The following is a 55,278-nucleotide window of genomic DNA, read 5'->3' on the forward strand; positions in this document are numbered from 1 at the left end:
AAATGCCGATCCGGAACCATCCGTTATTCCTCAGATGGTTAGGCAAGCTGGCGGGTGAAGTCAACCGACCTTCGCCACCACCTTCCCGCTGGACTGCGCGAAAGGCCGGCCAAGACCACTGACCGTACCGGAAATATCGTCTTTTATCAGTGGCTTACGTCATGAATATTCGACGTGTCCGTCGGCTTTTCGCCGCAATTGCGTTGCAAGGCGACTGCACCTCCGCCCTTGACCCGGCCTCTCCTCGCCTAGTTGTCTAGCCATGCTTATGAAATTGGATCGGCGCCGCCTGCGCGCGCTGCGTGTTTTCTTCGATCCGGGGCGACTGCGCGCCCTGACGCGCCGCAGCGAAGTCGGCCTCTCGCTGGCCGGCGCCATCGTCGGCATCGCCTCGGGGCTTGCCGTGACCGGCATGAGCTATGTCTCCAACCAGCTGCACCAGCTTGTTTTCGGCATCGCCGACAGCGAAAGGCTGAGCGCGTCGGTAATCCATGACAAGATGCTGCTGCTCACCGCCCCCGTCATCGGCGGCGCCCTGCTCGGCCTGCTGTTCCTGGTGCTCGCCAAACGGCGCAAGAAACCCATGGTCGACCCGATCGAGGCGAATGCTCTGCATGGCGGCCGCCTCTCCCTGACCGATAGCATCATCGTTGCCGTACAGAACCTGATCTCCAACGGCTTCGGCGCCTCCGTCGGCCTGGAGGCCGGCTATACCCAGCTCGCCGCCGGCATTGCCTCCAAATTCGGCCTGAAGCTGCAGCTGCGCCGCTCGGACCTGCGCATCCTCGTCGGTTGCGGCGCGGCCGGCGCCATTGCCGCCGCCTTCAACGCGCCGCTGACGGGCGCCTTCTACGCCTTCGAGCTGATCATCGGCACCTACACCATCGTATCGCTAACCCCGGTTGTGGTCTCCGCCCTCGTTTCGACCCTCATCGCAAGGTTGCTTGCCGAGGGCGATTTCACCATCGATATCGGCAGCTTCGGCTCGGTCGTGCCGGCCGATTATATCCCGGCGCTGCTGCTCGGCGTCTTCTGCGCCGGCGTTGGCATTCTCCTCATGCAGGGCGTGGCCTTCATCGAGGAGGTGGCGCGCAAAAGCTCGATCGCTCCGCCCTTTCGGCCGGCGCTCGGCGGCATCATCGTCGGGCTTCTCGCGATGATCTCGCCGCAGGTGCTTTCGGCCGGCCACGGGGCGCTGCATCTCAACTTGTCCCGCGACGTGACGATCCCGGCGCTGATCGGTCTCTTTCTCCTGAAATCGCTGGCTTCGGCAATCTCGATCGGTTCTGGCTTCAGGGGTGGTCTGTTCTTCGCCTCGCTGTTCATGGGCGCCCTGCTGGGCAAGCTCTTTGCTTATTGCGGCCCCTATTTTGCCGATGCGACATTAACGCCGGTCATTTATGCTGTGGTCGGGATGAGTTCCCTGGCGGTCGCCGTCATTGGCGGGCCGCTGACGATGACCTTTCTGGCGCTCGAAATCACCGGCGATTTCCCGATCACGGCACTTGTTCTTGCGGCCGTCATCACCTCCTCACTCGTCGTGCGCTCGGCCTTCGGCTACTCCTTCGCCACATGGCGTTTCCATCTGCGCGGCGAGAGCATCCGCAGCGCCCACGACGTCGGCTGGATCCGCAATCTCACCGTGAACAAGCTGATGCGCGCCGACGTGAAGACGGCAAGGGCCGATATCTCGCTGGAAGACTTCAAGAGGGCCTTTCCGATCGGCTCGACCCAGCGCGTCATTCTCGTCGACGAGAACGACAAATATGCTGGCCTCGTACTGGTCCCGGAGATCTACGCTAACCCGACCGACGCTCAGGACGAGGGGCAGACGCTTGCCGATTTCATCCGCTATCGCAATGATTTCCTGCAGCCGCAGATGAATGCCAAACAGGCGGCGGCGATCTTCGACAAGAGCGAAAGCGAAGCGCTCGCCGTCGTCAACAATCTGATCGAGCGCAAGGTCGTGGGACAGCTCAGCGAAAGCCACACGCTGCGCCGCTACAGCGAAGAACTCGACCGGCGCCGCCGCGAGGTGTCGGGCGAGATCTGAGCGAGCCTAAGAAGCGGCGCCGGCAAGCCTGTAAACGTCGGCTCTCTTCGAGACGCCGCGCAGCTCGAAAGCGCCGAGATAGTCGCAGGGCACAGCGCAGGTCGCAGCGAAGCTTTCCGACAGCAGCAGGGGCTGCTCAAGCGTTCCGCACAGCTTCTCGAGCCGCGACGCCTCGTTGACCGCCCTGCCGATCACGGTGAAGTCCAGCCGGCCTTGGGCGCCGACATTTCCATAGAAAACCTCGCCGAGATGCAAGACGACATCAATCCCGATATCGGGGCCACCATTCAAGGTCCGTTCGCGATTGAGCTCCTCGTTTGCCCTCAACAGGTTCTGTGCCGAAGCCAATGCGGCCTTGCAAGACATTTGCGGATCTTCGGCGTCCGTCGGAAAGATCGCCAGCACGCTATCGCCCATGAACTTGAGGATCTCGCCGGAATTTTCCTCGACGTGCCGGTCGATCAGCTCGAAGTGCTCGTTGAGAAAGCCGACGATCTCCCCCGGCTGATAGGCCTCGGTCAGCGCCGTGAAGTTGCGGAGGTCGGCAAGCAGGATGGCGGCGTCGATGGAGCCGCCCATTCCCCTGCGGGTTTCACCGGCAAGGATGCGCGCGCTCGTCCTGGCGCCGGTATAGACGGCGAGGATATCGGTCGCGGTCTTGGAAACCGCGACACGGTAAGCGGCAAGCCCCAGCGCTGGGAACAGTTCATCGATGATCGCCAGCTGATCATCTGAAAATCCGCCCCGAGCGTCACTCGTCAGAGAGAAACCGAGCCCGCGCAGCGCGACTTCCTTCGGGAACTCGAAAAGATTGACCACATGGTCCGTGCCGCCGGCAAGCGCAAATTGGTGGAGCTCGCCATAGTGGAGACCCTCGCCTTTCGCCAGGTTCCACCGCCCCGTCTTCTCACCGCGGTTCAGAAGAAAGAATATCGGCGTCTTCTCGAAGTTGCGCTCGGTCTCGCTGCCGTGCTCCGCATTCTCGAGAACGGTCTCACCGCCCCGCATGAAATTGGCCGCGATGCCGCGATACATAGGATGTAGGGACGGCATGCGGATGCTTGCCCGCCAGATCGGAAACCCGTCCGCGATCAGCCGTTCACACAGGCCGGCGACGAGATCGCCGATATGCTCGCTGGTGATTCCCTGCTCTATAACCCACTGAATATGATCTTTAATTTTGAAAACCTCCGCATGAGGTGGGGAACCAGGAATTGCGTCACCATCGAGGCCGGCGCCGGGAACAACAGGACAGGCGCCGAAAGGTCTAGCGCACACACGACTTTTTAGCCTGCTTCGCATTGCGATACTACTCCCGCGAGAATGATGTGATAGAGAATTGGATACACAGTATAGGTATGTGCCTGTGGCCCCCTCATCTGCTTGCCGGCATCTTCTCCCCGCGGGGGAGAAGGGTCTCGTGGCAGCGCCTCACTCCAATTTGAGACCATTACTGTAGGAAAACGATGGTCGGCGACTTGCTCCCTCTTCTCCCCAGCAGGAAGAGGTGGCCCGAAGGGTCGGATGAGGGAGCCACAAGGCACACTCTTCACTGCCCTTGCGCTCAGCAAATTCTCCCGACCTCCAGCAACTCACCCAACCACCGCGCATCCAGGCAGCGCTCCAGTTCCCCTGCAACCTCGTCAAGCGCCCGCTCCACGCTCTCACGGTAGCTCCCCTGTCCGCCAGAAAGCCCGAAGCTCTCCAGCAGCCGGGCGCGGTAAGCGTCACTGCCGAACAGCCCGTGCAGATAGGTGCCCATGATCCGGCCGTCCGCCGAAACCGCTCCATCAGGGGCGCCGTCGATGATCGCGGAAGGCCTGACACAATCCGGGCCGCGGGTGATGCCGAGATGGATCTGGTAGCCGGCAAGCGGCGCGTCATATTCGGTCGAGCGGGCATGGCTGTTGCGGACGGTCTTCTCCGGCGCCATCTCGGTCTCGACGTCGAGCAGCGCCAACCCCGGCGTCTCGCTCGTGCCGCCCTCGATGCCGCGCGGGTCATGCACCATACGACCGAGCATCTGGTAGCCACCGCAAATGCCGATCACCCGCCCGCCGCGCCGGACATGCGCCGCAAGATCGCGGTCCCAGCCTTGAACTCTGAAATCGGCGAGGTCTGCTATCGTCGATTTCGACCCTGGAAGAATGACGAGACCGGCATCGGCAGGCAACCGTTCGCCCCCTCGGACGAAGACCAGCTCGACATCCGCCTCCGCCCTCAGCGGATCGAGATCGTCGAAATTGGCAATGCGCGGTAGCATCGGCACGGCGATCTTCAGCGCCCCGGCCCCGCGCCTCGCAAGCCGTTCGAGCACGACCGAATCTTCGGCCGGCAGGCGCGTGGCAGCCTGCAGCCATGGCACGACGCCGAAGCAGGGCCAGCCGGTGAAGCCTTCGATCGCGCGGATCCCGTCGTCGAACAGCGAGACGTCGCCGCGGAACTTGTTGATGAGATAACCTGCGATCATCGCTCGATCGCCCTCATCGAGAATCGCCTGCGTGCCGACCAGCGAGGCGATGACGCCGCCGCGATTAATATCGCCGACGAGCACGACGGGCACTCCCGCCTTCGTCGCAAACCCCATATTGGCGATATCGCCGGTCCTAAGATTGATTTCCGCCGGCGAGCCGGCACCCTCGACGACGACGAGGTCGGCGCCGGCAGACACATTTTCGAAGCTTTCGAGCACGGCGCCGAGCAGTTGCGGCTTCAACCGCTGATAGTCGCGCCCCTTGGCCTGGCCGAACACCCTGCCCTGCACGATGATCTGGCTGCCGTTTTCCGATTGCGGCTTGAGCAGCACCGGGTTCATGTGCACCGACGAGGGCGTGCGCGCCGCCAGCGACTGCAGCCACTGCGCCCGGCCGATCTCACCGCCGTCATCGGCGACCGCCGCGTTGTTCGACATATTCTGCGGCTTGAACGGCCGCACGGTGAGCCCGGCATTGGCCGCAAGCCGGCAGAGACCCGCCACCAGCACCGTCTTGCCGACATCCGAGCCGGTTCCCTGCAGCATGATCGCTCTTGCCATGGCGGCCGCCTTTCCCTGGGGCATCGCGCTTCCGAAAATCGGTTCAGATTTTCAGGCCGATGCACGAGCCGGAGGCCTACAATGGCCGCCGATCCCGGGTCAAGACTTCGACTATTCTCGCAAAAGCGCGAAAACCGCGCATGGCCTTGGCTCTGCGCGGTTTGCCGAAAACTCAGGCGTCTTCGCCCCTACACGGCGAAGCTCGCTTTCTCCGGTACGCACTACCTGAACCGGAGAAGCAGCGGTCGTTGCCGCCACGCCCCAACTGATAACGGCACATTCTTACCGGAGAGTTATTGAAGGCTTACGCAAAAGTTAATTTTGACTTTTTTTGATCTGCTCGGCGGTTTCCATCACCGTTGAGCCGGCGTTCGCAGACAGCGTCTCTCTTCGATCCGAGGAAATTTCAGCAGCGAACTATATTATTCGAATTCAATAATTTAGTACCGCAACCACGAGCAGAAGACGGTTGATTTCTGCGAACGAACGCGTAGGCTTCGACAAAAATACGCCACTGAAATATGGTCTGCGACGCGTTGCCGGAGCAGGTCGGACGGCGCCCGTGAATGGGAAACGCCTGTTTGCGGCATCGCCGCCTGGTGAATCCCGGCAGCACGTTGCCCAAGAACAATTCGGGGAAGACGATGAAGACGCTTTTGATTTCGGCCGTCTTTGCCGCGGCTCTTTTTAGCGCGACCGCGCCGGCCGAAGCCGCCGAGTGCGGCAAAGTTTCGATCGCCGAAATGAAATGGGCCTCGGCCGGCATTGCCGCAAACTTCGACAAGATCATCCTGGAAAAGGGCTACGGCTGCTCCGTCACCATCGTCGACGGCGACACCCTTCCGACCTTCACCTCGATGAACGAAAAAGGCACCCCCGATATCGCTTCGGAATACTGGATCAATTCTGTCAGGGCCCTGCTCGATCAGGCCGTCAACACCGGTCGGCTGGTGCAGGGCGCCGAGATACTCGCCGATGGCGCGGTCGAGGGCTGGTTTATCCCGAAATTCATTGCCGACGCCAATCCCGATATTCGCTCGGTCGAGGACGCGCTGAAGCACCCCGAGCTTTTCCCTGCCGAGGACGATCCGTCGAAAGGCGCGGTTTACAACTGTCCCGCCGACTGGAGTTGCCAGATATCGACCACCAACCTCTTCAAGGCCCTTGCCGCCGACAAGAAAGGCTTCGAACTTGTCGAAACCGGCAGTCCTCAGCGGCTCGACGCCTCGATCGCCCGGGCTTTCGACAAGAAGACCGGCTGGCTCGGTTATTACTGGGCGCCCACCGCCATCCTCGGCAAATACGACATGACGCGGCTGAGCTTCGGCGTCAGTCACAACAAGGCCGAATGGGACCGCTGCACCGCGGTTGCCGGCTGTATCAGGCCTGAGCTCAATTCCTATCCGGTCTCGCGCGCCTTCACGCTGATGACCAGGTCTTTCGCCAGCCGCGCCGGACCTGTCACGACCTATCTCAAGACCCGCAAATGGGACAATGAGACGATCAACCAAGTGCTCGCCTGGCAGGATGAAAATCGCGAAAGCAACGAGGATGCCGCGATCTATTTCCTGCGCAATTACGAGAACCTGTGGATGAAATGGGTGCCGGCCGATGTGGCCGAAAAAGTCAAAGCGAGCCTATAACGGCAGATGGCGCCAACGACCGGACGATTCGAATGACAGGCAACCTTCCCTTTCCCGACCGCGATACCGTTGCGGAAAAGCTCGCCGCGCTGTCGGAAGCCGATAAATCATATCTGGCCCTGCTCATGGAAAATGCCGCCCAGGACGACAACCTGCTCGACGGCCTGCGACGCCATCTCGACCTTGCCGCGAAGTCGCATTTCCTGAACTCGCTGAAGCTTGAAAATCTCGGATTGTGGCTCGGGGCCAAGGCGCCGCATCGCCTGCAGATTCGGCTGATGGAAACCGCTCGCTCAAGCCAGCATCCTGCCTACCAAGCCTTCCGGACCGGTCTTAGCCGATCCGGCGGCCTCGAAAAGGCATATCCTCCGGTGCCTTGATCCGGCCTCGGATGGCCTTTCAGTCCGGCAAAGCTGCCGGCCGATTACTTCCTCGCAGCCCGGTCGACCGAGCGGCCTGCATCCTGGGTGGCGTTGACGGCGTTCGCCGTATCTTTTCCCATACCGCGGATCGTGTTGCCGCAGGAGGAAAGAGCAAGAAGAACCATGAAGGCTGCGGCAATTTTGGCCGTTTTCGTCATTTCGAATATCCTTGTTTGAAATCAACCCCGAACGGCACTCATGCCATCCGCGCCCCTAACGCACAAGTGGCGAAAAAGTTCACGGTTGAAAGACATCCTCAGGCGGCGACAGCCTTCGCTCTCTCGGCAAACGCGCTCCGGATGCTGTCGGCCACCGTCTCGATCGGTCCCGACATCTGCGAGGCGGTCAGCAGCCGGATATCGAAGGAGCCGAGCTCCGGCAGCCCTTCCTGCAGGCCGAGGATCGACATGTCCTCGCTGACATAGGAGAGCGGCAGCGGCGCGATGGCGAGATCGGAAAGCACGGCGGCGCGCTGCGCCATCGTATGACCGCTGAGATAGGCGACGCGATAAGGCCGCTTGTTGCGTTCAAGCTGGGCAAGTGCCTCCTGCCGCCAGATGCAGCCATCCTCCCAGATCGAAATCGGCAGCGGATCGCGCCGATGCGCCGAGCCGCACCTTGCGCCGGCCCAGACCAGCCGCTCGCGAAACACCACTTCGCCACCGGTCGGAAACGGCCGAGTCGCGCAGTTGATCAGCGCCAGGTCGAGCCTCTGCTCTTCCATGCGCTTCTTCAGTCCGACGCTCATGTCGATCGTCACATCGACCATGATGCCGGGATAGCTCTCGGCGAAGCTCTTTAGGATTCTGGGCAGCAGCCGCTCGCCGATATCCTCCGGCGCGCCGAGCCGGACGACCCCGGTCAGTTCCGGCATGATGAAGCGCGACACCGCCTCATTCGACAGCGCCAGGATGTTGCGGGCGTAAGAGAGCAGCATTTCGCCATGGCGCGTCAGCGACACCGAGCGGGCATCGCGTAAAAACAGCGTCGCTCCGAGCTGCTCCTCGAGCTTCTTGATCTGCATGGAGACCGCCGACGGCGTCCGGAAGACCGCTTCGGCGGCGGTGGAAAAATTGCCCGTCTCGGCGATGGCGACGAAGGTGCGCAACACATCGTTGTCAAGCAAAGGAATGGGACGGCGAAAGGGAAGGCTCATCGTCGCATCTTTCAATTTTTCTGATCTTTAACCGCATATCATTTTGTTTGATTGAATGTCAATCGCTCCCCATAGTCTACGCATCGGAACTGATGCAGCAAAGGAGGCTAGACATGGCGCAATCAAGCACCTGGAATATCCTACAGGCCGTTTCCGCATTCAAGACGCGCCGGCGCAGGGATGCGAATCACGAACATGCGCTCCGGGAATTGAAGCGATTTCCGTCGCACCTCTTGGCCGACTGCCAGCGTGAAATGGAGTTGCCGCTCCTTAACGTCGCTGCCCGACCAAAGCGGGGTCTGAGACTCGTGGAAACGCGCGCATAATGCGGATCTCTGGCTCGGTTCCGACAGGCGCCGGGCCGATCGCCTCACACGGCGATCGACTCACATCCCGCCTATCAGCTTGAAGGCGATAATCCACATCGTCGCAGCGACGAGCGTCTCGAGCATCCGCCAGGAGGCCGGCCTGGAAAAGATCGGCCGCAGCCACGTCGCGCCATATCCGAGCGCAAAGAAAAATAGGAAGGAGCCGGTTACGGCGCCTGCGGCAAAGGAAGCCTGCTGCCCCGGATAGCGCGTTGATATCGTGCCGAGCAGCACGACCGTGTCGAGATACACATGCGGATTAAGCCAAGTCAGCGCGAGACAAGTCGCAAGCGTCCGGGAAAAGCTTGCCGTATCGGCTTCCGTAACTGTGAGCACAGCGGACGACCGTAAGGCGGAATAGAAGCTCTTGGCTCCGTACCAGGCCAGAAACGCGGCTCCCCCGTAGCGCATGACCGGATCGAGCCAAGGCAGCAATCCGGCGATTTGCCGGAGGCTGGTCACGCCGAGCATGATCAGCGCCGCGTCGGACAAGGCGCAGGTAAGGCAGACGGCGAAGATATGTTCACTACGCAGGCCCTGTCGAAGAATGAAGGCGTTCTGCGCGCCGATCGCGACGATCAGGCTGAGGCCCATCATTAGACCCGTGATATAAATTGAAAAATTCATCGTTTCGCCAACCGCTCTCAGCTTCGACAGAGTTGCGGTATCGCGTGAAGTTGGCTTAGTCTAATTAATCTATCTTACCTTAGCTAAGCGAAACTAATCCATGCTCGACTATCCCGCTCTTCGCGCCGTTGCAACCGTCGTCCAGACCGGCAGCTTCGAAAGGGCGGCGACCGTGTTGAATGTGACGCCGTCGGCGGTGTCGCAGCGGGTGAAGCAGCTCGAAGAACGCCTCGGAGTCATCCTGATCGCCAGAGGCACCCCCTGTACGGCGACCGAAAAAGGGGAATGGATCTGTCGTCACGTGGAGAATGTCGGCATGCTGGAGGTTGAGCTTTTCGGGCAGCTCCCGGCTCTCGTCGATCCCGACGAGCCACGCCAAAGGGTTACGCTACAGATCGCGACTAACGCCGACAGCCTCGGCACATGGTTTGTGGAGGCCATGTCGAATTTCTCCAAGACCTCTTCCTATCTGTTGAATGTCGCCGTCGACGATCAGGATCACACCGCCGAATGGCTGCAGCGGGGACGGGTGATCGCAGCCGTCACCAGTCTGGAGAAGCCGATCCGGGGATGCCGGCGCTTCGCCCTTGGAACTCTCCGTTACAACGCCACCGCGACACCCGATTTTGTCGCCCGCCACTTCCCGGACGGCGTGACATCGGAGGCGATCCGCAACGCTCCGGCCCTGACCTTCAATCAAAAGGACAGGCTTCAGAGCAGCTGGGTAAGGCAAACCTTCAGCCAAGATCTGGACTACCCCACACATTGGCTGCCCTCGCCGCAAAGCTTCGTCGAAGCCACTCTTTCCGGAATGGGATGGGGAATGAACCCGACCCAGCTCACCCGCGATCATCTCGCATCGGGGCGGCTCGTCGAACTTGTTGCCGACACGCCGCTGGACGTCCCACTCTACTGGCAGATAAACCGCCTCGCCGCCGACCGCCTGGCGGAGTTGACGCGCGAGGTCGTCGCCGTGGCGAAGCGTCGGCTTTAATGACCGTCAAGATGCCTCTTCTCCAGGCTCCACCCCGGCAGAGGGATTTAGTCGGTCGGAACGATCACACGTAGGCCGTGCGGCTGCCGAACTCGCTGGTTTCGTCAAAATCCTTCGTACCGATTCGCTCGCTCTCGCCGGAGAATTCGGCGGCGTCTCCGAACTCGGCAAACTTTGACGATCTTCTCTAGGAGATGGCGATAATCTCCAGCTCCTGGCCGCCTGTCTCCACCACATCGCCGACAGCCTTGCCCATCAGCAGCTGCGCCACCGGAGAGACGTAGGAAATCGATCCCGCCTTGGGATCTGCTTCGTCTTCTCCAACGAGCCGATAAGTCTGCACGCGTCCATCGTCGCGGCTGAAAGTGACCGTATTGCCAAAGGCAACCACGTCGGCTGACGTAGGGTTAGGCATGAGCTGGGCGGTGCGAAGTCTGGCCGATAAGTATCGGAGATCGCGCACAGGATTGGCAGCCTGCCGCCGCCGCTCATTTACGTCTTCAATGGCGCTCGTCGCATCATAGGCCGCGCGCGCCTGCTGAAACTGCAATTCGAGAGCCCTCAATCCCGCTTCCGTGACGAGGTTGGGATGCGGCGAAATTGGCCGGTCCGGCAACAGGGTTTCCGATGCGGTTTCGAAACTCTCTTCCTTGGTGAAGGCAACAGCCAATCGATGTCTCCGTTTTAGACGCAACGCACTCTTATGATTGGTGGGGGAATTGCCCCGCCGGAACCATACACCGATGACCGACAAACCGCCAATCTTGCCCTGTTGCAAACGTCAACGCTCCTGGCGTTCCGGGAACGTCCTGGCCGACATTGCGTTTATCTCAACCGATGCACTGTAGCCCAGGAGGAACGAATGCTCGACCGGCAGCGAAAGAGCGGCAACACAGTCGGGATCGGGCCATGCCTTCATTCCTGACGGAAGCGATGCCGCTCACGCCAAGCTGGTGGGAGATCGCCTTACGGATCATATTAACGGTGATCGCAGGCGGACTGATTGGCCTCGATCGCGAGCGCGGCGGTCACGCGGCGGGCTTCAGGACTACGATCCTGGTGGCTCTTGCCGCCTGCCTGGCGATGATCCAGGCAAACCTCCTTCTATCGACGTACGGAAAAACCTTTAGTTATTTCACTCAGATGGACGTGCTGCGCTTTCCCCTCGGCGTGCTGACGGGCGTCGGCTTCATCGGCGGCGGCGCCATCCTGAGGCGTGGAGACACGATGACCGGCGTCACCACGGCCGCGACCATGTGGTTCATGACCGTCGTCGGTCTCTGTTTCGGCGGCGGCCAGATTCTGACCGGAACGGCAGCGACCGCGGTCGCCTTCATTATCTTGTCGCCGATGAAGCAGCTGGACATGTGGCTGCGTTGCGAACAGAAAGCAACACTCGTCATTCACAGCTCCGAAGCCGAGTTGCCGGAACTGTCGGAGGTGCTTGGACCGTTCGGTTGCGCTGCCCAATTCGTTTCTTTTGGGAAGACCAGCGAGGGCCGCCCTGGCGTCACGTTCGAACTGCGATGGATGGCCAAAGACCGTGACGGCTCCGCCCGCGCGATTTTCGATGCACTTTCAGAGGCCTATGACGTCGCAGGATTTTCGATGCTTTCGACCACGACATAGGTCTCGCGGGGTCTTGAACGATCATCTGGAGACATGCTCGGGTTTGCTCTTGGACTTGGTCGACGCGAATTCCTCGAGCTGTTTTTCACTCATGGATTTTTCCATCTGCTTCGAAGCGCCCCTGAGTTCCTTCTTCGGCGTCTCTCCGCGTTTGGCTGAAAGTGCGGCACCTGCCGCTTTCTGCTGGGCTTTGGATTTGGCTGGCATTTCGATCTCCTCTCGTCCGGACGAGGAATGAGGCCCCTTGCAGGAGGAGGCCGCAGCCTAAGCCGCAGCCTCTCACTCCTCAATTGATGGTGGCCCACTGGCTGCGGACATCCCGGGCATTCTTCGACAGGTGAACATGGGCGTCGACGTGATCGACCCAATCGAGCGGAATCAGATGATGTTTGCCGTCCTCCGAGTCGGTTTTCGTCAACTTGATGCGGGTCGGACCGTCAAGCTCATCCACCGTTCCGACGTGAGTGCCGTCGGCAGCCCGCACTTCCATATGTTCACGGATCTGATCTGCGGAAATCATCGTTTCCTCCTTGCATCATTGGCAGTTACCAAGCGGCAACGACGTGGGAGGGACATGGTTCCAAAGCTTTTTGCAGCACGCTCACGGACATGAGCACGGCTTTCTATGGGCGATCGACATTCCACTTAAGAGCGGCCTGATGCAGCCGGCTTGCTTCCCTCTGCCGGCGGCCACAGAATCGTCGATAGGAGCAGCGCATCGATCAAGGCTGCCGCGACATAGGCAATACGGCTCGCCAGGGAGTTCGCGGCGCTGCCCGGCAGCGGAGATACCCTCATACCGAACAGGATAAGGAATATCCAGGACGCCCGCGAACACGCGAGCGTCCTTCGAGGGAGCGGCAGCGCGCCCTCCGACGAGCAGGGCGACGACCAGCAGAATCAGGAAAATGGAGAGAGAGCTTGGGCGCAGCGATAGCGCGGCATATGCAACGGGGCCAGCACGCCGCTGAAGAGATTGACGAACACCAGTCCGATCGCCGCCAGTTGGCTGTGGTTCGGCATGTCCGCTCCGTTGGGGTTATCGGGAATGAGGGGCAAGGCCCGAAGGCTCAGCGCCGTGCTATGCCGTTGTGCATCTCTTTAAGAAGATTAGGTGCCGTTCGTCGCTAAGACCTATGACAAGTTCATAAATCCGTGACGCTGGCCTCTCCGCCGACACGCAGCGAGACATTCGATTATGAACCTAGAGTGTAAGCGCATGCCGCTTCGCAAGGTCGCCAGCTGTCCTCTATTCCCAACAGTGCTCGTCGCCATAGGCCATTGTTGGAAGGCGCTGAGATCGTTCAATCTCCTTGATGCTATCCATAAGCTCTATTCGTTTGAATGATGAGTTCCCGGCGCCCATATTAACTGTGTGGACATGGACGATCCTCCCATCGATGACCATGCCGCTGACTTAGGAAAGGAACTGAATAATGACCACGCTCACCTATCGGGGTGGTGGCAAGACCCTCCCCTCCGGCGAAGGCCGCTTCGATCTGGGCCACTACGCCCATAAGCTCGTGCTTGCCTGGACGCGCTGGCGGACCGCCCGTGAAATTGAAGCCATGCCGTTTGACGTCCGCAAGGATATCGGCTGGCCGAGCACCGACGACAGCAAACACCGGACCATGTAATGAATGCGACATTCCTCCTGAGATGAGGGCGGCGTCTGCCTCGCGCAATGCCGCCTTTTTCGTGCCCGCTGTGCAGTGCCCCGCCGTCTTCAGTCTCGAATTTCAGCCGTCTGTGAGCCTTCTTTCTGCCCCGGCCGGCGATGTGACCGATCAAATTCCGGTCAATGTCGCATATTTGCTCTTCTCGGCCGCATTTTTCCATGCCATTGTCGCTTTTAGGACATCGGCGCGACGCATTCCGCGCAACGAATATGTCATCGCCCTCGAGCATGGATTTCGCTATGAACAGGATGCAGATCAAGAAGCGCTCACTGGTCTTCTTTATGGTACCGCAATTCACCATGCTGCCCTTTTCGGCAGCGGTGGACACCTTGCGCATCGCCAACCGCATGCTCGGCTATCAGGCCTATACCTGGCGGCTTGCCTCGGTCGACGGAGAAAAGGTCTATTCCTCCTGCGGCATCGGCATCGAGGCGAATTCCTCGCTCGCCGAGGAACGCCGGCATCTCGGCGGCGAAAACCGTCCCGGCATGGTGCTCGTCTGTTCCGGCATCGATATCGAGGAATTCAACAACAAATCCGTCAATGCCTGGCTACGCGAATGCTACAATCGCGGCGTCGCCGTCGGCAGCCTCTGTACGGGCGCGCATGTGCTTGCGCAGGCCGGTCTTCTGAACGGCAAGCGCTGCGCCATCCACTGGGAGAACTTGCCCGGCTTTTCCGAAGCCTTTCCGCAGGCAGAGGTCTATGCCGATCTCTACGAGGTCGACGGCAATCTCTATACCTGCGCCGGCGGCACCGCCTCGCTCGATATGATGCTGAACCTGATCGGTGAGGATTTCGGCGAAAGCCTGGTCAACCGCATCTGCGAACAGCACCTGACCGACCGCGTGCGAAACCCGCACGACCGCCAGCGCCTGCCGCTGCGCGCCCGCCTCGGTGTGCAGAACGCCAAGGTCCTGTCGATCATCGAGCTGATGGAAGGCAATCTCGCCGAGCCGCTGTCGCTGATCGAGATCGCCGATGGCGCCGGCCTCTCCCGACGCCAGATCGAACGGCTGTTCCGCCAGGAGATGGGCCGTTCGCCGGCCCGCTATTATCTCGAAATCCGACTTGACCGTGCGCGCCACCTGCTGGTTCAGTCCTCGATGCCGGTTGTCGAGGTTGCCGTCGCCTGCGGCTTCGTCTCGGCCTCGCATTTCTCCAAGTGTTATCGCGAACTCTACCACCGCTCGCCGCAGCAGGAACGCGCCGAGCGCAAGATGACCATGGCAACGGCAAGGCAGGCCGTTGCGGCGTGAGGCTGATGACGCCGAGTAAGCGCAAGCAACCTACTGCGCCGCCTCCTCCGTCATCTTGGCGTCGGAATAGACCTGGTTGCGGCCGCGATGCTTGGCCATGTAGAGGAACTGGTCGGCGGCGTTGAGGTAGTTTTCGAAGGTTTCGTAACTGCCAATTTCGGCAATCCCGATCGAGATGGTGACGCCGAGTTCCTCGTCGTCGGCCGTTACCTTCAGCCGCGAAATATCCGAGCGGATCTCGTCGCAGAGCTTGGTGGCGGCGGCCGAATCCATCTGCGGGAACAGGATGGCGAACTCCTCGCCGCCGAGGCGCGAGAGCAGGTTGTCGCTGCCATCGAAGATCGTGAACAGCCTGTTTGCAACCGCCTTCAGCACCTTGTCACCGATCTCGTGGCCGTATGTGTCGTTCAGCCGTTTGAAATGGTCGATATCAAGAATGGCGACCGAGCTTGGCACTTTCAGCCGCAGGCATTCGTTCACCAGCTTCGGGCCATTGTCGTAGAAATAGCGGCGGTTATAAAGGCCGGTGAGATAGTCGCAGGCTGCAGCGGCCCTCAACTGGCGCATCTGCGCCAGTGTTTCCGCATTGTTGGCGATGCGGCATTGAAGCTCCTCGGCCACGAAGGGCCGATAGACGAAATCGCTGGCGCCGGCTTTCAGGAAACTCGCGGACAGCATACGATCGTTGGAGGAGGAGACGCCGATGACGCGTAACCGGTCTGAACCGAAGCGATGGCGGATGCGCCGCGTCAGCTCGTAACCGCTCATGTCGGGCATGTGATGATCGGTGAGGACGAGTTCAATATCGCTATAGGCTTCGAGCGCCGCCAGCGCCTCGAGCCCCGAGGTTGCCTCGACGACCAGATATTGCTGTGCCTTCAGGAGATCAACGAGAACCTGGCGTACCGAGACCACATCGTCGACGACGAGCACCCGGGTTTTGCGGTTGGAGATCGCGCGGCGGACGGTTGCGACCAGATTGTCGAGCGCGAACTCATTGTCTTTCAGCACGTAATCGATGACATTGCGCTCCATGATCTTGTTGCGCGTGTTGAGATCGAACGTGGCGGTGAAGACGATTGCTGGAATATCGTGCTCGATCGTACAGTCGAGCGCCTCGCCATAGGGCGAATCCGGCAGGTTGAGATCAACGACGGCCATGGTGTAGCCGTGACCGTCTTCGGCAAGTTCCCTGCGAAGCGCTTTCAGCGACGAGCAGGATTTGACGGCAAGGCCAAGTTCCGTCTGGAACCGATGACAAAGCACGGCGGAAAACATCCGGGAATCTTCAACCAGAAGTATCTTGAGCCCGCCGGAACGCAGCCCTAGCCCATCCCGCTGAAAATCCGCCTGAAAAGCCACAGCCGCTACTCCCCCATGCGCCTGACGAGCTCGACTCGGCCCTGCCTACGGCGCGGCGGACGATAACCGAGACCCTCGTCCACGTGAAGGGGACAAATACTAGGGTTACCTGTAATTGCAAAAATCCGGCGCCCTGCAGCGACCATCGCCACGGGCTTCATCTCAACCCTGATCCTGGAAGAGCCATCAGGCAACTGCCCGCTCCTTGCGCATGGACTGGATCTGCAGCAGCGTGTCGAGATTTTGGTTGACGCGGCAGTAGAACTCCTCGTCGATGAAGGGACGCAGCATGAAATCGTTGCCGCCGGCCTTCAGAAACCGCGCCGAAAGCAGCCGGTTCGAGGACGAGGAAACACCGATGATGCGCAATTCGTGCGAGCCGATATGGGCCCGGATGCGCCGCGTCAGTTCGAAGCCGTCGATATCGGGCATATTGTAATCGGTGATCATCAGGCCGATGTCGCGATTGGACTTCAGGATCTCCAGCGCCTTGGCGCCATTTTCGGCGGTGCTCACTCGGAAATTATAGCGCTTCAGCCGGCTCGACAGCAGGGCGCGCGCTGTCGCGCTGTCGTCGACGATCAGCACGTGATGGCGATGATTGGTCAGGAACCGGCAGATCGACTCCGCCAGAAGGTCGACGGCGAAAATATTGTCCTTGAGGATGTAGTCGACAATATCCTTCGCGATCAGCTTGTCGCGCATGCCCTCATGGAAGGTGCCGGTAAAGACGATGGTCGGGATGGAGAGGTCAACCAGATATTCCAGCGCTTCGCCGTTTTCGGCACCGGGCAGGTTGATGTTCGAAATCGCCAGCGTGATGGGATCGGACGATTTGTCGTAGGAAAACTGCAGATCCTCGAAGTTACGGCAGATCTCGACATCAATGTCGAACAACTCCTTGAGACGTTTGCTGATCATCGAGGTGAATACGTTTGAATCTTCCGCGACGATAATACGCGCGCCGGCAAACATCTCTCCGGAATATTGCATCCCCGAAATACCCAAAAACGCCATGATAAACCTTTAAATTAAAATCCGTCCCAGCCCGAACTGATACATCAATTGATTTGACTAATTATTAATCGGCACGTCCCGGTATAAAACGAAGAAGCGGCCCGGTGAGGTCACCCCTTTGTTGACAAAGTCTCCTTCGGTCATGCTCGGCCTCGTGCCGAGCATCTGGCCACAGCGATTGCTTGACGGAAAACATTTATTCTCAGTCACTTAATGGACGTGAAACAGACCATCGAGAGGACCGAGGATGACGCCCGGGGTTCTGCGCGTCACCAGCCTTGACCGCCGATGAGCCGCATCCAATTTCTTGCAGATATGATTGAGGATCAATGCGGCAGCGCGGGATATGGGTACTGGTCGTGCGTGTGAAAGGCCCACCCCGCCCCGTCGCGCTGGCAGCACGCGGTCAAAGCGATTATAACAGGTTACCGACCGTTCCGCCGAAGAAGTCCGCCCATGACCAAACCCGACCCGGTGATCGAATGGCTTCTCGATTCCGACCCCTCGATCCGCTGGCAGGTGATGTGCGACTTGCTTGACGCCCCGCAGCCGGAATGGATGGCAGAGCGAGCCAAAGTGGAGACCGAAGGCTGGGGCGCAAAGCTCCTCTCCTTTCAGGACGACGATGGGCAATGGGCCGGCGGCGCCTTTCTACCGGCCGATTTCGATCCTCGTGAGTGGCGCGAGCACGGCCAGCCCTGGACGGCCACGACATTTTCGCTGTCGCAACTGCGAGAGTTCGGCCTCGACCCCTCATCGGAACGCGCCAGAGGCACAGTCGCATCGCTCGGTGCCAGCGCCCACTGGGAAGAAGGCGGCCAGCCTTACTGGGAGGGTGAAGTCGAGGAATGCATCAACGGCCGGACCGTCGCAGACGGCGCCTATTTCGGCATCGACGTCTCCCGCATCGTGGAGAGGCTCACCGGCGAGCGCCTCGACGACGGCGGCTGGAACTGCGAACGAGCCCGCGGTTCCCTTCGCTCCTCTTTCGCCAGCACGATCAACGTGCTGGAAGGCTTGCTCGAATTCGAAAGATCGACGGGCGGCACGCCCCAGTCTCGCGAGGCGCGCAGCACCGGCGAGAAGTTCCTGCTCGAACGCAATCTCTTCCGCCGCCTCGGCACCGGCGAACCGGCGGACGAACGCTTCCTGCGCTTCCTCCACCCCAATCGCTGGCGCTACGACATCCTGCGTGCGCTCGATTATTTCCGCTCAAGCGCCATGTTGACCGGCGCCGATCCCGATCCGCGTCTCGGCGAGGCGATCGGCCACCTTCGCTCAAGGCGCTCGAACGACGGCCGATGGCTGCTGGACTGGACCCTGCCGGGGCGCGTCTGGTTCCATGTCAACGAGGCTCAAGGCCAGCCGTCGCGCTGGATCACACTCCGGGCGATGCGGGTGCTCAGATGGTGGGATAGGCAGGCATCAATCAGACACTGACGGGCAAACCCAGCGAACGCAGGAAGCGCGCCTCGATCTTCTGCAGCAATTCCCAACGTACCACACGGTACAGCGGACGACGCCGACATTAAATCGGCGAGTTCCATCTACATGCCGGCGCTCAGTCATGAAATCTTCACATCGCCCGCGCGAAGTCTCATGCATTCTATGCGCAGCAGCCGCTCCCTGCCGCTGCCGGTCCGCAGCAAGCCGCCGCTCTCTTGTTTTCTTCCGCCAGCCAGCGGTCGCGGGGCTTACAGCTTGCCGGCCGCGGCGACAACTCGACATGCACTGCACCGGCCCGCGAAACCGGCATCGCCGCGCAATAAAGCTGCATCGGCCCCACGCCGTCGCTGACCTCGAGGGTCAATTTGGCTGAACAATCGAGTTGAACATGCTCCGTCACCTTGCGGATGATGGAGTAAAACTTGCCGGCCGGCAGGTGAGTGCGGTCGCCTTCCTCGATATCTAACAGCTGGATGAATATCTCAGTCCATGCCTCGGGATTGGCGCCGCAATCGAGGCCCGAGAACTGGCCCGCCTTGACCTCGGTGATATGATAGCCCGGCCTCATCGGCCGGCCGTCGTAATAGAAAACCAGTGGCGCGTCCTTGTCGCCGGCGAGCGCAGTGAGCAACAGGCCGAGATTGATGTCCTCAGCATGAACTTTCGAGTTGTCGATCGCGTTCATTTGCGCTAATCCTCGTTTCAATTATTCTAGGATTATTGAAATATGGATCAACGTCAAGCCCTCGCCGCGTTCGGCGCGCTTTCGCAGGAAACGCGCCTTCATATCATTCGCATGCTTGTCGTATCGGGTCCGGAGGGATTGGCAGCGGGCATCATCGCCGAAAGAGCGGATGTTTCGCCGTCCAACGTCTCCTTCCACCTGAAGGAGCTGGAGCGAGCTGGCCTGATAACCCAGCAGCGGGAATCCCGCTCCATCATCTACACCGCCAACTACGAAGCGCTCGGCGGCCTGATCCGTTTCCTGATGGAGGACTGTTGCGGCGGAAACACGCAAATCTGCGCGCCCGCCGTCGCCATCGCCAGATGCTGTGCGTCTGCAATCAAGGAGGAACTGCAATGACCGCTGACCGTGTTTACAACGTGCTCTTTCTTTGCACCGCCAATTCGTCCCGCTCAATCCTGGCCGAATCCATCCTCGAGACCGAAGGCAAGGGCCGATTCAGGGCCTATTCCGCCGGCAGCCAGCCGAAGGGCGAGGTCAATCCCCTGGCGTTGAAGGAGCTTGCGGCACTGGGTTATCCCTCGACCGGCTTCCGCTCGAAGAGCTGGGACGAGTTCGCCAAGCCCGACGCACCGGAGATGGATTTCATCTTCACCGTCTGCGACACCGCCCACGGCGAAGCCTGCCCTGTCTGGATCGGCCATCCGATGACCGCTCACTGGGGCGTCGAGGATCCGGCCGCCGTCGAGGGAAGCGAGGTCGAGAAAGCCCGCGCCTTCGCACAGGCCGCCCGCTTCCTCAAGAACCGGATCATTGCCTTCCTCAGCCTGCCGCTGTCGTCGATCGACAAGTTGGCACTGGAGCAGCACCTGCGCCAGATCGGCGGTATGGAAGGCACGACCGCGAAACCGGCGAGGGACGGCTGATGGCGCCGTTCGATCTATCACGCCGGCTGGTCGCAGAGGCGCTCGGCACTGCAATGCTTGTCGCAACCGTCGTCGGCTCCGGCATCATGGCGACATCGCTGACTGACGATATCGGCCTCGCTCTCCTCGGCAACACGCTTGCGACCGGCGCGATCCTGGTGGTTCTGATTACCACCCTTGGACCGATCTCCGGCGCACATTTCAATCCGGCCGTCTCGCTGGTCTTCGCCATGTCGCGTTCGCTGCCGAGACGTGATCTGGGCGGCTATGTGCTCGCGCAGATCGCCGGCGGCATCGCAGGGACGATCGCCGCTCATCTGATGTTTGCGCTCCCCCTTCTGGAAATATCGAGCAAGGTCCGGGCCGGCGGCGCGCAGTGGTTTTCCGAAGGTCTGGCGACCTTCGGCCTGGTCGCGGTCATTCTCGCCGGCATCAAGTTCGAGCAGAAGGCGGTGCCATGGCTGGTCGGTCTTTACATCACCGCCGCCTACTGGTTCACCGCCTCGACGTCATTCGCCAATCCGGCCGTTGCGTTCGCCCGCTCACTGACCGACACATTCTCCGGCATTCGCCCGGTCGATCTTCCGTGTTTCTGGATCGCTGAAATCCTGGGCGCGGCCGTCGCTCTTTTTCTGTTCACCTGGCTGCTGCAGTCAGCCGAGACATCCTCATCGAGCCTGCCATCAGAGGCGAAGCTATGAACGTCACCATCTACCATAATCCCGGCTGCGGCACCTCGCGCAACACGCTTGCAATGATCCGCAATGCCGGCGTCGAGCCTGATATCATCGACTATGTGAACAACCCGCCATCGCGTGAGGAGCTGGCGAGAATGATCGCCGATGCCGGTCTCACCGTGCGCCAGACCCTTCGCGAGAAAGATACGCCTTATAAGGAACTCGGCCTCGACAATCCTGATCTGACAGATGACCAGCTTCTCGACGTCATGCTGGCGCAGCCGATCCTGATCAACCGGCCCTTCGTCATCACGCCGCTCGGCACGCGCCTGTCGCGACCGTCCGAGGTGGTCCTGGAAATCCTGCCGGAGACGCACAAGGGTGCCTTCACCAAGGAAGACGGCGAGAAGGTCCTGGATGCGGACGGCAAGCGCGTCTGAGCCGTCCAGCCTGACAGGTCCGCAATCCTACTTGATGACCGCCGAGCCTTTGACGATGTCGATCGTCTCGCCGCCATCGAGCCCGATCCGGTCACCGTCGGGTGTGGTCATGAAGCAGCCGGAGGAACAGAGACTTTCGGAAGCGCCGGCATCGACCACGACTTCGACGCGCTGTCCACCCTCGGTGATGACGAGCACCACGGCGGCAGGATCGGTATTCGTGATGGATGCGGCATTGACCGCGGGCGCGGCAAGCAGCGGGACAAGCAGAACGGCGGCAAATCTTGCCATCATGTGCGGCGGCGCCAACGCGCCCTCCCCTCGAAAGATCGGTGCTGCCCTCGGCAGCGATCCCGATGGAAGGGATCATGCACATAGACCTGTGAATGATGGCTGAATAAGCTGTTCAGCTCTCCGCTGCGCGCCCGCGCAGCTGGCGCACCGGCCGCACTTCTTCCTCCACTGGTCTATTCTCGGAATTCTCATGGCCGTCCGCGTGTTCCTTAACCGCATGGGGAAGGACGGAGGCAGCCTCCCGATGGATGGTAAGGTCGCTCTGTGGCAGCGGGATTTCTATGCCTTCCGCCTTGAAGCGCTTGAGGATATCGATCCTGAGATTGTTGCGCACCGTCAGGCCGTCGCCCATGTCGGCGAGGAAGAAGCGAAGCTCGAAATCGAGCGAATAGGGGCCGAAGCGCAGGAATTCGACATGCGGCTCGGGATTGCGCATGACGAGCGGTATCTTCGCCGTCAACTCTAAGAGAATATCCATGACCTTTTGCGGATCGGCGTCGTAGCTGACGGAAACCGGGATTTCCGAGCGACCGATCTTGTTGCGGTGCGTCCAGTTGCCGACGAGGCCGTTGATCAGTTCCGAATTCGGCACGATGATCGCCTGCTTGCGGAAAGTCTCGATCTCGGTAGCGCGCACCGAAATGCGCTTGACGATCCCTTCGGCCGTGCCGGAGACGACGTGATCGCCGACCTTGAACGGCCGCTCGACCAGCAGGATCAGGCCTGACACGAAGTTGGAGACGATGTTCTGCAGGCCGAAACCGATACCGACCGAAAGCGCCGAGGCGACGAGCGCGAAGCTCGACAGATCGATGCCGGCGGCGGAGACGCCGATGATCGCCGCAATGCCGACGCCGAGATAGCCGATACCTGTCTTCACCGAATTGCGTACGCCAAGATCGACATGGCTTCGAGCCATCACATTGCCGTCGAGCCAGCGCTGCAGCCAGCGAGTTAGCAGGTAGACGCCGGCAAACAGCAAGATGCCGGTGCAGATGCCGAGCAGCGAAATGCTGATGCCGCCGAGCTTGACCTCAGTGAACAGCCGGTAGGCGATCAGCTGGAGGTCCTGCACATGGAAGCCCCAAAGCAGCAGGATAAGCGGAATGCCGACGAGCAGCGCCACCGCATAAATGGCAAGGCCGACGAGCAGGCCAACCTGATCAATCGCCACGGGTCCGAGGTTGAAACGGCGTGTCAGGAAGCGCGCGAAGAAAGTATCGCCGAAGCTCTCCTGCCGAGATATCGCCTTGCCGGAGAGCAGACCGACATACATGGTGGCAACGACTGCGCCGGTGATGATGAGCTGTGTGGCGACGAAACGCGCCAGCCCCACATAACCCGCGAGCGCTGAAACGATCAGGGCAGTGCCGACGACGCGCAGGATGATTGCCATGCCGCGCGGCCAATGTCGGCCCGGCGCGTCGGGATCACCGTTCCTCGCCAACATCGGCTTGCCGAAGGAGGCTACGATCAGGATGATGCCGATGATGAGCGCGGCGACCAGGCTTCTGACCACGGTCAGCACCAGCGGCGAGCCCATCGCTTCGCCGATGCTGCTGAAGAGATAGTCGAGTCCGTTGATGACTGCCATCGCCAGGAGGCAATAACCGATTGAGCGCGCGCCCAGGTTGGAAAGCTTGACTAATCGCCAGCGCGGTTCGTGCGGCGCGAAGATAGCATTGACGAAGCGGCCGACGAAATAGACCAGCCCGATCGTCCCGAACAGAGCGCCGATGACGGGGGCGATATCCGGCCGCAGCACGTTGAAACTGTTCAGGAAGAAGAAGGACGTGACGAGCAGCACCGAGAGCGCCAGGGTGCGGATCAGCGTCGACCAGAAGGCGATCGACAGCCGGCCGATATAGGACGGGTTCTCGACAGCCTCGTCCCGGCGCAGATATGAGCCGAACAGCCGGTAGCTGCCGGAAAGCAGAATGAGTGCCGAAGCGAGCGACAGGAAGATCGCCGCAAAAAGCGGGAAGCGCTTGAACTTCCAGACGAAGGAGGCCCAGCTCGACAGCGCCGTGGCAAATTCGCCAGTCTCCCGCACGAAGGCAGTCGCCGCATCGTCGAGGACGGAGACCGAGATTTCGGTGCGCTTGAAGAGCGTATCGGCAAACAGCTGCCGCCGCATCTCGATGATCTCGTTCATGAGCTTCGTCACCGCGATCGACAGGTTTTCCGCATCGCCCGTCACCGCGTTGATCTGCGCGCGCTCGGCGGCGAGCGCATTCCGCTCGTCCGTGACGATCTGCGCCTCGGGAGGCTGCCCATCCTTCGGGGGCTCGCCGATCTCGGCCAGCCGGTTCTTGATCTGGTCGAAACGCGGCCTCAGGTTGACCGATATGGTGATGACGGCGCGGCTGAGCTCGTCGGCCCTGGTTGCAAGCCCGACCAGCGCATCGTCATTATCGGCGTTCGCCTTGACGCTGTCCTGAAGTGAGCCAAGCTGGACCTTCGCCTTCTCGATCTCCTTCGCCGCCTGGGCGGAAGTCGTATCGACAAGCGACGCCTCTGCTGCTGCCCCCTGCGGCTGCGGTTCCTGCGCGAAGGCTGCTGCGCTCTCGAAATGCGCACCGGCGAGCGCCAGCGTCACGAGAAGAATGGTGCGAAGCAGGATGGATCTCAGCCGCAAAAAAGCCTCCGAAAAGGTTGTCATCGAAATTGAATGCTCGCTTTTCATCGCAAAGAAAGGCGACAGAAAGGCGGGAGATGCCTAAAGCGCCCTGCCCAACGAGCTTGTCCATGCCGCGCTCATTCGCCCAAACAGCTCAGAACCCTGCATCGGGCTTGGAGAGATAGTCGAGTTCTGCTGCCGTCGATTCCCGCCCGAGCATGGCATTGCGGTGAGGAAAGCGCCCGTAGGCGGCGATTACCTCGCGGTGACGGATCGCATAATCGAGATATTCCTCGTCACCGAGCGCGGTGAACAGGGCCACCGAACGGTCCTGCTCGTCGAGGTTCTCGGCGTGTTCGAAGGGCAGGTAGAAGAAGGTCCGGCAAGCATGTTCAACCGCTTGGTCGGCACCGGCCGCAAGCGCAAGCTTGGCTTCCCGAAGGGCAAGCCCGTCGGTAGCAACGGCAAGCCCCGTGCCGCGATAGATGTTGCGGGGAAACTGATCGAGCACGATGACGGCCGCCAGCCGGCTCACCGGATCGGCCCGCCATTCATCGCCGACGCCCGCGGCAAGCGCCAGATGCGTATCGCGGAAAACATCCCGGATCTCGACATCGAGTTCCCGCGGGGGGCGAAACCATAGGTCGCGGCCACATCGAACGAACCAGAAATCGTAGACTTCGCGAGGTGTGCGGATCGTTGTCATGCTTTCCTCCCGCCGCGTTAGGTTCGATGACGTTATGCCGGCAAGCTCTAGTAAAAATAGGACAAGGTGTGCCTGCGGCACCCTCATCCGCCCTACGGGCACCTTCCCCGTTGGGGAGAAGAGGGAGTTGAGACGTTGCCGCCAATCTCTTCTCCCCAGAGGGGGCCGAAGGACGGGTCGAGTCCCGTGGCTCGACCCCGGTCGTCGGTGCCGGCAGCCAGATGAGAGGGCCGCAGGCACACACCCTTCATCGTGACCTTCCACCTCTACCTACTTCTCCTCATGCAACGAAAACACAAGCATCGCCCTCGTCCCATCATGCCCGGGATCGTAAGCGAAATCCGATTTCAAGCTCGCGGCCATCGCCGTCAAAATCCGTGTGCCGAGGCCCGTTCCCCTCGCCGAGTTCTCTGGAGCAAACCCCGCTCCGTCATCTTCGACGATCAGGCGCAATTCGCCGTCGATCTGATCGACAACAACGCGGATCTCGCCTGAGACGCCGTCGGGATAGGCATATTTGAAAGCATTGGTGACGAGTTCACTGACGATCAATCCGAGCGTGATCACCTTGTCGGTCGCCAGATTGACCGGTTTTGCGGTCAGCACGATACGGTGCGGCCGCTTGTCGTCGCGCATCGAAGCTTCAAGCTCGGTCAGCAGGCTGTCTAGATATTCATCGACCTGCACCGAGCCGACCTGCCGGTTGGTGTAGAGCCGGCGGTGGACGCTCGCGATCGCGTTGATGCGCATCTGCGTCTCGTGCAGCGCATCGATCGCCACCTGGTCCTGGGTCATCGAGGATTGCATGCGGATCAGCGCGCCGACGAGGCCGAGGCTGTTGGCGATGCGGTGGTTGACTTCGGCAAGCAGCATTTCGGCATGGTCGCGCTGCTGGCGGATCACCTCCTGCGCCTGCGCCGTCTCGCGGCGGAAGCGGGCCCGCTCCAGCGCCTGTTCGAGGGCGGCGGCGAGCAGGTCGAAATAATCGGCCGAAATCCCCTTCAGCATGTAGTCATCGGCACCCGCCTTCAGCGCCGCGACCGCAATGCTGGTGTCGTCCGACCCCGTTGCATAGATGACCGGCGGATGATCCGGCACGGATGTGATGCAGGGCAGAATGTCGAGTCCGGTCTCGCCGCTCAGGAGATGATCGAGCACGACCGCATCGATGCCGCCTTCGGCGATCCGCGCCAGGCCGGCAGCACCACTCTGCGCCCACTCGACCGATAAGCCGCAGCGCGCAAGGTTTTTCTGCATCAGGAGCGCGAGCCCCTCGTCGTCGTCGATATAGAGGATGTGGATCAGGGTATCCGCATCGCCGCTAGAATTGCTCATTCCGTCTCCCGGCGTTCTCTCTAAGCAACGACCGCCCGCAAGCGTCCGAGTCGTCGGCATGAGCACTGTCGTATTGCATTGACCGCCTGAGGTAAACATCGCTCATCGCTCGCTCTTGTCGCAGGCGACGTTAGCGCTTCTGGAATTTCCGATGGCCGGAAACTTCGGCGCCCGCCTCCTTCGGCAATTGCAGAAAGCGCAGCGACGAGACGATGCCGATTGCGCCGACCACGACGAAGGCCCATCGGAAATCGGCCATGACGGGATTGTCAGCACCTCTGAGAGCAGAGGAAATATTGAGCACGGCGGCTGCCACCGCAACGCCGAGCAGCATCGACATCTGCTGCAGCATGCTCGACAGCGTCGAGGCCGAGCTTCGCTGCGCCGGGCCGATATCGGCAAAGGCGAGCGTGTTCAGCGCCGTGAATTCCATCGACCGCGACAGGCCGGCGAGAAAGAGCAGCGCATGGATGAAAAACGGCGGCGTCTCCGGCGTCAGGAAACCGCAAGCAACGATCGAAAGCGCGGCAATCAGTCCATTGAGCCCGAGAACGGTGCGGAAGCCAAAGAAGCGTAAGAGCGGTGTCGTCACCGCCTTCATGCTGAAATTGCCGAGAAAATACACGAGCAGATAGGCGCCGGCGGCAATCGAGCTCAGTCCGAAGCCGAGCTGGAACAAGAGAGGCAGCAGGAAAGGCGTCGCATTGATGGCCGTTCGGCAAGCCGTGCCCGCCGAGAGCGTCGACATGGAAAAGGTCTGGACGCGGAAAGCCGAAAGATCGAGCAGCGGATTGTCGACGGCAAGGAAATGCCGCGTCGCCATAACCGATAATACGACGCCGGCCGCCAGCATGGAGATGACCGGCCAAATCCCGCCTTCCCATTTGACCGAAAGCTCCAAGGCCGCGAGCAGCAGGGTCAATCCGGCAGCGCTCAGGACAAAGCCGAGAATATCCAGCCGGCCGGGATCGGCCTCCCGCTGTTCGGGCACGAAGCGCAGCACCAGTCCCATGCCGACGATGCCGATCGGAATATTGATCAGGAAATTCCAGTGCCAGCTGGCATAGGTGGTGATGAAGCCCCCGAGCACAGGGCCGACCACGGGCGCCGTCAGCGCCGGCCAAGTGATGAGCGCAATCGCCTGGACGAGTTCGGATTTGCGGGCATTCTTCAGCACGATGATGCGCCCGACCGGCGTCATCAGCGCGCTCCCTGCCCCCTGCAGCGCCCGCCACAGCACGAATTCTGTGAGGCTGCCGGAGAGCCCGCAGAACAGCGAGGCGCCGGTGAAGACGCCGATCGACACCAGGAAGACGCGGCGCGCGCCGAAACGATCGCCGAGCCAGCCCGACAGCGGAATGAAGGCCGCCATCGTCAGCATGTAGACGGTGATGCCGATGCTCATCGACACCGGCTGCACGCCGAAGCTTGCCGCCATCTGCGGCAGCGAGGTGGCGACGATCGTGCCGTCAAGGATCTGCATGAAGAAGGAAACGGCAACGACCAGAGCCACAATCTTCGCCTGGCGGTCGTTTGCCGCCTCTTGTCCCTGCTCGCTCGTCTCTGCCGTGGTCATGGATCCGCCAATGAAAATTCCGGATGACGCGGCAGGGAAGCGGGAGGAAGCCGATCGGAGATCTGCCGCGAGGGGAGCGCGGTTGAACCACGCACTGGCTGAATACGCCTGTTGCATCAGGCCCGAAAGGCTAAATCTCGCACTGCACCGGAATTTCCCGAGATGGCCGGCATGGACAAAAGAAGAAGGCCTCACCGGAGGCGAGGCCAAGTTTGAACCGCTCCCGGGAAAACAGGAGCGGCGTCGAGGTCCATACCCTGCGGTCCATCCGCCAGCGAGGCCGGATTTCGTCGTATCGGTACGCTTGCACGGGAAATTTTCACGAGTTGCCAGGAGATCGGTCGAAACCCGGCCGGCAGCACCTGGTGCGCCGCAGTAACTAATATCACTTGCAATGTTTATAAAATGCGCTATCACTAAACACATTGCTAAACATGATGATTGAGGAGTTCATGTGAGCATTCTCTGAAACGGGTGAACATGCGACGCCGGTGGGGAGCCGGTCTTGGTTCTGGGAGGAACTTATGCAGAAAACATCGAAAGCCCTTTTGGGGCTGGCCACGGCGTTCGTAATGTCGTCGGCATTGCCCAATCTCGCCAAAGCCGATGAACTTACGCTGTGCTGGGCCGCATGGGACCCTGCCAATGCACTCGTTGAGCTCTCGAAGGACTTCACCGCCAAGACAGGCACGCAGATGAAGTTCGAGTTCGTTCCCTGGACGAGCTACGCCGATCGCTTCCTTAACGAGCTGAATTCTCACGGCAAACTCTGTGACCTCATCATCGGCGACAGCCAGTGGATCGGCGGCTCGGCCGAGAACGGCCATTACGTCAAGCTGAATGACTTCTTCGACAAGGAAGGCATCAAGATGGATGACTTCGTGCCGGCGACTGTCGTCGGCTACTCGGAATGGCCGAAGAACACGCCGAACTATTGGGCGTTGCCCGCCATGGGCGACGTCGTCGGCTGGACCTACCGCAAGGACTGGTTCGAAAAGCCGGAACTCCAGAAGGAATTCAAGGCGAAATACGGCCACGATCTCGCAGCTCCGAAGACCTATGATGAGCTGAAGCAGATCGCCGAGTTCTTCCAGAAGCGCGAGATCGACGGCAAGACCGTCTATGGAGCCTCGATCTATACCGAACGCGGGTCCGAAGGCATCACCATGGGCGTCACCAACGTCCTTTACGATTGGGGTTTCCAATACGACAACCCGAAGAAGCCCTACGAGATGGAAGGCTTCGTCAACTCGGACGATGCGGTCAAGGGCCTCGAATTCTACAAGTCGCTCTATGACTGCTGCACGCCGCCCGGCAGCTCCAACGTCTATATGGTCGAATCCGCCGACGCCTTCAAATCCGGCCAGGTCGCCATGCAGATGAACTTCGCCTTCACCTGGCCCGGCCTCTACAAGGACGAGAAGGTCGGCGGCGACAGGATCGGCTTCTTCCCCAATCCGGCGGAGAAGGCGCATTTCGCCCAGCTCGGCGGTCAGGGGATCTCGGTGGTTTCCTATTCCGACAAGCGCGACGCCGCCCTGCAATACATCAAATGGTTCGCACAGCCTGAGGTGCAGGCCAAATGGTGGGAACTCGGCGGCTTCTCGTGCCTGAATTCCGTCGTCAACGCGCCTGAGTTCGCCAAGAGCCAGCCCTATGCCCAGGCTTTCCTGGACTCGATGGCGATCGTCAAGGACTTCTGGGCCGAGCCAAGCTACGCCTCGCTGCTGCAGGCCATGCAGAAGCGCGTCCATAACTACGTCGTCGCCGGCAACGGCACTGCCAAGGAAGCGCTCGACGGCCTGGTGAAAGACTGGAGCGACGTCTTCAAGGACGACGGCAAAATCTAGTGCCTGACGGGACTGGTGGCATCCCTCTGCGCGCCATCCTCACCAGGATGGCGGCCCGGATCGGCAGACGAGCCGGGCCGCCGGATCTTTCATATCCGAAAAGACCGGGTGAAAACTTGACCATTTCCCATCCCTCAATTGTCGAGAAAGCCGCCGACGCGACAGCAAGGGCAACGCCCGCCTCGTTTGCCCGGCGCGTCCGCGGCCTCTCCGACAGGGCGATCGCCTGGCTGTTCATCGCGCCTGCCATCACCCTGCTCCTGGCGATCAACATCTTCCCGCTCATCTGGGCGGTCTATCTCTCCTTTACCAATTACCGCGCCAACCGGCCGAATGCGCCGGTTCTGGGCGTCGGCCTTGGAAATTACGAACGCGTTCTCAACGATCCCGATATATGGCAGGCGATGCAGACCACCGCCCATTTCGTCTTCTGGACGATCCTGCTGCAGACGGTGATCGGTTTTTCGCTCGCCTACCTGATTGACCGCAAGTTTCGCGGCCATGCCTTCTGGACGACGATTATCCTGATTCCGATGATGCTGTCGCCCGCCGTGGTCGGCAACTTCTGGCGCTTTCTCTACGAGCCGCAGATCGGCCTCTTCGCCTATGCCGTCTCGCTGGTGTCGGGCATTCCGACATCCGATGTCCAGATGCTGGGCAATGTCTCTCTGGCGCCCTGGGCGATCATCATCGTCGATACCTGGATGTGGACGCCTTACGTGATGCTGATCTGCCTCGCCGGACTGCGCTCGATCCCCGACTATATCTACGAGGCGGCCGAGGTCGATCGTGCATCGCCCTGGCGTCAGTTCTGGTCGATCACCGTGCCCATGGCCCTGCCCTTCATCATGCTCGCGGTGCTTTTCCGCGGCATCGAGAATTTCAAGATGTTCGACATGGTGACGCTGCTGACCGGCGGCGGACCGGGCTCGGTCACCGAGGTCGCCTCGATAACGCTGAAACGCGCCGCCTTCGAAAGCTGGGCGACCGGCCGGGCCTCGGCCTTCGCCATCGTCCTCTTCGTCGCGGTGTTCGGCCTCGCCAACATCTACGTCAAGGCATTGAACAAGGTGAAGCAAAGATGAGCGCCGCCAACTCCGCCCATTCGGTCGTCGAGCCGAGCCTCACCAGCAAGCGCATCGCCGGCACGATCGTCGTCCTCTATGCGCTGATCACCCTCATCCCGCTCGTCTGGATCTTCCTGACCAGCGTCAAATCGCCGCCGGATTCGATCAGCTATCCCCCGAAGATCGTTTTCACGCCGTCGCTCGAAGGCTATTGCAATCTCTTCACCACGCGCACGCGGCAGACACCTGATTACATCGCCTCGCTGCCGCCGCCGGTCGGCACCTGCGATGAGGTGACGCGCAAGCGCAACATGGTGATCGCAGGCCCGTCAAACTTCCTGCCGCGCTTCGTCAACTCGCTTGTCATCGCCTTCGGCTCCACCTTCCTGGCGGTCTTCCTCGGGACGCTCGCCGCCTACGGCTTCTCCCGCTTCAGGGTGCCGCTCGCCGACGACCTGCTGTTCTTCATCCTGTCGACGCGCATGATGCCGCCGATCGCCGTCGCCATCCCGATCTACCTGATGTATCGCGAGCTCGGCCTGTCGGACACGGCGCTCGGCATGATCCTGCTCTATACCGCCGTCAACGTCTCGCTCGCCGTCTGGCTGCTCAAGGGCTTCATCGACGAGATCCCGCGCGAATACGAGGAGGCGGCGATGATCGACGGCTATACGAGGCTGCAAGCCTTCCGCAAGGTCGTGCTGCCGCAGGCGACCACTGGCATTGCCGCGACTGCGATCTTCTGCCTGATCTTCGCCTGGAACGAATATGCCTTCGCCGCCCTTCTCACCTCGGGCGAGGCCCAGACCGCGCCGCCTTTCATCCCGACGATCATCGGCGAAGGCGGGCAGGACTGGCCGGCGGTCGCCGCCGGCACGACGATCTTCCTGATCCCGATCCTCGTCTTCACTATTCTCCTGCGCAAGCAGCTGCTGCGCGGCATCACCTTCGGAGCCGTCCGCAAATGAGCCACCTGATCGAGACACGCACCCGCACCCCTGCCCGCCCGAAACGGCCATTCTTGCTGCGCCGCGGTCCGATGGAGAATATCGCCACCGTGCTGATCGGGCTCGGCTTCCTGATGCTGTTCCAGCCCTTCCTGTTGGTGCTCTACACCTATTCGCTGGTGACCCTGCTGATCGGCACCGTCATGTTCATCATCGTCTCGAAATTCCCGGAGTAAACCATGGCGGACATCCGGATCGAAAATCTCCGCAAAGAATTCGGCAACTTCGTCGCCGTTGAGAATTCGACCTTCAGCGTCCATGACGGCGAGTTCCTGGCGCTGCTCGGGCCTTCCGGCTGCGGCAAGACGACGACGCTTCGCATGATCGCCGGCCTCGAGTTGCCCTCGAGCGGCAAGATTCATCTCGACGGCGAGGACGTCACTTTCAACCGCGCCAGCGCCCGGGACATCGCCTTCGTCTTCCAGCTCTTTGCGCTCTACCCGCATATGAATGTGCGCAAAAACATCGGCTTCCCGCTGCTGTCGCAGGGCATGCCGAAGGCCGAGATCCGTCAGCGCGTCGACGAGACCGCCCGCCTGCTGCAGATCGACCATATTCTCGACCGCTCGGTCTCGGGCCTTGCCGGCGGCGATCGGCAGCGCGTGGCGCTCGGCCGCGCCATCGTCCGCCGCCCGAAATGTTTCCTGATGGACGAGCCGCTCGGCACGCTTGATGCCGAGTTCCGCGAGATCATGGTTCACGAGCTCCGCGAGCTGCACAACCGCATCCATGCCACCACCGTCTACGTGACCCACGACCAGCACGAGGCGATGGCGATGGCCGATAAGATCGCCGTGATGAACCATGGCGTCATCGAGCAGTTCGGCACGCCGCAGGAGATCTATGCCAAGCCGGCGACCATGTATGTCGCCGATTTCATCGGCTCGCCGCCGATGAACTTCATGCGCTTCACCTCCGGCCTGAAGAGCGGCGACACATCCATCCTGCTCGACGGCGTCAATGTCGCCGTTCCCGAGATTCATCAGGACATGGCAGAAAGCGAACTGGCGCTCGGTGTCAGGCCCGAGCATATCCGCTTCAGCGACGCCTCGCCCCTTCGCGGCGCCGTCTATGGCAGCGAATATCTCGGCACCAACCAGGTTGTTGCCGTGGAAACCCCGGGCGGTCTGATCAAGGCCCGCGTTCCCGCCAGTCGCAGTTTCCGGATCGGCGAGACCGTCGGCCTCGAATTCAATCCGGCGAACCTCGCGCTCTTCGACTGCGTCTCGGGCCGCGCGGTGCCATCCCAGCTCTATAAGGAGACCCGGCATGGCTGATGTCGTCCTCAGAAATCTCAGCAAGCGCTTCGGCGACACCCAGGCTCTTGATGGGCTCGATCTTTTTATACGCGACGGCGAGTTCGTCGTGCTGCTCGGTCCCACAGGCGCCGGCAAGACCACGACGCTCAGGCTGATCGCCGGGCTTGAAAGACCCGACAGCGGCCGCATCGAGATCGGCGGCCGCAACGTCGCGGCCGAAGCGCCGGCGGGGCGCGACGTCGCCTTCGTCTTCCAGCAATATTCGCTCTATCCGCACATGACGGTTTACGAGAACCTCGCCTTCCCGCTGAAGGCGCCGGTGCGCAAGCTGAGTGCGGAGGAGATCGACCGGCGCGTGCGCGAGGTCGCGCGCATGGTCCGCATCGACCACAAGCTCGAAAACCGCTCGACCAGGCTCTCCGGCGGCGAGATGCAGCGCGTCGCGATTGGCCGGGCGCTGGTGCGCCGGCCGGCGATCTATCTAATGGACGAACCGCTGTCCTCGCTCGACGCCAAGCTGCGCGCCGAACTGCGCCTGGAGCTGAAGCGCATCCAGAAGGAGCTCGGTTCGACGCTGCTCTATGTCACCCACGACCAGGTGGAAGCCATGACCATGGCCGATCGCATCGGCATCGTCGCCGAGGGCCGGCTGATGCAGGTGGGAACGCCGCGCGAAATCTATGGCAATCCCGCCAACCTGCATGTCGCCGCCCGCCTCGGCCAGCCGCACATCAACCTTCTGCCGGCGGATCTGCTGCCGGGCGGCCGTCCACCATCCGGCACAAAAACCGTCGGCGCCCGCACCGAACATCTCGATATCGTCGTCGGCAAGGATGCCAATGCCGAGGTCGACTGGATCGAGCATCTCGGCGACCAGAACCATCTGCATATCCGGGTGGCCGATCCCAAGCAGCCTGCGCGGGATCACAAACTCGTCACACTCGCGGATCCATATCTGGCGATCGCGCCGGGCGACCGGATCAGCCTGACGCTGCGCGATCCGCTTTATTTCGATGCGGCTGGACAGCGCCTGTCGTGACCGGCAAACAAAACTGATGATGGCATGAAAAACAAACAGACGGGTCTCAATCGATGAAACACTTCTTCAACCGCAGGGAAACCATTGTCACCGAAGCTCTGGACGGCCTGCTTCTGACGACGAGCGGCGGCCGTCTCGCCCGTCTCGACAGCTTTCCTGACATCAAGGTGATCCTGCGCGCCGACTGGGACAAGTCTGAGGTGGCGATCATCTCGGGCGGCGGTGCCGGCCATGAGCCGTCCCACGCCGGCTTCGTCGGTAAGGGGATGCTGACGGCGGCCGTCTCCGGCGAAATCTTCGCCTCGCCGAGCGTCGATGCGGTGCTGACGGCGATCCGCGCCGTGACCGGCCCTAAAGGCGCCCTGTTGATCGTCAAGAACTATACCGGCGACCGCCTGAATTTCGGTCTCGCCGCCGAAAGGGCGCGCGCCGAGGGCTTCGACGTCGAAATGGTCATCGTCGCCGATGACATCGCCATCCCCGGCATCAAACAGCCGCGCGGTGTCGCCGGCACGCTGTTCGTCCACAAGATCGCGGGCTATTGCGCCGAAAGGGGGGAGGACCTGAAGACGGTCGCGGCCCATGCCGCGGCCGCTGCCGGCGATATCGTCTCGCTCGGCATGTCGCTCTCCACCTGCAGCGTGCCTGGACAGGCGCATGAGGATCGCCTCGGCGCTGATGAAGGCGAACTCGGCCTCGGCATCCATGGCGAACCCGGCGCCGAGCGCATCGCGCTGCAGCCGGTCGCCGATATCGTCGCCACCATGGCGGCGCGCCTGACCCCGGCTTTGCGCGAAGGGGCAGACCACGCCCTCCTCATCAACAATCTCGGCGCCGTGCCGCCGCTCGAAATGACCGTCATCGCCAAGACAGTGCTGTCCTCGCCGCTTGGCCGCCACATCAGGCTGATCATCGGCCCGGCGCCGATGATGACCGCGCTCAACATGAACGGCTTCTCGCTGTCGCTGATCCGGCTGGATGCCGTGCGCGAAGCGGCGCTGACGGCAGTGGTCGAGCCGCATGCCTGGATGCCGGCCGTCAAACGCCACGAGATCAGGGTTATCGCCGCGCCGAGAACGGCGAGCCACTTGAACGGCGCAGCCACACCAGGGGAGAACAGCCGCTACCGACGCCTGATCACGGCACTCTGCGAGCACCTGATCGAACAGGAAAACGAGCTCAACCGGCTGGACGGCCGCGTCGGCGACGGCGATACCGGCTCGACGGTGGCGACAGGCGCGCGCAGCGTGCTTGCCCGCCTCGACACGCTGCCGCTCGATAAGCCGGCGGCAACGCTTGCCTCGCTCGGCGACATCCTCGGCACCAGCATGGGCGGATCGAGCGGCGTGCTGCTGTCGATCTTCTTCACCGCCGCGGCAAAGGCGATGGCCGATAGAGCCGATATATCAGCAGCGCTTCTTGCCGGGCTCGACAGGATGACGTTCTATGGAGGAGCAGGAGTCGGCGACCGGACGATGGTCGATGCACTCTCGCCTGCCCTGCAGGCGCTCGCGTCAGGCGATATCGCTGCCGCGGCAAGGGCAGCGGCATCAGGCGCGGAGTCGACGAAGACGATGACGAAGGCGAGAGCCGGACGCGCCTCCTATGTCGGCGAAAGGGATCTCGCGGGTGTCGCCGATCCCGGCGCGGTCGCGGTCGCCGGCGCGTTCGGCGTGGCGGCAAGCCTCGCCTGACCGGGTAAAGTTCGAAAGCCCGCGGGAGACGGGCGTCAGGGAGGAAGGCAGTGCAGGCGGAACCGGTGCTTGTGGCAGAACTGATCGAAGTGTGCCGCGCGACGATCGCGGAAAACGCCGATCACCTCTGCGCACTCGATCGCGCCATCGGCGATGGCGATCACGGAACCAATATGCAGCGTGGCTGCGAGGCGGTGAGCGCCGAGGGCGAAAGCCTGTCCAGCCTGCCCTTCCCCGACGCCGTCGAAAAGATCGGCCTGACGCTGGTAATGAATGTCGGCGGTGCGGCCGGCCCGCTCTACGGAACGCTGCTGATCGAGATCGGCCGCGAGCTTCGTAAAAGCGAGGAGAAGGCCGATTTTTCCCTGGTGCTGAAACAGGCGATTGACGCGGTGGCAAAACGCGGGCGGTCGCACGTCGGCGACAAGACGCTGCTCGACGTGCTCTATCCCGTCCATGCGGCGCTCGCGAAGCGGTCTCCGCTCGGTGACGTCGCCCGCAAGGCCGAACGCTCCGCCGACAGGACCGCCGCGATGAAGGCGATGCGCGGACGCGCCGCCTATCTCGGCGACCGCTCGATCGGCCATGTCGATCCCGGCGCGTCGAGCTGCGCGCTCTTGACCACGGCGATTTGCCGCTATCTCGGGGAGCGCCGCCCCCAATGAATGAAAGGACCGGCATGAATGGAAAGACCGCAAACGTGGGTATCGTGATCGTCTCCCACTCACCGCTGGTGGCAAGGGGCATCGCCGACATGGTGCGGCAAATGGTCGGCGACTGCGTGCCGCTTGCCTGGTCTGGTGGTAACGTCCATGGCGAACTCGGCACCGATGCCGGCGGTATCCTGAAGGCGATCGAGGCCGCCTGGTCCGATGCCGGCGTCGCCGTCTTCGTCGATCTCGGCGGTGCCGAGACCAACAGCGAGATGGCGATCGAAATGCTGGGCCTTCCTCGGTCGGCCCTCGTCTCCATCTGCAACGCCCCGCTCGTCGAAGGCGCAGTCATCGCCGCCGCCGAAGCCTCAGGGGGCGCGTCGCTCGCCAAGGTCGTCGCCACAGCCGAGGAACTGTCCCCCTGATGACGAGCAGACTGCGTATTGAGAAACAGGAGCCTGATCCTTTGCACGTGAATTGCCAGACGGAGGTGGAAGTCAAGCACGGCGTCGGGCTGCATGCCCGCCCCTCCGTCACCTTCACGCGGCTTGCCAAGTCCTTCCCCTGTTCGATCGAGGTCGCCGTCAACGGCAGCGACGTCTGGCTGAACGGCAAGAGCATCATCAAGATCATGGGTGCCAGAATCCGCAAAGGGTCTATCCTCAGAATACGGGCAGACGGCATTCTTGCCGAAGAGGCGATCCGTGCGCTCAAGGAACTCATCGAGCGCAATTTCGATGAGGAAAAGAAACATGGCAGAACCGCTTAGGCTGAAAGCAAAGAGCGCATCCCCCGGCATCGCGTCCGGCCCGGCCTTCCTCGCCGAAGAGCCGAAAGCTGCTTCCGCGCCCGGAACCGCCGGCGGCTACGGCGCGCTTGAGAAGGCGATCGATATCTCGATCGGCGAACTCGAGCGCCTCGCCGAGGGCGCCGATGCCGAAAGCCGCGATATCATCGATTTCCAGATCGAGGTGCTCCGCGATCCCAGCATCGCGGAAGCAACGAGTGCCCGCATGCACGCCGACGAGAATGTCGTCTTCGCCTGGGTCGCCACGCTCGACGCCTATATCGACGAACTCGAAGCGGCCGACGAGGAACAGATGCGGGCGCGCGCCATCGACATTCTCGACATCAAGAACCGTGTGCTCGGGGCGCTCGCCGGCACCCCGGTCGCCGATTTCCCGCCCGGCTCGGTCTTCGTTGGCAAGGACATGGAGCCGAGCCGCTTCCTCGCTCATGACTGGTCGAAGGGCGGCGGTATCGCCTTGTTTGCGGGCAGCACCGCCGGCCATGTCGCTTTGCTCGCCCGGGCGAAATCTGTGCCGATGGTGGTCGGCACAGGCCGTTTCTCGGCAGCAGGGGGCGATCCTGTTGGCGTCGATGGCAACACCGGCGCCGTCATCCTCAAGGCGGGCGGCATGCTGATCCCGCCGCTCGCGCCAGCCGTCGACACCAAGACCGAAAGCCGCGAACTGCGCACGGCGGACGGCGTACCGATCCTTGTCTCCATTAATATCAACGACCCCGCCGAGATCGATGCGCTCGATCCGGCAACGGCGGGCGTTGGCCTGATGCGCTCGGAATTTTCAGTCACCTCGATCGCCGATGCCGCCAATGAGGAACGCCAGCTGGCGATCTATCGCCGCGTGCTGGAGCAGGCGGGCGAAAAGCCGGTGATCATAAGAATGCTGGATATAGGCGTAGACAAGCCGCTTGCCGGCCTCGAAGACCTGCCGGCTCTCGAGCCGGGCCTGCCCGGCATCCGGCTGCTGCTTGCCCGGCCGGAAATCGCCCGCGTCCAGGCCCGCGCCCTGCTGCGCGCCGCCGTCTTCGGCAAGCTTTCGGTGATGTTGCCGATGGTGACCTTTCCCGATGAGATCGACAGGATGCGCGAACTGTTCCGCGAGGAAGCCGAAAAGCTCGACCGCCGCGCCCTGCCGCACCGGATGCCGCCGATCGGCATGATGGTGGAGGTGCCATCTGCCGCATTGATGCTCGACACTTTCGGATCGGCGGCATTCTTCTCCTTCGGCACCAACGACCTCACGCAGTATCTCGCAGCCTCCGCCCGCGACGGCAACGAAGCCGATGCCGGCAAGGCAGCACCCGCCGTACTCCGGCTGATCGAGCTGGCGGTAAAACTTGCCGGCGGCAAGCCCGTCAGCATCTGCGGCGACATGGCCGGCGATCCCCGCTATCTCCCGGGGCTGCTTGCCGCCGGCCTCCGGAATTTTTCCGTGGCGCCGGCCCGCCGTCCCGCGATAAGATCGGCGATAACAGGCCTCAACGCCGATGGCACAAGGGCAGCCGGAGAGTAGGATGGCGCGCGAAGACACCGAAGACGCCATAATCGCCTACAAGTCCATTCTGGCGCAGATCATCGACAATAGGCCGTCCGGCACGCGCCAGCGCCTGGCCACGGCGCTCGGCAAGCACCGCAGCTTCGTCACGCAGATCACCAGCCCGACTTATGCGACACCGCTGCCGGCACGCCATCTCGCGACAATCGTGCGCGTCTGCCACTTCAGCGCGGCCGAAGAAGAACGCTTTCTCGAAGCCTATCAGGCCGCCCATCCCGGCAAGCTCCCGGATCTCGGCCATTCCGAGAAATTGCGGCACTTGTCGCTGATGGTGCCCGACTTCGGCGACGACAGGAAAAACCGCCTGCTGGAAGAGGCGATCTCCGATCTGGTGCAGAAGATCGTCGCGATCTCAGGGGCGAGCGAGCAGTGAATGGTGAGCGGACTGACGTAGCGTAATGTTTTTGGCCTTGGGAGGGGCTTGATGAAGAAGTTCATGAACACCGCGGAAACCATGGTCGCCGAAAGCGTCGAAGGCTTCGTGCGCGCCCATGAGGCCTTCGTGGTGTTCGGGGCCGAGCGCAAATGCATCCGCCGCCGCCATCTCACAGCAGGCAAGGTGGCGCTGATATCAGGCGGCGGCGCCGGCCACGAGCCGATGCATATCGGCTTCGTCGGCCAGGGCATGCTCGATGCCGCCTGCGTCGGCCATATCTTCACCTCGCCGACGCCCGCCCAGATCATTGCCGCCATCGAAGAGGCCGATACCGGCGCCGGCTGCCTGCTCGTGGTCAAGAATTACGACGGCGACCTGATGAATTTCGAAATGGCCATCGAGATGGCCGGTGACCGCCACGGCCTCGACATGATCGTCGTCAGCGACGATATCGAGACATCGAGAACGGGCGATGGCCGCGGCCGGCGCGGCGTCGCGGGAACGCTGATCGTCGAAAAGATCCTGGGTGCCGCGGCCGAACGCGGCATGCCGCTCGCCGAACTGAAGCAGCTTGGCGAGGGGCTGAACAGCCGCATCCGGTCGATGGGCGTCGCGCTGAACGGCGTGACGGTGCCGCAGACCGAGCGCACGACGTTTTCGCTCGGACCCGACGAGATGGAAATGGGCGTCGGTATTCACGGCGAGCCCGGTCATGCCAGGCAACCATTCGCTGCTGCCAATACCATCATCGGCGATCTCTGCGAAACCATTATCGCCGACATCGTAGTAACGCCGGGCGCCCGGGCGCTGCTCTTCGTCAACGGCCTCGGCGGCACGCCGCCCGCCGAACTCTACCTCGCCTACGCCGGCGCCCGCCGTTTCATCGAGGAGAAAGCCATCTCGATCGAGCGCTCGCTTGTCGGAACCTACGTCACCTCGCTCGACATGCAGGGACTGTCCGTCACCCTCGCCTTACTGACCGACGAGGAGATCGCGCTTTGGGACGCGCCGGTAGCGACAGCTGCTTTGCGCTGGCCGTGACCGCCTTCCCATATCAAATGTAGAGCGGCGCCATCTTCCGCCAGGCGCCGGCGCGGTGGGCGCGGCCGTCCCAGACATGCAGCTGGTGGCGAATGTTCTTTTCGCCGAGCAGCCGGCTGAGATAGCGGTTGTTGTCGAGGAAGGGATCGGCATCGCCGATGGTCAGCACGATGTCGATTTCGCGCAGCCTGTCGAGCCGCCAGTCGGAGCCGAGGCCGGGCAGGAAATGCGTCGGCGTGTGGAAGTAGACGCTGTCGTCGTAATAGCCATCGAACAGGTCGCCGAAGGATTCCACCTTCATCGTCAGGTCGTAGCGGCCGGAAAACGCGACGAGCTTGCGGAAGAGATGCGGGTGACGGAAGACGAGGCTCGCCGCCTGGAAGGCGCCGAGGCTGCATCCATGCACGATGGTGCAATCGTGCGGATTTTTCGCCGCCATCAGCGGCAGCACCTCGTGGAGGATGTAATCTTCCAGCGCCGCATGCCGACGAATGCGCTCGGCCGGATGATGGTGGAAACCATAGAGGCTGTCGGCGGCCAGTCCCTCGATGCAATAGAGCTGCAAATGACCGGCCGAAAGCTTGTCGGCGAGGCTCGCAACCAGGCCGAGCTGCTCATATTCGAAGAAGCGCCCTTCCCGCGTCGGAAACACCAACACCTTGGCGCCGGCATGTCCGAACACCAAGATCTCCATCTCCCGATGCAGGCGCGGACTGTACCAGCTGAGATATTCGCGGTTCATGTCACCCTGAAGAACTGTCCGATCTTGTCGCGAAGCGCCGCCTCTTGTTCAGCGCCTCCAGGGTAATCGAAATGACCGGCGTCCAGGATGAAGGTTTCATTATATTTCCATATCGCATTTGCGACAGCGAACTGGCAGGGCGGCGCAACGGCAGGATCGAAAAGCGCCACCGCCGTCAGCATCGGCACGTCGATCCGTTGCGCCGCGGTCGCTGCATCGTAGAAGCGCAGCGTCTCCAGCACGTTGCCGTGGTCGGCCTGATATTCCTGCACCGACTGCGCGCTGCCGACACTCGGCAGCTTCAGTCGCAGCGGCTGGTGGCCGAAGCTCGGAAGCGCCAGATGCCCGCGATCGATGCGCTCGTCGTAGGCGATCGCCATCGCCCCGACGCCGGCGCCGAAGCTGATGCCGCTATAGCCGATATGGCCGGAGAGCCAGGGATAGAGCGTAACAAGCGTCGAGACGGCAAGCCAAATATCCTCTACGCAGCCGCCGATGATATAGGTGTCCCGCTTGTCGATATCGTGCAGCACATGCCAGGACGGGTTCTCTGAAATCGGCGGACGCCGGCTCAGCGACAGTCCGCGGCAGCAGGGGAAGATCACCGCCGTTTCCTCGACCGGCAGATTGAAGTCAGGCTGATCCCGCCCGCCATACCCATGCCCGACGACGAGACCTCGCTTCACTTGTCCCTCGCGCGGCAACAGCAGCCAGCCGCCGATCTTGAACGCATCGGTCGAGAGATAGACGAGATCGAGCACGTGCCAGTCGGGATGGCTGAGCTTGCTGCGGGAAAGCACCGGCTGCGGATCGACATCGAGCGCCTTCAGATACCGCGCCTCCCAGAACGCATCGAAGCCCGAAGGCTCTTCCGGCGGTTCGATCGCCAGAAGCTCTTCGAGCCGCATGCCGTAGGTCGGGTCGAAGGCGAAGGGATGTGTCTTGGGAATGCTCATCCGGGCTTTGTCGCGTGAAAGCCCCGGCCGCGCAAGCCTTGCCGCTCCTACTCCGAAGCGGCCATTGGCATCTCTCCTGGCTTCTTCCGCCCGCCGAGGCTCTTGAGGAAAGTGTTCCGATCCCTCCGCCGGATGGCCGTGACCTCACGATTGAAGACGGTATTCTCGCGAAGACAGCGGTTCTCGAACAGGCGCGCTCGGCCCGCCGGCCATCGAGAAGCACCAGCCCGCCAAGGTTCTCACCATCGGCGGCGATTGCCTCGTCGATCTCGCGCCGATCGCCTATCTCAACAAGCGCTATGAAAGCGCTCGGCGTCTTGTGGATCGACGCACATCCGGATGTGCAGCCGACGACGGAAACGCCGCATGCCCATCCGCAGGTGCTCGGAATGCTTGTCGGCCGGGGCGATCCGGACTTTGTGAGCGAGGTCGAAATTCCCGTCGAGGCGGTGCGAGTCCGCGGCTCCTACGGCGCGGGGCAGCGGTATTTGTAGGCGATCAAGGTCGTCATCAGTTCGTCACCACTGGCGTCGCGTATGCCGGGATTCTGTTCGAGGAATGTGCACAGCGTATTGCCGATCGATTCCGCGGTGGTTCCAACCGGCACACAGAAGTTTGCTCCGACGGAATTGAAAAAATAAGCCGAGTTCACCATTGCTTTCGGGACAGGAACGACTTCGGTGAAAATACGGCGGGCGAGATAATCGTCCCGGTTCCACTTGTCCAACCAACCGGCAACATATCCGACGACGAACTGCCGGGAGCCGCTGCAATCAGAATAAAGCAGGTCACCGCTTGAAAAGTCCACGGGAATCTTTGCTGAAACCGTGGCCAGCAAGGTGGCGATAAGAATGCCCGACATAGTCCCTCCCGAAGCTCGCAATAGCGCGAAGCTTTGATCGGAAAGGTGTCGGAAATTAGCTTTAAAAGTGTCATCTTTTCTGCCGCAGTCGAAAGTTGCAGATACCAACCGCCAGCGCTCTTGCGAGGCTGTCTGGCGCAGCGTCGGTTGCACTGTTTCACGCAGAATCCGGCACGGGAAGCTTGCGATTTAATCGGATGCGATATATAGATATCGGCATTCAACAAGCTGGACGGATAGAGCCATGCCCGCATCCAAAAACACAAAAGCACCCGACATGCCCGCCTCCCCGCAACCCGGCGAGAGCAGCAAGAAGCTTTCGAACTTCCTGTGCTTCGCCGTCTATTCCGCCAATCTCGCGTTCGGCCGCGCCTATAAGCCGATCCTGGACGAGCTTGGCCTGACCTACACGCAATATATCGCCCTGGTCGCCCTTTCCGAGGAGGACGGCCAGACGGTCAGCATGCTGGGGGAAAAGCTCTTCCTCGAATCCAATACGCTGACGCCGATCCTCAAGAAGCTGGAATCGGCAGGCTATCTCACGCGCCATCGCGATCCCGCCGATGAACGGCAGGTCCGCGTAAGCCTGACGCCGGCTGGGCGCGATCTCCTCGTTGAGGTCGACCCCGGCGGCACGCTGATTGCCGCCAGTGGCCTCGGCGATGATTTCCCCGTCGTACGGCAATCGGTGACGAGGTTGCGCGACAACCTGTTGCGAGCGCAGGCCGAACCGGAAAAGCCATGATGGCGACAGCAGTCACAAGCTGGTGACATGTTTGCGGCGACGCATTTTCTTCCGCAGCGAGGAGACCACATGCCCGAGATCGCGATGGGTGCCTTGAGCCGCAACGGGATGCTGCTTCTCGCAAGGCGAAATTCGGAGCGCAGGATCTATCCGGGTCGCTGGAGCCTCCCCGGCGGCCATATCGAGAATGGCGAAGACGCCGAGACGGCGATGCGCCGGGAATTGATGGAGGAAATAAGCATCACGCCGGAGCGGTGGCGGCTTGCGGCAAAGTTCGTATCGCAAGCTCCGCCTGAGTCAGCGGCCACCTTTCACGTCTATCACGTCGATCAATGGCAGGGATTGCCGCAACTGGTCGGCGACGAACATACCGAACTCAGATGGTTCACTGCCGCCGAGATCGAACAGGAAACCGAGCTGGCGCCATCCCAGCTCGGTGACATCCTCGCAAGCCTCGCGATACGAGGAAGCGGCAAAGACTGAAAGCGCGGCGCGCTTCGTGATCTACTGCCGCAGCGGCCGGAATGCCGTCCTGAGTTCGGCAGTGAAGGCCATCGGCTGCTCCCATGCGGCGAAGTGACCGCCCTTCGCCAGCCTATTGTAGTGGATGAGCTTCGGATAGGCCTTCTCCGCCCAGCTCTGCGGCGCCTGGTAGATCTCGTCGGGAAAAGCACTGACGGCGACCGGGATCTTGATGCCCCTGGGGTCGAAGAAACCTCCGGTCGGATGATGCGCGTTTTCCCAATAGAGGCGTGCCGACGAGATTGCCGTGTTCGTCAGCCAGTAGAGCGTGACATTGTCGAGAATATCGTCCTTCGTCAGCCCCTCGCTCTCTCCGTCGAATACCCGCGCGATCATCCGGTAGCTGCGGATGTCGTGATCGAGCATCCACGCGGCGAGACCAACCGGCGAGTCGACGATCGCGTAGAGCGTCTGCGGCCGGTTGTTCATCTCGATGGCATAGCCGAGCCCATTCTTGTAGAAATCGTCGAGCTGATCCCAGGCGCGTCTTTCGTCCGGCGCGAGATCAGCGGGCGGCGGGCCGCCGGCAGCGAGAGCCTTGGCGATGTCGGCGGGAACCGTAGCGGCCATATTGGTGTGGATGCCGAGCAATCCCGGCGGTTGCTGCACCGCCATCAGTTCGGTGACCGCATTGCCCCAGTCGCCGCCCTGCGCCGCGAACTTCGTGTAGCCGAGGCGCTGCATCAGCGTCGTCCAGGCATGCGCGATGCGGGGCGGATTCCAGCTTCCCGATCCCGTCGGCTTCGCGGAAAAGCCGTAGCCCGGCAAAGACGGGATCACCACATCAAAGGCGTCTTCTTCGCTGCCGCCGTGCGCTGTCGGATCGGTGAGCGGTTCGATGATCTTCAACTGCTCGATGATCGATCCAGGCCATCCATGCGTCACGATGATCGGCAAGGCTTTTTTATGTTTGGAGCGGACGTGAATGAAATGAATGTCAAGCCCGTCGATCTCGGTGATGAATTGCGGGAAGGCATTGAGCCGCGCTTCCATCTTGCGCCAGTCGTAATCCGTCGCCCAATGGTTCGCGAGCTTCTGGATCGTCGAAAGCTGTACGCCCTGCCCGTCGCCTGCAACCGTTTCCTTGTCGGGCCAGCGGGTCGCCGCAACGCGCCGTCTGAGATCGTCGAGCTGATCCTGAGGGAAGCTGACGCTGAACGGGCGGATCTCCTCGCCGTTCGCCCACGCGCCGGGCACGCCGGCGATAAGGCTGATGGCTCCGGCGGCGGCCGTGGCCGCAAGCAGCTCGCGCCGCGTCGGCGATAATGAAAATGTGGGGGACATGACGCTCTCCTATCGTTCGATCTGCGTGGACGGGATACGAGGATCGACTGGCCGGCCTCGTTTGTAACAGCAGGTCATTCGCGTCTGCCCGGGACTATGCGCCCGGGCATTCCGGGGGTCAATTCACCCCTCAGGCTATGCCTCTGCTGCCCTGACTGCTTTTCAGGCTGGCGCGACGACATTGCTGCAAGCGCGCCCTGCTCCATCATCTCGGCCGCTTTCGCATAGCCGCCGCCCATTCCGTCGAGGAAATGCAGGTGCGAATCCGGCCGGCCCGACGGCACCAGGCAGGTCATCAGCGCATGCGATTGGCGGTGCAGGCCGAAATCGATCTCGCCGCGTGCCCTTGCCGCGACGAGAATGGCTTCGACGCTGTCGATCTCTTCCGGCGCGCAATCCAGCGTCAGACGCAGACCGTCGTCGAATTTGCGGAAATCCGAATTGGAGGCGACTTCGGACCAGGCTGTCGCACTGACCTGCTTTGCGCCATCCCTCGGCACCGCGCTCTCTGCCGAAATCGGATAAGACCGGCGCGATGCAGTATCGAAAACAGCAAGCACGCGCTTCGCCAGCGCCGCAAAAATCTCTGGGCTGGTGTGGTCGCGAGGCTCGACCAACAGCGACAGAATCTCTCCCTGCCGGCTCGGGAACGGCGCCCAATCGCAGCTGAGGCCTGTGAGGTCCGGCCTCGTTGCGTAGCGCCCCGGCTTGACCAGATAGCGGCCATTCTTGATCTGCTGCTCCGCCCATTTGAGGCCGCCGCCTGCAAACATCGCATAAGTCGCAGTCTCGGAGGCGGCATAGCGCGCGATCTTCACGTCGCGACCGGCGGCGCGGATCTCGCGCACGCTCAGCAGTCCGACACGAAGGTCGAGGTGAAGATCAGTCGTGGCGAAACTCGCCACCTGCCGCAAGGCCGATGTCGCGGCCATGATCCCGTGCGGCGGCAACGCGAAGGCCGCTCCGTCCCCGCGAAACACGAAGGGGAAATCGAACGAGCCCCAGGCATTGCCGAGTGCCGCGATGATCGAGGCGCCGGCATAATTGACGTCTTCATAGCGCCCTGCCCCGATCGCCGCCGTCGAACTGACGACGTCGGTGATGCCGATCAGCCAATCATCGGGCAGCGGCTCGTAGACATCGGGATCGACCACGAGCGAAAACTCGTCATAGGCCCGGTGTGGCTCTGCATGGCTGTCGATCATGGCATATTCTCCGGATCGGTTGATAGAGGCTGGTTCGGGTCTGCCGCAAATCGGCAGACCCCCGCTTCGAAGATGACGGCGAAATGCGCCGGCCCTTCCGGTCAGACAAGCCGGGTTTCGACGTCGATATTGCCGTGCGTCGCCTTGGAATAAGGGCAGATGCCATGGGCTGCCTCAATCAGTTCCTCGGCGACGTCGCGTTCGATACCGGACAGGCTGACATTGAGGCGCGCACGCAGGAAGAAGGAGCCGTTGTCGGTATTGAGAGTGATCTCGGCGTCGACCTCGGGACCGGCGGGCAGCGCGATCTTGCGCTGCGAGGCGGCAAGCTCGATGGCGCCGATATAGCAGGCCGACCAGGCGGCGCCGAACAGGTTCTCGGCCGCCGGATGCGGCTGCGGCAGCTTGATGTCGAGCGTGCCGTCGCTGCTGCGTGCATAGCCCTCGCGGCCGCCGGCGATGTGGGTCTTGCCAGTGAAAAGAAGCTTCTCGGTCATGATGGTGTCCTTTCGATGGATTTATATCGCATCCGCTTTATTCGGATGCGCCTTAATATTCCTATTGGAAATCGATGTCAACACCATTCCGATTTAATCGGATACGATTTATTTATTTTGACCGCAGGTGGAAGGCTGCCTCGTGGAAGAGCGCGTTGTTGCTGAGCTGGAAAACGGCCTGATTGGCGTTAGGGTCTCAAGACCGCGGCCGGCCGTCGTCGAAGAGGGTGGCGAGCCACTGATAATATCGCGGCTGCTTCTGTCGCAACTGGCTGCGCGAATAGGGCGGCCGTTCGATATCGCCGAACAGGTACACGCTCGCCGTGACAGCGAAGAATTCCCGATCGTTGCTCATCATGTAGGAATCGCCGGGCCAAAGCCCGCGGCCGTTGTTGAAGAATTGCCCGACATCGCCATTGCCGAATCCGCCGGGCAGCATCCGGTCGTTATAGGCGTGCAGAAGTTCGTGCAGGATGATCGGTTTGTCGGGATCGAGGCTCCTGACACGCAGGTCGATGCCGGTCTTGCTGCTGTAATGCCCGGGACCGAAACCGGCGGCGGCGGGATTGGCCCAGATCGGAATCGTCCGCATTAAGGCGAGGACATCGGGCTTCAGATTGACATGCTCGACGATGTCGAGCTGCCTTTTGACGGCCGCGACCATCTCCTTGTCGGGCTCCGCACCTCTGGCATTGGTGAGATCGACCCGCCATCCATGATAGCTGAAAACGAGCGGATCGGCAGCCGCCACTCCTGCTGCTGCAACACTCATGGCGATGGCGGTACAAAGCCCCAGGATCGTCGAAATCGTCCGCACCGGCCCCTCCTCGGCGTGTCACGCTGCCGACTGTCGCACAGGCGACCAGAGGGTACAATCATGTCGCCGCAGCATTGGTGCCGTTGTCGTAAGTCCGGCGCTCAGACCTTCTCTTTCTTCCGAACTTTTTCCTTCGGCTCCGCCGGCGCATCCGGTGTCGGGGCGAGCAGCTTGCGCAGCGAGGCGATCTTGTCGTTCACCAGCGGCCGGAACCGCGTCGCGCGGTAGGGCATGTCGGCAGCGCCATAACCTTCCGGGCCGTCATCATTGCCGCGGTGAATTTCAGCGAGCTTGACGCCGATGAAGGTGCCGTCGACATAGTGGGTATATTCGCCGACCCAGCGGATCGTGTAGATCTCGCCTTTGCGAATGAGCTGGTCGATGCTGACATGCTTGAAGGTATCGTTGATGCAGACGACCTTCTGGCCGACATGGAATTCATAGCTCATGGATCAGACTTTCCAATAGCAATCCGCCTCGCCGGTCCATAGCGCGTCCGGCGGCTGGGATGAACTCTTTTCTTGAACCAGGGCCCAATTGCCGCGGCGGCGGCCGCGCCTTCGCCTAATCGCAATAGACCTTGCCGCTCTTGCGGGAACGCAGATCGAAGTGGAAGTGGTTCCAGTGTTCCGGGTTGCTGCCCGGCCCGAGCACGGTATTGAAATAGCGGCAGCTGTCGGTGCGCACCGCTTTCAGGAGCCGGCCCTCGCGATAGGAGAACAGACCCTTCTTGCGCACGTCGATCGCGTGGCCGTTCTTCAGCACGAACTTGCCGACGTCGATGGCGTTGCCGCGGGCATGTTCCGACATCGGATTATACCGCTGCCGGCTGTTGTTCATGCGCCGGCAGGAGTAGCCGCCGAGCGGCTGGATCGTCTTGATGCCGCTCCAGTAGCGAAAGCGGGCCGACGGCGCCAGCTCGTTCTTCACCCATTTGGCGAAGGCGAGCGTCACCTGGCAGTTCAGCGTCACGGCCGGCTTGACGCCGATATTGCCGGAAAGCCCCTTCAGCGATACCGGATAGGGCACCTGGCAGGCCGGCCCTTGCGAGATCGGCGGCTTCTCGTCGAAGAGCACGCCCATGCGCTTCAACTCCCGCCGGCAGGCAAGCTCGGAGGCCGGCATGACGCTCGGGTCGACAGGCGCAACGGGCTCGCTCATCATCGGGTTGTTCGGCCGCAGCATCGCCACTTCTTCGCTCTCGTCCTCTTCGGGAACGCGGGTTGGCTCCAAGACCGGGCTGCCGTCGTTCCAGGCGGGAGTCCGGCTCATCTCGGCCTGTGCTGCCGGCTGCGGCATTGACCGCGGCGCCGGCTGGCGCATCGGCTGGTTGATCTGAGCCGGATTGTCGGTGCCGATGCCGTCGACCACCGGTTCGCTGGCATTGCCCTCGGCGATCTGCTGCTGTTGTTCCTGCGCCAGCCCCACGACCGGTTCGGCCCCAAGCTCTTCATCCATATTGACGCCACCCGACGGGACAGCGAGGTTCTGCGTCCCGCCCCAGTTGCCGTTCGGCTGGCCGGCCGCCAGCGCTTCATCGCTGTCGATCATCGGCAGCTTGCGGCCGCGGCCTGCCGGCGCGGCCAGTGTCTGCGGCGCCTCTGCCGTGTGACCGGCGCCGGCGAGATTCGGCGTGTCGAGATAATCGACCGAACTCTGGCTGGTATCGACCGGCGCGTTCGAAACGGGATAGGAGGCCTGACTTTCCGCGGGCGCAAGGCGCTCCGCACGCGTCATTTGTACGGCAGGCGTCATGCGTGCGGCACCCCGCGACGGTGAAATCGAACTGACCCTGGTGCCGTTGTCGACATTGGCCGGCGGCACCAGCCCATCGCTGATCGAACAGGTCGTCAGCGCCGCCGACAGCAGCACGGGCAGGAAGGCTCGCCGAGGAAAGGAAACAAACGCCATACTCTTATCGCTTCCATGGGCCGGCCGCAGAGTGACCGAAAAAACTCGGTCCAATTTTAATTAAAAACGGTGAATGAAAACTTACCGGCACAATCTGGACGCGACAGATATGAAAAAGGCCGGTCGCCCGGCCTTTGATCTTTGCTGTTTTTCACGCTGCCCGTGTGTATCGGCTCTCGGCCGGCCGCCCCGCCTCGCGCAGGCGGAAATTCGAAAGCAGCGTCTTCAGCTGCGTGCTTTCGTCGGCAAGCGTGCGGCTGGCCGCCGTTGTCTCCTCGACCATCGCCGCGTTCTGCTGCGTCATCTGATCCATGTGATTGACGGAGCTGTTGATCTCGTTGAGGCCCGTCGACTGCTCGCGCGCCGCCGTCGCGATCGAGGCGACATGGTCGTTCACCTGGTTGACCAGCGCTTCGATCTCCAGCAGCGCGTCACCCGTCGAGCGCACCAGCGCAACCCCGCCCTCGACTTCCGCAGCCGACCGGCTGATCAACTCCTTGATCTCCTTGGCGGCGTTGGCCGAGCGTTGCGCGAGTTCGCGCACTTCCTGGGCAACGACGGCAAAGCCGCGGCCAGCCTCGCCGGCCCGCGCAGCCTCGACGCCGGCGTTCAGCGCCAGCAGATTCGTCTGGAAGGCAATCTCGTCGATAACAGAGATAATCTGGTTGATGCGGCTCGACGATTCCTCGATCCGGCCCATCGCCGTCACGGCGTTGCGGACGATGTCGCCGGAGCGGCCGGCGCTCGCTTTGGTTTCGGCCACCATCTCGCGCGCCTCGTTCGCCCGCTCGGATGCGGTCTTGACCGTGGCTGTGATCTCATCGAGTGCCGCCGCCGTCTCTTCGAGTGCCGCTGCCTGCTGTTCCGTACGCTTCGACAGGTTGCCGGTGGCCTCGCTGATGTCGGATGCGCTGTCGTTGACCACCCGGCTCGATTCAGCAATCGCGTGGATGACGCCGTTCAGCGCATCGACGGCGGCGTTGAAATCATTCCTGAGCTTGGCGTAGTCCTCACCGATATCGCCGATTGCAACGGTGAGGTCGCCGCTTGCAAGCCTCTCCAGGCCGACGCCGAGCGCCTGCATGGCGCGGTTTTGCCGCTCGGAAGCCGAGCGCAGGCTCGCTTCGTTGCCGCGGCGTTCGTCTTCGATCTGCCGCTGCCTTTCGTCTTCACGGCCGCGCAGCGCGCTGCGTTCGTCGACGGAGTCGCGCAGCACCAGCAGCGCCTTGGCCATCTGGCCGACCTCGTCGCGGCACGCACTGCCGGCAATCTCCACCGATGCTTCCTCGGCGGCGATCGCATTCATCGCCGTCTTCAGCCGGGCGATCGGCGCCGTCACGCTGCGCACGATGGCGTAGGCGATCGCGATCGTAAGTGCTGCGCCGAGCAGGCAGAGCGCTGCCGCCCAGAACGCATTCTGGCGATAGAGCGCCGCCAGGTCATCGGCGTAGACGCCAGTGCCGACGATCCAGCCCCAAGGCTCAAAACCGGCGACGTAGGAATATTTCAGCACCGGCTCATCGGCGCCGGGCTTCGGCCAGTAATAATCGACGAAACCCTTGCCATCCTTCTTCACCTTGTTGACGAACTCGACGAACAGGAACTTGCCGGTCGGGTCCTTCATCTGCGAGATATCGGTGCCGTTCAGTTGCGGCTTGATCGGGTGCATCACCATGGCGGGGCGCATGTCGTTGATCCAGAAATAGCCGTCGGCGCCGTAGCGCATCGCGCCGATCACGTCCTTGGCAGCCGCCTGGGCCTGCTCGCGGGTCATAGTGCCCGCCTGTTCCATCTTGTAATATTTGTCGAAGATGCCGAGCGCCGTCGCCTCCATCTTCTCCAACCCCGCCTTCCGCTCCGCTTGCAACTCGGAATAGGAAAAGTTCAGAAAGAAGACCATCGTCGCCGCCAGCACGGCAAGCGTGAAGCCGACGAGGCAGTAAAGACGGGTGGAGATCTTGACGTTGCGCATGAGTGTTCCCGGCGATTCTTACATTTGTAGTTCGTCACATACTGGAACAGCTGAATTACCGGACGGTAAAGTTGGATTAGTGGATTCTCACATAACGTAAGGTGAGGTGACGGTTGCAAAATTCAACCACCTGAATTTGAAGGGAATTTAAATCGCTACGAGCTGCGAATATTAGTTCCGCAGTCGGCCGTCCCACTGAAAGGCATTGGTACCGACACGGAGTTCGCCTAACGTCACGACAGAATCGATCCAGACAGTGAGGGATTTTCCATGACCGACACCGCCAAGCCCAGAGGCGAACTGACGCTGCGCACGCTCGCCATGCCGGGCGATGCCAATCCGGCCGGCGATATCTTCGGCGGCTGGGTCATGGCGCAGATGGACCTTGCATCCGGCATCCGCGCCGCCGAGCGTGCCAAGGGCCGCGTCGTCACCGCAGCGGTTAAGGAAATGGCCTTTGAGCTGCCGGTCAAGATCGGCGATACGCTGTCGGTTTATACCGATGTCGAGCGTGTCGGGCGTACCTCGATCACGCTGATCGTCGAAGCCTGGGCGCATCGCTCGCGCTACGCCAAGATGGAAAAGGTAACCGCCGGCACCTTCATCATGGTGGCGCTCGACGAGGAGGGCAAACCCAAGGCCGTCCCCGCGGAGTGACAAGCTTGAACCCGAGGGGATAAGGCATGGAAACGGTCAGCTCGCCGGAGGTCTTCCTTCACATCAAGGTGGTGATGGGCATGGTCATCAGCCTTTCACTCGCGAGGCTGCTCACTGGCATCGCCGGCATCGTCCAGCATCCGGCCAAGGCGAAGGTTTATCCCGTTCACCTTGGCTGGGCCCTGTCCCTGTTCCTCTTCATCATCCATATCTGGTGGTGGGAATACCGGCTGCAGGCCTTGCCCGCCATCGGCTTCGGCATCTATCTCTTCCTCGTCTGCTTCTGCAGCCTGTTCTTCCTGCTCTGCGCCCTGCTCTTTCCGGCAAGCCTCGACGAATATGGCGGCTACGAGGAATATTTCATGTCGCGGCGCAAATGGTTCTTCGGCGTCCTCGGCCTGATCTATGCCGTCGATATCCTCGATACGGCGATCAAAGGTCCGGAGCGCATCCTATCACTCAGCTGGGAATATCCCGCCCGCAATCTCGTCTACATCCTCCTCTGCGCCCTCGCCGCCTGGACCGCGAACCGCCGCTTCCACACAGCCTTCGTCATCGTCAACCTGCTCTACCAGGTGAGCTTCATCTTCAGACTTTATGATGTGTTGGGGTGAGGAGCGGTCGGGCGAAGTCCGAGCAATCGATCCAGTGAATCGATTGCAGCGACGAACGCCCTGAGCCCAAGCGAAGGGCCGGGCAGCAACGCGACACATCTCTCCTCCCTCATGCCTGTGCCCTCGGGGCTGCGCCCGAGGGCACAGGCATCCAGTGCGCCCTTGGGCGCGGGAAACCTTCTTCAAAATCTATATCAAGTCATTCACGGCGCGGACCGCGCCGTGGCTGGATTCCTGTGACGAGCACAGGCATGAGGGACGCCTACCCTCACACCTTCAAAAACTGCGACCCCTTATCAAACGCCAGCCCGGAAAATATCTTCCCTGTCAGATCATCCACGCCGACATCGAACTGCCGGTAGAGCATCGCCGCCGCCACCTCGCGCACGTCAGCCGTCGGCATCAGGTCGCGGTTGTCGAGCAGCTGACCATCGCCGATCCCCGGCCAGCGGCCGAGGATGCGCCCGCCGTTGATCGCGCCGCCGGCAAGGACAGCGCAGCCGCCGGTGCCGTGGTCGGTGCCGGCGGAGCCGTTCTGGCGGACGGTGCGGCCGAATTCCGTCATGGCGAGCACCACCGTCTTTGCCCAGATCTCCGAGCCCAGCGCCGCCTTCAGCGTGTTGATCGCCTGGGCGAGATCCCCTGCCGGCCGCTTGAACTGGCTGGCCTGGCCGATATGGGTGTCCCATCCGGTGATTGAGAAGCTGGCGATGCGGTAATCGCCCTTCAGCATGTTGGCCGCGAGCGCCGCGACGTCGCCGATCTTCTCGCCGCGCTCACCGTCCGGCTCGACCATCATCGCGGCGCTGTCGGCCCGCGTCGCCTCGGCAAGTGCAGCCGCGAAGGGCGGATCGCCGGCATAGAGCCGCGCAAGGAACTGCATCTCGTCACGCGCCGGCGCCAGGTTGGAATCCGATGCCCAGACGTCGACATTGTTCGGCCCGGAGAGGATCAGCTCCGTCGACGTATTGACGTCGATCGCCTTGCGCGCATCCGAGCGGGGAATGACCGCGAGCACCCGGTTCAGCCAGCCGGTTTTTTCCTCGGCGACATGTTCGCCGCCGGACTCAAGCATGTCCTGCCCGTCGAAATGGCTGCGCTGGTCGCGATAGGGCGTCGACACCGCATGGATGAAGGCGAGTTCTCGGCTCTTCCAGAGCGGCATCAGGTCGGCGGCGGCGGGATTGAGGCCGAAATGCCCATCGAGATCGAGAAGTCCGCTGTCCGGCGTCAGCGCCAAGGTTGGCCTGAGCGCGGCAAAACCGGCGTCGCCGTAAGGCTGCACCAGGTCGAGCCCGTCCATCGCGCCGCGCAGGACGATGGTGACAAAACGATTATCGCCCGGCATCGCCGCAAAGGTGACCGGCGTGAAGACGGGGGCGGCGGCAAGACAGCAGGCAGAGGTCAGAAAGCCGCGGCGGGAAAGCAAAATCCGGTTCATTGGGAGCCTCCTATCGGCGGTTGAATTCCGGCGATGCCAGCACCAGCGTCAAACCGCTGATCTTGTTCGGCGCCTGCGACACCACGCGGATCGTTTCATCGCGCGCGGCATCGGCAAGCGTCGATCTCAGGAACTCGCGCGGATCCTCGTCGCGGCCGAACTGCGCCGCAGCCCGCCTTGCCCAGGCCAGGCGCTCGGCAAGCTGGCTGCCGGTGATCCAGGCGGAAAAGCCTTCCTCGAAACCGGCCGGGCTCGGCGGCTGCCAGGTCGGCTGCCCCATGCGCTTCAGCGCCCCCTGCCCCAGTGCGCGCGCCGCCCGAAAGGCCTTGAGCCGTTTGTCCCGCGCCTCTCCGGCGGGATCCGTCGTCACTGGCGCTCCCGCCATACCAGGCGTATTGGCCGCCATATCGCCCTCATCCGTTCCTTGCTGATTGGCCGCCAGGAAGCTGCCGACGACGCCGTTGACCGGCCCTGCATTCAGCGCCCTCAGACCAGCAACAACAAAATCGAACGGCTGACGTGCTTTGGCGCCCTCGTTTTGCCAGGCGGCGGGATGATCGAGCATGGCGGTATAGACGGCGATGAGGTCGCCATCCGTCTTCTTCCACGCGGCCACCATATCGGAGACCATCCCCTCGTCTGGTTGGTCGGAGACGAAATGCACCGCGAGCTTACGGCTGATATGGGCCGCCGTCTTCGGATGGACCGAGAGGTCATCGAGCATGTCGAGATAATCCTCGCGCGAGCGCCGCCGCCCGC

General features: G+C 61.8%; 58 protein-coding genes, 1 pseudogene and 1 riboswitch (2 of these 60 only partly in view). Of the genes and pseudogenes, 30 read left to right on the forward strand and 29 right to left on the reverse strand.

Translation table 11 applies throughout. The features are described 5' to 3' along the window. A riboswitch (cobalamin riboswitch) is annotated at positions 1-36 on the reverse strand; it reaches 361 nt to the left of the window's first position. 226 nt (positions 37-262) lie between these two features. Then, positions 263-2,053, forward strand: a complete 1,791-nt coding sequence (locus FHT70_RS20320) for a chloride channel protein (protein ID WP_183704394.1) — start codon at positions 263-265, stop codon at positions 2,051-2,053. 6 nt (positions 2,054-2,059) lie between these two features. On the opposite strand, the gene FHT70_RS20325 is transcribed toward FHT70_RS20320, so the two are convergent. Further along, a complete protein-coding gene (locus FHT70_RS20325) occupies positions 2,060-3,148 on the reverse strand; it encodes an adenylate/guanylate cyclase domain-containing protein (protein WP_183704467.1) in 1,089 nt (362 codons plus the stop codon). Between the two features lie 469 nt (positions 3,149-3,617). Continuing rightward, a complete protein-coding gene (locus FHT70_RS20330; RefSeq protein WP_183704469.1) occupies positions 3,618-5,087 on the reverse strand; it encodes a cobyric acid synthase in 1,470 nt (489 codons plus the stop codon). 644 nt (positions 5,088-5,731) lie between these two features. Here FHT70_RS20330 and FHT70_RS20335 point away from each other — a divergent pair. Beyond that, on the forward strand, positions 5,732-6,730 hold the full coding sequence (locus tag FHT70_RS20335; RefSeq protein ID WP_183704396.1) for a glycine betaine ABC transporter substrate-binding protein: 999 nt from the start codon (positions 5,732-5,734) through the stop codon (positions 6,728-6,730). A gap of 32 nt (positions 6,731-6,762) precedes the next feature. Next, complete coding sequence (locus FHT70_RS20340; RefSeq protein WP_183704398.1) at positions 6,763-7,110, forward strand: hypothetical protein; 348 nt, start codon at positions 6,763-6,765, stop codon at positions 7,108-7,110. Positions 7,111-7,154: 44 nt separating this feature from the next. On the opposite strand, the gene FHT70_RS20345 is transcribed toward FHT70_RS20340, so the two are convergent. Continuing rightward, positions 7,155-7,310 carry an entericidin gene (locus FHT70_RS20345; RefSeq protein WP_183704399.1) on the reverse strand — a complete coding sequence of 52 codons (156 nt, stop codon included), beginning with the start codon at positions 7,308-7,310 and terminating at the stop codon, positions 7,155-7,157. Between the two features lie 98 nt (positions 7,311-7,408). Further along, the gene (locus FHT70_RS20350; protein WP_085778489.1) at positions 7,409-8,308 is read right to left on the reverse strand and encodes a LysR family transcriptional regulator; all 900 of its coding nucleotides are present in this window, start codon (positions 8,306-8,308) and stop codon (positions 7,409-7,411) included. A gap of 113 nt (positions 8,309-8,421) precedes the next feature. Between FHT70_RS20350 and FHT70_RS30430 the strand changes: the two genes are divergently transcribed. After that, positions 8,422-8,634: a hypothetical protein gene (locus FHT70_RS30430; RefSeq protein WP_085778490.1), complete on the forward strand. Its 213-nt coding sequence runs from the start codon at positions 8,422-8,424 to the stop codon at positions 8,632-8,634. A 60-nt stretch (positions 8,635-8,694) separates the two neighbouring features. Here FHT70_RS30430 and FHT70_RS20355 read toward each other — a convergent pair whose 3' ends face one another. After that, positions 8,695-9,303 (reverse strand): LysE/ArgO family amino acid transporter, encoded by a 609-nt coding sequence (locus tag FHT70_RS20355; RefSeq protein ID WP_183704400.1) that lies wholly within the window; start codon positions 9,301-9,303, stop codon positions 8,695-8,697. Between the two features lie 100 nt (positions 9,304-9,403). Here FHT70_RS20355 and FHT70_RS20360 point away from each other — a divergent pair, with 100 nt between their 5' ends. Further along, positions 9,404-10,297 carry a LysR family transcriptional regulator ArgP gene (locus FHT70_RS20360; protein WP_183704401.1) on the forward strand — a complete coding sequence of 298 codons (894 nt, stop codon included), beginning with the start codon at positions 9,404-9,406 and terminating at the stop codon, positions 10,295-10,297. Between the two features lie 187 nt (positions 10,298-10,484). Here FHT70_RS20360 and greA read toward each other — a convergent pair whose 3' ends face one another. Then, positions 10,485-10,967, reverse strand: coding sequence for a transcription elongation factor GreA (gene greA / locus FHT70_RS20365; RefSeq protein ID WP_183704471.1), 483 nt, complete (start codon positions 10,965-10,967; stop codon positions 10,485-10,487). A 239-nt stretch (positions 10,968-11,206) separates the two neighbouring features. On the opposite strand from greA, the gene FHT70_RS20370 reads away from it, so the two are divergent. After that, positions 11,207-11,926 (forward strand): MgtC/SapB family protein, encoded by a 720-nt coding sequence (locus tag FHT70_RS20370; protein ID WP_183704402.1) that lies wholly within the window; start codon positions 11,207-11,209, stop codon positions 11,924-11,926. Between the two features lie 21 nt (positions 11,927-11,947). On the opposite strand, the gene FHT70_RS20375 is transcribed toward FHT70_RS20370, so the two are convergent. The 3 genes and pseudogenes from FHT70_RS20375 to FHT70_RS30720 all read right to left on the reverse strand — a co-directional run. Further along, positions 11,948-12,133: a DUF3008 family protein gene (locus tag FHT70_RS20375; protein ID WP_183704403.1), complete on the reverse strand. Its 186-nt coding sequence runs from the start codon at positions 12,131-12,133 to the stop codon at positions 11,948-11,950. Positions 12,134-12,212: 79 nt separating this feature from the next. Next, positions 12,213-12,446, reverse strand: a complete 234-nt coding sequence (locus tag FHT70_RS20380) for a DUF2171 domain-containing protein (protein WP_097599994.1) — start codon at positions 12,444-12,446, stop codon at positions 12,213-12,215. Between the two features lie 125 nt (positions 12,447-12,571). Continuing rightward, positions 12,572-12,925, reverse strand: a pseudogene (locus tag FHT70_RS30720) (hypothetical protein); the annotation flags it as partial. A 437-nt stretch (positions 12,926-13,362) separates the two neighbouring features. Between FHT70_RS30720 and FHT70_RS20390 the strand changes: the two are divergent. Further along, positions 13,363-13,563 (forward strand): hypothetical protein, encoded by a 201-nt coding sequence (locus tag FHT70_RS20390; protein ID WP_085778497.1) that lies wholly within the window; start codon positions 13,363-13,365, stop codon positions 13,561-13,563. Between the two features lie 281 nt (positions 13,564-13,844). Next, the gene (locus tag FHT70_RS20395; RefSeq protein WP_041678677.1) at positions 13,845-14,864 is read left to right on the forward strand and encodes a GlxA family transcriptional regulator; all 1,020 of its coding nucleotides are present in this window, start codon (positions 13,845-13,847) and stop codon (positions 14,862-14,864) included. A 30-nt stretch (positions 14,865-14,894) separates the two neighbouring features. Here the strand turns inward: FHT70_RS20395 and FHT70_RS20400 are convergent, their stop codons facing one another. Together FHT70_RS20400 and FHT70_RS20405 are read right to left on the reverse strand one after the other, a co-directional pair. Next, positions 14,895-16,226 carry a diguanylate cyclase gene (locus FHT70_RS20400; protein ID WP_183704404.1) on the reverse strand — a complete coding sequence of 444 codons (1,332 nt, stop codon included), beginning with the start codon at positions 16,224-16,226 and terminating at the stop codon, positions 14,895-14,897. A 186-nt stretch (positions 16,227-16,412) separates the two neighbouring features. Next, a complete protein-coding gene (locus FHT70_RS20405; protein WP_085778499.1) occupies positions 16,413-17,243 on the reverse strand; it encodes a response regulator in 831 nt (276 codons plus the stop codon). A gap of 456 nt (positions 17,244-17,699) precedes the next feature. On the opposite strand from FHT70_RS20405, the gene FHT70_RS20410 reads away from it, so the two are divergent. After that, positions 17,700-18,683 (forward strand): squalene cyclase, encoded by a 984-nt coding sequence (locus FHT70_RS20410; protein ID WP_183704405.1) that lies wholly within the window; start codon positions 17,700-17,702, stop codon positions 18,681-18,683. 166 nt (positions 18,684-18,849) lie between these two features. Here FHT70_RS20410 and FHT70_RS20415 read toward each other — a convergent pair whose 3' ends face one another. Continuing rightward, a complete protein-coding gene (locus FHT70_RS20415) occupies positions 18,850-19,374 on the reverse strand; it encodes a DUF6428 family protein (RefSeq protein ID WP_183704406.1) in 525 nt (174 codons plus the stop codon). A gap of 42 nt (positions 19,375-19,416) precedes the next feature. On the opposite strand from FHT70_RS20415, the gene FHT70_RS20420 reads away from it, so the two are divergent. Genes FHT70_RS20420 through arsC form a run of 4 tightly spaced genes read left to right on the forward strand, consistent with a single transcriptional unit; the run spans position 19,417 to position 21,417 of the window. Further along, a complete protein-coding gene (locus FHT70_RS20420) occupies positions 19,417-19,773 on the forward strand; it encodes a metalloregulator ArsR/SmtB family transcription factor (protein WP_183704407.1) in 357 nt (118 codons plus the stop codon). Further along, on the forward strand, positions 19,770-20,300 hold the full coding sequence (locus FHT70_RS20425; protein ID WP_183704409.1) for an arsenate reductase ArsC: 531 nt from the start codon (positions 19,770-19,772) through the stop codon (positions 20,298-20,300). The genes FHT70_RS20420 and FHT70_RS20425 overlap by 4 nt, the downstream gene beginning before the upstream one ends. After that, positions 20,300-21,001: an MIP/aquaporin family protein gene (locus FHT70_RS20430; protein WP_183704411.1), complete on the forward strand. Its 702-nt coding sequence runs from the start codon at positions 20,300-20,302 to the stop codon at positions 20,999-21,001. Before FHT70_RS20425 ends, FHT70_RS20430 begins: the two co-directional genes overlap by 1 nt. Then, positions 20,998-21,417 carry an arsenate reductase (glutaredoxin) gene (arsC, locus tag FHT70_RS20435; RefSeq protein WP_183704413.1) on the forward strand — a complete coding sequence of 140 codons (420 nt, stop codon included), beginning with the start codon at positions 20,998-21,000 and terminating at the stop codon, positions 21,415-21,417. The genes FHT70_RS20430 and arsC overlap by 4 nt, the downstream gene beginning before the upstream one ends. 27 nt (positions 21,418-21,444) lie before the next feature. Here arsC and FHT70_RS20440 read toward each other — a convergent pair whose 3' ends face one another. The 5 genes from FHT70_RS20440 to FHT70_RS20460 form a co-directional block, all read right to left on the reverse strand. Beyond that, the gene (locus FHT70_RS20440) at positions 21,445-21,711 is read right to left on the reverse strand and encodes a hypothetical protein (protein WP_183704473.1); all 267 of its coding nucleotides are present in this window, start codon (positions 21,709-21,711) and stop codon (positions 21,445-21,447) included. A gap of 112 nt (positions 21,712-21,823) precedes the next feature. Then, positions 21,824-24,349 carry a mechanosensitive ion channel family protein gene (locus tag FHT70_RS20445; RefSeq protein WP_183704415.1) on the reverse strand — a complete coding sequence of 842 codons (2,526 nt, stop codon included), beginning with the start codon at positions 24,347-24,349 and terminating at the stop codon, positions 21,824-21,826. Positions 24,350-24,485: 136 nt separating this feature from the next. Continuing rightward, on the reverse strand, positions 24,486-25,037 hold the full coding sequence (locus FHT70_RS20450; RefSeq protein ID WP_183704417.1) for a DUF924 family protein: 552 nt from the start codon (positions 25,035-25,037) through the stop codon (positions 24,486-24,488). A gap of 270 nt (positions 25,038-25,307) precedes the next feature. Next, positions 25,308-26,372, reverse strand: a complete 1,065-nt coding sequence (locus FHT70_RS20455) for a histidine kinase dimerization/phosphoacceptor domain -containing protein (RefSeq protein ID WP_183704419.1) — start codon at positions 26,370-26,372, stop codon at positions 25,308-25,310. Between the two features lie 130 nt (positions 26,373-26,502). Further along, positions 26,503-27,948: an MFS transporter gene (locus FHT70_RS20460; protein WP_183704421.1), complete on the reverse strand. Its 1,446-nt coding sequence runs from the start codon at positions 27,946-27,948 to the stop codon at positions 26,503-26,505. Positions 27,949-28,472: 524 nt separating this feature from the next. Here FHT70_RS20460 and FHT70_RS20465 point away from each other — a divergent pair. The 13 genes from FHT70_RS20465 to FHT70_RS20525 all read left to right on the forward strand — a co-directional run bounded on the left by FHT70_RS20465 (position 28,473) and on the right by FHT70_RS20525 (position 40,294). Further along, complete coding sequence (locus tag FHT70_RS20465; RefSeq protein ID WP_183704423.1) at positions 28,473-29,798, forward strand: ABC transporter substrate-binding protein; 1,326 nt, start codon at positions 28,473-28,475, stop codon at positions 29,796-29,798. 116 nt (positions 29,799-29,914) lie between these two features. Further along, a complete protein-coding gene (locus FHT70_RS20470; RefSeq protein WP_183704425.1) occupies positions 29,915-30,883 on the forward strand; it encodes a sugar ABC transporter permease in 969 nt (322 codons plus the stop codon). Next, the gene (locus FHT70_RS20475) at positions 30,880-31,833 is read left to right on the forward strand and encodes a carbohydrate ABC transporter permease (protein WP_183704427.1); all 954 of its coding nucleotides are present in this window, start codon (positions 30,880-30,882) and stop codon (positions 31,831-31,833) included. The genes FHT70_RS20470 and FHT70_RS20475 overlap by 4 nt, the downstream gene beginning before the upstream one ends. Then, positions 31,830-32,048 carry a hypothetical protein gene (locus tag FHT70_RS20480; protein WP_085778512.1) on the forward strand — a complete coding sequence of 73 codons (219 nt, stop codon included), beginning with the start codon at positions 31,830-31,832 and terminating at the stop codon, positions 32,046-32,048. Before FHT70_RS20475 ends, FHT70_RS20480 begins: the two co-directional genes overlap by 4 nt. A gap of 3 nt (positions 32,049-32,051) precedes the next feature. Continuing rightward, complete coding sequence (locus FHT70_RS20485) at positions 32,052-33,149, forward strand: ABC transporter ATP-binding protein (RefSeq protein ID WP_183704429.1); 1,098 nt, start codon at positions 32,052-32,054, stop codon at positions 33,147-33,149. Beyond that, positions 33,142-34,170, forward strand: a complete 1,029-nt coding sequence (locus FHT70_RS20490; protein ID WP_183704431.1) for an ABC transporter ATP-binding protein — start codon at positions 33,142-33,144, stop codon at positions 34,168-34,170. The genes FHT70_RS20485 and FHT70_RS20490 overlap by 8 nt, the downstream gene beginning before the upstream one ends. Positions 34,171-34,223: 53 nt before the next feature. Beyond that, a complete protein-coding gene (locus FHT70_RS20495; RefSeq protein WP_183704433.1) occupies positions 34,224-35,864 on the forward strand; it encodes a dihydroxyacetone kinase subunit DhaK in 1,641 nt (546 codons plus the stop codon). Positions 35,865-35,914: 50 nt separating this feature from the next. Further along, positions 35,915-36,529 (forward strand): dihydroxyacetone kinase subunit DhaL, encoded by a 615-nt coding sequence (gene dhaL, locus FHT70_RS20500; RefSeq protein WP_183704435.1) that lies wholly within the window; start codon positions 35,915-35,917, stop codon positions 36,527-36,529. Positions 36,530-36,543: 14 nt separating this feature from the next. Next, complete coding sequence (gene dhaM / locus FHT70_RS20505; protein WP_037175071.1) at positions 36,544-36,942, forward strand: dihydroxyacetone kinase phosphoryl donor subunit DhaM; 399 nt, start codon at positions 36,544-36,546, stop codon at positions 36,940-36,942. Beyond that, on the forward strand, positions 36,942-37,286 hold the full coding sequence (locus FHT70_RS20510) for an HPr family phosphocarrier protein (RefSeq protein ID WP_097600011.1): 345 nt from the start codon (positions 36,942-36,944) through the stop codon (positions 37,284-37,286). Before dhaM ends, FHT70_RS20510 begins: the two co-directional genes overlap by 1 nt. Next, entirely contained in the window at positions 37,270-38,835 is a 1,566-nt protein-coding gene (locus FHT70_RS20515; protein ID WP_183704437.1) for a putative PEP-binding protein, read from the forward strand. Before FHT70_RS20510 ends, FHT70_RS20515 begins: the two co-directional genes overlap by 17 nt. 1 nt (position 38,836) lies before the next feature. Further along, positions 38,837-39,250 carry a hypothetical protein gene (locus FHT70_RS20520; RefSeq protein ID WP_008535099.1) on the forward strand — a complete coding sequence of 138 codons (414 nt, stop codon included), beginning with the start codon at positions 38,837-38,839 and terminating at the stop codon, positions 39,248-39,250. 51 nt (positions 39,251-39,301) lie between these two features. Next, positions 39,302-40,294: a dihydroxyacetone kinase subunit DhaK gene (locus FHT70_RS20525; RefSeq protein WP_097600014.1), complete on the forward strand. Its 993-nt coding sequence runs from the start codon at positions 39,302-39,304 to the stop codon at positions 40,292-40,294. Positions 40,295-40,307: 13 nt separating this feature from the next. Here the strand turns inward: FHT70_RS20525 and FHT70_RS20530 are convergent, their stop codons facing one another. The 3 genes from FHT70_RS20530 to FHT70_RS20540 form a co-directional block, all read right to left on the reverse strand. Continuing rightward, on the reverse strand, positions 40,308-41,036 hold the full coding sequence (locus FHT70_RS20530; protein ID WP_097600015.1) for an alpha/beta hydrolase-fold protein: 729 nt from the start codon (positions 41,034-41,036) through the stop codon (positions 40,308-40,310). Beyond that, the gene (locus FHT70_RS20535) at positions 41,033-41,992 is read right to left on the reverse strand and encodes an acetylxylan esterase (protein ID WP_183704439.1); all 960 of its coding nucleotides are present in this window, start codon (positions 41,990-41,992) and stop codon (positions 41,033-41,035) included. The genes FHT70_RS20530 and FHT70_RS20535 overlap by 4 nt, the downstream gene beginning before the upstream one ends. 466 nt (positions 41,993-42,458) lie before the next feature. Then, the gene (locus FHT70_RS20540; protein ID WP_097600018.1) at positions 42,459-42,854 is read right to left on the reverse strand and encodes a Rap1a/Tai family immunity protein; all 396 of its coding nucleotides are present in this window, start codon (positions 42,852-42,854) and stop codon (positions 42,459-42,461) included. Between the two features lie 244 nt (positions 42,855-43,098). Between FHT70_RS20540 and FHT70_RS20545 the strand changes: the two genes are divergently transcribed. Together FHT70_RS20545 and FHT70_RS20550 are read left to right on the forward strand one after the other, a co-directional pair. Then, positions 43,099-43,599, forward strand: coding sequence for a MarR family transcriptional regulator (locus tag FHT70_RS20545; protein WP_097600019.1), 501 nt, complete (start codon positions 43,099-43,101; stop codon positions 43,597-43,599). 69 nt (positions 43,600-43,668) lie between these two features. Then, the gene (locus FHT70_RS20550; RefSeq protein ID WP_097600093.1) at positions 43,669-44,082 is read left to right on the forward strand and encodes an NUDIX domain-containing protein; all 414 of its coding nucleotides are present in this window, start codon (positions 43,669-43,671) and stop codon (positions 44,080-44,082) included. A gap of 21 nt (positions 44,083-44,103) precedes the next feature. On the opposite strand, the gene FHT70_RS20555 is transcribed toward FHT70_RS20550, so the two are convergent. The 7 genes from FHT70_RS20555 to FHT70_RS20585 all read right to left on the reverse strand — a co-directional run bounded on the left by FHT70_RS20555 (position 44,104) and on the right by FHT70_RS20585 (position 51,807). Next, a complete protein-coding gene (locus FHT70_RS20555; protein WP_183704441.1) occupies positions 44,104-45,405 on the reverse strand; it encodes an epoxide hydrolase in 1,302 nt (433 codons plus the stop codon). Positions 45,406-45,479: 74 nt separating this feature from the next. Then, positions 45,480-46,610: a DUF3095 family protein gene (locus FHT70_RS20560; RefSeq protein ID WP_183704443.1), complete on the reverse strand. Its 1,131-nt coding sequence runs from the start codon at positions 46,608-46,610 to the stop codon at positions 45,480-45,482. Between the two features lie 101 nt (positions 46,611-46,711). Further along, a complete protein-coding gene (locus FHT70_RS20565; RefSeq protein ID WP_097600022.1) occupies positions 46,712-47,107 on the reverse strand; it encodes an Ohr family peroxiredoxin in 396 nt (131 codons plus the stop codon). Between the two features lie 196 nt (positions 47,108-47,303). Continuing rightward, a complete protein-coding gene (locus FHT70_RS20570) occupies positions 47,304-47,924 on the reverse strand; it encodes a hypothetical protein (protein ID WP_183704445.1) in 621 nt (206 codons plus the stop codon). 101 nt (positions 47,925-48,025) lie between these two features. Beyond that, positions 48,026-48,373, reverse strand: a complete 348-nt coding sequence (locus tag FHT70_RS20575) for a CAP-Gly domain protein (protein WP_183704446.1) — start codon at positions 48,371-48,373, stop codon at positions 48,026-48,028. Positions 48,374-48,488: 115 nt separating this feature from the next. Beyond that, positions 48,489-49,835 carry an extensin family protein gene (locus FHT70_RS20580; protein WP_183704448.1) on the reverse strand — a complete coding sequence of 449 codons (1,347 nt, stop codon included), beginning with the start codon at positions 49,833-49,835 and terminating at the stop codon, positions 48,489-48,491. 151 nt (positions 49,836-49,986) lie between these two features. Next, positions 49,987-51,807 (reverse strand): methyl-accepting chemotaxis protein, encoded by a 1,821-nt coding sequence (locus FHT70_RS20585; protein WP_183704450.1) that lies wholly within the window; start codon positions 51,805-51,807, stop codon positions 49,987-49,989. 270 nt (positions 51,808-52,077) lie between these two features. Between FHT70_RS20585 and FHT70_RS20590 the strand changes: the two genes are divergently transcribed. Together FHT70_RS20590 and FHT70_RS20595 are read left to right on the forward strand one after the other, a co-directional pair. Then, positions 52,078-52,464: an acyl-CoA thioesterase gene (locus tag FHT70_RS20590; RefSeq protein WP_085778525.1), complete on the forward strand. Its 387-nt coding sequence runs from the start codon at positions 52,078-52,080 to the stop codon at positions 52,462-52,464. Between the two features lie 26 nt (positions 52,465-52,490). Next, a complete protein-coding gene (locus tag FHT70_RS20595; protein ID WP_183704452.1) occupies positions 52,491-53,078 on the forward strand; it encodes a hypothetical protein in 588 nt (195 codons plus the stop codon). Between the two features lie 268 nt (positions 53,079-53,346). On the opposite strand, the gene FHT70_RS20600 is transcribed toward FHT70_RS20595, so the two are convergent. Both FHT70_RS20600 and FHT70_RS20605 read right to left on the reverse strand, forming a co-directional pair. Next, on the reverse strand, positions 53,347-54,519 hold the full coding sequence (locus FHT70_RS20600; RefSeq protein WP_183704454.1) for a DUF1501 domain-containing protein: 1,173 nt from the start codon (positions 54,517-54,519) through the stop codon (positions 53,347-53,349). A gap of 10 nt (positions 54,520-54,529) precedes the next feature. Further along, positions 54,530-55,278, reverse strand: the 3' end of a protein-coding gene (locus tag FHT70_RS20605) for a DUF1800 domain-containing protein (RefSeq protein WP_183704456.1). The gene runs 763 nt beyond the window's last position; 749 of the gene's 1,512 nt are visible here — the last part of the coding sequence; the start codon falls outside the window, past its right edge; the stop codon is at positions 54,530-54,532.

It is taken from the genome of Rhizobium sp. BK049 (assembly GCF_014193135.1).
Classification (GTDB): Bacteria; Pseudomonadota; Alphaproteobacteria; order Rhizobiales; family Rhizobiaceae; genus Rhizobium.

Coding starts and splice junctions, on each gene's coding strand:
- FHT70_RS20495 (WP_183704433.1), top strand. CDS start 34,224: ATGAAACACTTCTTCAACCGCAGGGAAACCATTGTCACCGAAGCTCTG.
- FHT70_RS20390 (WP_085778497.1), top strand. CDS start 13,363: ATGACCACGCTCACCTATCGGGGTGGTGGCAAGACCCTCCCCTCCGGC.
- FHT70_RS20460 (WP_183704421.1), bottom strand. CDS start 27,948: ATGACCACGGCAGAGACGAGCGAGCAGGGACAAGAGGCGGCAAACGAC.
- FHT70_RS20345 (WP_183704399.1), bottom strand. CDS start 7,310: ATGACGAAAACGGCCAAAATTGCCGCAGCCTTCATGGTTCTTCTTGCT.
- FHT70_RS20580 (WP_183704448.1), bottom strand. CDS start 49,835: ATGGCGTTTGTTTCCTTTCCTCGGCGAGCCTTCCTGCCCGTGCTGCTG.
- FHT70_RS20485 (WP_183704429.1), top strand. CDS start 32,052: ATGGCGGACATCCGGATCGAAAATCTCCGCAAAGAATTCGGCAACTTC.
- FHT70_RS20535 (WP_183704439.1), bottom strand. CDS start 41,992: ATGAGCATTCCCAAGACACATCCCTTCGCCTTCGACCCGACCTACGGC.
- FHT70_RS20430 (WP_183704411.1), top strand. CDS start 20,300: ATGGCGCCGTTCGATCTATCACGCCGGCTGGTCGCAGAGGCGCTCGGC.
- FHT70_RS20360 (WP_183704401.1), top strand. CDS start 9,404: ATGCTCGACTATCCCGCTCTTCGCGCCGTTGCAACCGTCGTCCAGACC.
- FHT70_RS20335 (WP_183704396.1), top strand. CDS start 5,732: ATGAAGACGCTTTTGATTTCGGCCGTCTTTGCCGCGGCTCTTTTTAGC.
- FHT70_RS20340 (WP_183704398.1), top strand. CDS start 6,763: ATGACAGGCAACCTTCCCTTTCCCGACCGCGATACCGTTGCGGAAAAG.
- FHT70_RS20565 (WP_097600022.1), bottom strand. CDS start 47,107: ATGACCGAGAAGCTTCTTTTCACTGGCAAGACCCACATCGCCGGCGGC.
- FHT70_RS20555 (WP_183704441.1), bottom strand. CDS start 45,405: ATGTCCCCCACATTTTCATTATCGCCGACGCGGCGCGAGCTGCTTGCG.
- FHT70_RS20600 (WP_183704454.1), bottom strand. CDS start 54,519: ATGAACCGGATTTTGCTTTCCCGCCGCGGCTTTCTGACCTCTGCCTGC.
- FHT70_RS20560 (WP_183704443.1), bottom strand. CDS start 46,610: ATGATCGACAGCCATGCAGAGCCACACCGGGCCTATGACGAGTTTTCG.
- FHT70_RS20320 (WP_183704394.1), top strand. CDS start 263: ATGCTTATGAAATTGGATCGGCGCCGCCTGCGCGCGCTGCGTGTTTTC.
- arsC (WP_183704413.1), top strand. CDS start 20,998: ATGAACGTCACCATCTACCATAATCCCGGCTGCGGCACCTCGCGCAAC.
- FHT70_RS20550 (WP_097600093.1), top strand. CDS start 43,669: ATGCCCGAGATCGCGATGGGTGCCTTGAGCCGCAACGGGATGCTGCTT.
- FHT70_RS20405 (WP_085778499.1), bottom strand. CDS start 17,243: ATGGCGTTTTTGGGTATTTCGGGGATGCAATATTCCGGAGAGATGTTT.
- FHT70_RS20585 (WP_183704450.1), bottom strand. CDS start 51,807: ATGCGCAACGTCAAGATCTCCACCCGTCTTTACTGCCTCGTCGGCTTC.
- FHT70_RS20355 (WP_183704400.1), bottom strand. CDS start 9,303: ATGAATTTTTCAATTTATATCACGGGTCTAATGATGGGCCTCAGCCTG.
- FHT70_RS20350 (WP_085778489.1), bottom strand. CDS start 8,308: ATGAGCCTTCCCTTTCGCCGTCCCATTCCTTTGCTTGACAACGATGTG.
- FHT70_RS20395 (WP_041678677.1), top strand. CDS start 13,845: ATGAACAGGATGCAGATCAAGAAGCGCTCACTGGTCTTCTTTATGGTA.
- FHT70_RS20545 (WP_097600019.1), top strand. CDS start 43,099: ATGCCCGCATCCAAAAACACAAAAGCACCCGACATGCCCGCCTCCCCG.
- FHT70_RS20415 (WP_183704406.1), bottom strand. CDS start 19,374: ATGAACGCGATCGACAACTCGAAAGTTCATGCTGAGGACATCAATCTC.
- FHT70_RS20455 (WP_183704419.1), bottom strand. CDS start 26,372: ATGAGCAATTCTAGCGGCGATGCGGATACCCTGATCCACATCCTCTAT.
- FHT70_RS20420 (WP_183704407.1), top strand. CDS start 19,417: ATGGATCAACGTCAAGCCCTCGCCGCGTTCGGCGCGCTTTCGCAGGAA.
- FHT70_RS20375 (WP_183704403.1), bottom strand. CDS start 12,133: ATGCCAGCCAAATCCAAAGCCCAGCAGAAAGCGGCAGGTGCCGCACTT.
- FHT70_RS30430 (WP_085778490.1), top strand. CDS start 8,422: ATGGCGCAATCAAGCACCTGGAATATCCTACAGGCCGTTTCCGCATTC.
- FHT70_RS20510 (WP_097600011.1), top strand. CDS start 36,942: ATGACGAGCAGACTGCGTATTGAGAAACAGGAGCCTGATCCTTTGCAC.
- FHT70_RS20425 (WP_183704409.1), top strand. CDS start 19,770: ATGACCGCTGACCGTGTTTACAACGTGCTCTTTCTTTGCACCGCCAAT.
- FHT70_RS20465 (WP_183704423.1), top strand. CDS start 28,473: ATGCAGAAAACATCGAAAGCCCTTTTGGGGCTGGCCACGGCGTTCGTA.
- FHT70_RS20370 (WP_183704402.1), top strand. CDS start 11,207: ATGCCTTCATTCCTGACGGAAGCGATGCCGCTCACGCCAAGCTGGTGG.
- FHT70_RS20575 (WP_183704446.1), bottom strand. CDS start 48,373: ATGAGCTATGAATTCCATGTCGGCCAGAAGGTCGTCTGCATCAACGAT.
- FHT70_RS20515 (WP_183704437.1), top strand. CDS start 37,270: ATGGCAGAACCGCTTAGGCTGAAAGCAAAGAGCGCATCCCCCGGCATC.
- FHT70_RS20450 (WP_183704417.1), bottom strand. CDS start 25,037: ATGACAACGATCCGCACACCTCGCGAAGTCTACGATTTCTGGTTCGTT.
- FHT70_RS20490 (WP_183704431.1), top strand. CDS start 33,142: ATGGCTGATGTCGTCCTCAGAAATCTCAGCAAGCGCTTCGGCGACACC.
- FHT70_RS20410 (WP_183704405.1), top strand. CDS start 17,700: ATGACCAAACCCGACCCGGTGATCGAATGGCTTCTCGATTCCGACCCC.
- FHT70_RS20595 (WP_183704452.1), top strand. CDS start 52,491: ATGGAAACGGTCAGCTCGCCGGAGGTCTTCCTTCACATCAAGGTGGTG.
- FHT70_RS20540 (WP_097600018.1), bottom strand. CDS start 42,854: ATGTCGGGCATTCTTATCGCCACCTTGCTGGCCACGGTTTCAGCAAAG.
- FHT70_RS20530 (WP_097600015.1), bottom strand. CDS start 41,036: ATGAACCGCGAATATCTCAGCTGGTACAGTCCGCGCCTGCATCGGGAG.
- FHT70_RS20380 (WP_097599994.1), bottom strand. CDS start 12,446: ATGATTTCCGCAGATCAGATCCGTGAACATATGGAAGTGCGGGCTGCC.
- FHT70_RS20525 (WP_097600014.1), top strand. CDS start 39,302: ATGAAGAAGTTCATGAACACCGCGGAAACCATGGTCGCCGAAAGCGTC.
- FHT70_RS20590 (WP_085778525.1), top strand. CDS start 52,078: ATGACCGACACCGCCAAGCCCAGAGGCGAACTGACGCTGCGCACGCTC.
- FHT70_RS20440 (WP_183704473.1), bottom strand. CDS start 21,711: ATGATGGCAAGATTTGCCGCCGTTCTGCTTGTCCCGCTGCTTGCCGCG.
- FHT70_RS20330 (WP_183704469.1), bottom strand. CDS start 5,087: ATGGCAAGAGCGATCATGCTGCAGGGAACCGGCTCGGATGTCGGCAAG.
- dhaM (WP_037175071.1), top strand. CDS start 36,544: ATGAATGGAAAGACCGCAAACGTGGGTATCGTGATCGTCTCCCACTCA.
- FHT70_RS20520 (WP_008535099.1), top strand. CDS start 38,837: ATGGCGCGCGAAGACACCGAAGACGCCATAATCGCCTACAAGTCCATT.
- FHT70_RS20475 (WP_183704427.1), top strand. CDS start 30,880: ATGAGCGCCGCCAACTCCGCCCATTCGGTCGTCGAGCCGAGCCTCACC.
- FHT70_RS20480 (WP_085778512.1), top strand. CDS start 31,830: ATGAGCCACCTGATCGAGACACGCACCCGCACCCCTGCCCGCCCGAAA.